Annotated in this window: 53 protein-coding genes (1 of these 53 only partly in view); 41 read left to right on the top strand and 12 right to left on the bottom strand. The window is 72.1% G+C overall.

Translation table 11 applies throughout. From position 1 onward, the window contains the following. The 5 genes from dop to prcA form a co-directional block, all read left to right on the top strand. Positions 1–1,219: the 3' portion of a depupylase/deamidase Dop gene (dop, locus tag ACFXAE_RS25755; RefSeq protein WP_384718911.1), read on the top strand. 293 nt of this gene lie to the left of the window's left edge; the window shows 1,219 of its 1,512 coding nt (coding positions 294–1,512); its start codon lies off the left edge, out of view; the stop codon is at positions 1,217–1,219. Positions 1,220–1,397: 178 nt separating this feature from the next. Then, positions 1,398–1,616 (top strand): ubiquitin-like protein Pup, encoded by a 219-nt coding sequence (locus tag ACFXAE_RS25750; protein WP_037932349.1) that lies wholly within the window; start codon positions 1,398–1,400, stop codon positions 1,614–1,616. A gap of 49 nt (positions 1,617–1,665) precedes the next feature. Next, positions 1,666–2,271: an endonuclease VII domain-containing protein gene (locus ACFXAE_RS25745; protein WP_384718908.1), complete on the top strand. Its 606-nt coding sequence runs from the start codon at positions 1,666–1,668 to the stop codon at positions 2,269–2,271. Beyond that, positions 2,223–3,068 carry a proteasome subunit beta gene (gene prcB / locus ACFXAE_RS25740; protein WP_384718906.1) on the top strand — a complete coding sequence of 282 codons (846 nt, stop codon included), beginning with the start codon at positions 2,223–2,225 and terminating at the stop codon, positions 3,066–3,068. Before ACFXAE_RS25745 ends, prcB begins: the two co-directional genes overlap by 49 nt. A gap of 68 nt (positions 3,069–3,136) precedes the next feature. Then, on the top strand, positions 3,137–3,895 hold the full coding sequence (gene prcA, locus ACFXAE_RS25735) for a proteasome subunit alpha (protein WP_384718904.1): 759 nt from the start codon (positions 3,137–3,139) through the stop codon (positions 3,893–3,895). A 432-nt stretch (positions 3,896–4,327) separates the two neighbouring features. Here prcA and ACFXAE_RS25730 read toward each other — a convergent pair whose 3' ends face one another. Further along, complete coding sequence (locus ACFXAE_RS25730; protein ID WP_384718902.1) at positions 4,328–5,344, bottom strand: LacI family DNA-binding transcriptional regulator; 1,017 nt, start codon at positions 5,342–5,344, stop codon at positions 4,328–4,330. Positions 5,345–5,437: 93 nt separating this feature from the next. On the opposite strand from ACFXAE_RS25730, the gene ACFXAE_RS25725 reads away from it, so the two are divergent. The 17 genes from ACFXAE_RS25725 (at position 5,438) to ACFXAE_RS25645 (ending at position 22,801) form a co-directional block, all read left to right on the top strand. Beyond that, a complete protein-coding gene (locus tag ACFXAE_RS25725; protein ID WP_384718900.1) occupies positions 5,438–6,697 on the top strand; it encodes an MFS transporter in 1,260 nt (419 codons plus the stop codon). A 9-nt stretch (positions 6,698–6,706) separates the two neighbouring features. Next, positions 6,707–8,068 carry a Pup--protein ligase gene (gene pafA / locus ACFXAE_RS25720; protein ID WP_384718898.1) on the top strand — a complete coding sequence of 454 codons (1,362 nt, stop codon included), beginning with the start codon at positions 6,707–6,709 and terminating at the stop codon, positions 8,066–8,068. Positions 8,069–8,206: 138 nt separating this feature from the next. Continuing rightward, positions 8,207–9,208, top strand: a complete 1,002-nt coding sequence (locus ACFXAE_RS25715) for an FKBP-type peptidyl-prolyl cis-trans isomerase (RefSeq protein WP_384718896.1) — start codon at positions 8,207–8,209, stop codon at positions 9,206–9,208. A gap of 61 nt (positions 9,209–9,269) precedes the next feature. Further along, positions 9,270–9,641: an FKBP-type peptidyl-prolyl cis-trans isomerase gene (locus tag ACFXAE_RS25710; protein WP_030835713.1), complete on the top strand. Its 372-nt coding sequence runs from the start codon at positions 9,270–9,272 to the stop codon at positions 9,639–9,641. A gap of 123 nt (positions 9,642–9,764) precedes the next feature. Further along, positions 9,765–10,718, top strand: coding sequence for a helix-turn-helix transcriptional regulator (locus ACFXAE_RS25705; RefSeq protein WP_384718894.1), 954 nt, complete (start codon positions 9,765–9,767; stop codon positions 10,716–10,718). A gap of 18 nt (positions 10,719–10,736) precedes the next feature. Next, a complete protein-coding gene (locus ACFXAE_RS25700; protein WP_384718892.1) occupies positions 10,737–11,732 on the top strand; it encodes a helix-turn-helix transcriptional regulator in 996 nt (331 codons plus the stop codon). A gap of 71 nt (positions 11,733–11,803) precedes the next feature. Then, the gene (locus ACFXAE_RS25695; RefSeq protein ID WP_030835703.1) at positions 11,804–12,097 is read left to right on the top strand and encodes a hypothetical protein; all 294 of its coding nucleotides are present in this window, start codon (positions 11,804–11,806) and stop codon (positions 12,095–12,097) included. Between the two features lie 10 nt (positions 12,098–12,107). Then, positions 12,108–12,302 carry a hypothetical protein gene (locus ACFXAE_RS25690; protein WP_361748125.1) on the top strand — a complete coding sequence of 65 codons (195 nt, stop codon included), beginning with the start codon at positions 12,108–12,110 and terminating at the stop codon, positions 12,300–12,302. 442 nt (positions 12,303–12,744) lie between these two features. Then, complete coding sequence (gene tatA / locus ACFXAE_RS25685; RefSeq protein ID WP_384718889.1) at positions 12,745–13,026, top strand: Sec-independent protein translocase subunit TatA; 282 nt, start codon at positions 12,745–12,747, stop codon at positions 13,024–13,026. Between the two features lie 47 nt (positions 13,027–13,073). Next, positions 13,074–14,012: a twin-arginine translocase subunit TatC gene (gene tatC / locus ACFXAE_RS25680; RefSeq protein WP_384718887.1), complete on the top strand. Its 939-nt coding sequence runs from the start codon at positions 13,074–13,076 to the stop codon at positions 14,010–14,012. Between the two features lie 31 nt (positions 14,013–14,043). Next, positions 14,044–14,934 (top strand): diacylglycerol kinase, encoded by an 891-nt coding sequence (locus tag ACFXAE_RS25675; protein ID WP_384718885.1) that lies wholly within the window; start codon positions 14,044–14,046, stop codon positions 14,932–14,934. A gap of 39 nt (positions 14,935–14,973) precedes the next feature. Continuing rightward, positions 14,974–17,832 carry a DEAD/DEAH box helicase gene (locus ACFXAE_RS25670; RefSeq protein WP_384718883.1) on the top strand — a complete coding sequence of 953 codons (2,859 nt, stop codon included), beginning with the start codon at positions 14,974–14,976 and terminating at the stop codon, positions 17,830–17,832. Between the two features lie 439 nt (positions 17,833–18,271). Then, positions 18,272–19,825: a sensor histidine kinase gene (locus ACFXAE_RS25665; protein ID WP_384718881.1), complete on the top strand. Its 1,554-nt coding sequence runs from the start codon at positions 18,272–18,274 to the stop codon at positions 19,823–19,825. Beyond that, positions 19,822–20,229 (top strand): roadblock/LC7 domain-containing protein, encoded by a 408-nt coding sequence (locus ACFXAE_RS25660; protein WP_384718879.1) that lies wholly within the window; start codon positions 19,822–19,824, stop codon positions 20,227–20,229. Before ACFXAE_RS25665 ends, ACFXAE_RS25660 begins: the two co-directional genes overlap by 4 nt. Continuing rightward, positions 20,226–20,636: a DUF742 domain-containing protein gene (locus ACFXAE_RS25655; RefSeq protein ID WP_384718877.1), complete on the top strand. Its 411-nt coding sequence runs from the start codon at positions 20,226–20,228 to the stop codon at positions 20,634–20,636. The genes ACFXAE_RS25660 and ACFXAE_RS25655 overlap by 4 nt, the downstream gene beginning before the upstream one ends. Next, positions 20,617–21,237, top strand: a complete 621-nt coding sequence (locus ACFXAE_RS25650; RefSeq protein WP_384718875.1) for an ATP/GTP-binding protein — start codon at positions 20,617–20,619, stop codon at positions 21,235–21,237. Before ACFXAE_RS25655 ends, ACFXAE_RS25650 begins: the two co-directional genes overlap by 20 nt. Before the next feature lie 49 nt (positions 21,238–21,286). Then, positions 21,287–22,801 carry a cytochrome P450 gene (locus ACFXAE_RS25645; RefSeq protein WP_384718873.1) on the top strand — a complete coding sequence of 505 codons (1,515 nt, stop codon included), beginning with the start codon at positions 21,287–21,289 and terminating at the stop codon, positions 22,799–22,801. On the opposite strand, the gene ACFXAE_RS25640 is transcribed toward ACFXAE_RS25645, so the two are convergent. From ACFXAE_RS25640 to ACFXAE_RS25625, 4 genes are all read right to left on the bottom strand, one after another. Then, positions 22,795–23,745 (bottom strand): RluA family pseudouridine synthase, encoded by a 951-nt coding sequence (locus tag ACFXAE_RS25640; RefSeq protein ID WP_384718871.1) that lies wholly within the window; start codon positions 23,743–23,745, stop codon positions 22,795–22,797. The genes ACFXAE_RS25645 and ACFXAE_RS25640 overlap by 7 nt on opposite strands. A gap of 23 nt (positions 23,746–23,768) precedes the next feature. Then, complete coding sequence (locus tag ACFXAE_RS25635; RefSeq protein ID WP_384718869.1) at positions 23,769–24,056, bottom strand: hypothetical protein; 288 nt, start codon at positions 24,054–24,056, stop codon at positions 23,769–23,771. Positions 24,057–24,527: 471 nt separating this feature from the next. Next, entirely contained in the window at positions 24,528–25,373 is an 846-nt protein-coding gene (locus ACFXAE_RS25630) for a siderophore-interacting protein (RefSeq protein WP_384718867.1), read from the bottom strand. A 105-nt stretch (positions 25,374–25,478) separates the two neighbouring features. Beyond that, entirely contained in the window at positions 25,479–26,408 is a 930-nt protein-coding gene (locus ACFXAE_RS25625) for a 5'-3' exonuclease H3TH domain-containing protein (protein WP_384718923.1), read from the bottom strand. A gap of 247 nt (positions 26,409–26,655) precedes the next feature. Here ACFXAE_RS25625 and ACFXAE_RS25620 point away from each other — a divergent pair, with 247 nt between their 5' ends. The 4 genes from ACFXAE_RS25620 to ACFXAE_RS25605 all read left to right on the top strand — a co-directional run bounded on the left by ACFXAE_RS25620 (position 26,656) and on the right by ACFXAE_RS25605 (position 32,068). Next, a complete protein-coding gene (locus tag ACFXAE_RS25620; RefSeq protein ID WP_384718865.1) occupies positions 26,656–27,747 on the top strand; it encodes a glycine betaine/L-proline ABC transporter ATP-binding protein in 1,092 nt (363 codons plus the stop codon). Then, positions 27,740–30,358 (top strand): ABC transporter permease/substrate binding protein, encoded by a 2,619-nt coding sequence (locus ACFXAE_RS25615; RefSeq protein WP_384718863.1) that lies wholly within the window; start codon positions 27,740–27,742, stop codon positions 30,356–30,358. The genes ACFXAE_RS25620 and ACFXAE_RS25615 overlap by 8 nt, the downstream gene beginning before the upstream one ends. A 415-nt stretch (positions 30,359–30,773) precedes the next feature. After that, positions 30,774–31,343 carry a helix-turn-helix domain-containing protein gene (locus ACFXAE_RS25610; RefSeq protein ID WP_384718861.1) on the top strand — a complete coding sequence of 190 codons (570 nt, stop codon included), beginning with the start codon at positions 30,774–30,776 and terminating at the stop codon, positions 31,341–31,343. Beyond that, on the top strand, positions 31,340–32,068 hold the full coding sequence (locus ACFXAE_RS25605; protein ID WP_384718859.1) for a helical backbone metal receptor: 729 nt from the start codon (positions 31,340–31,342) through the stop codon (positions 32,066–32,068). Before ACFXAE_RS25610 ends, ACFXAE_RS25605 begins: the two co-directional genes overlap by 4 nt. Here the strand turns inward: ACFXAE_RS25605 and ACFXAE_RS25600 are convergent. Next, the gene (locus ACFXAE_RS25600; RefSeq protein ID WP_384718857.1) at positions 31,995–33,161 is read right to left on the bottom strand and encodes a TDT family transporter; all 1,167 of its coding nucleotides are present in this window, start codon (positions 33,159–33,161) and stop codon (positions 31,995–31,997) included. The genes ACFXAE_RS25605 and ACFXAE_RS25600 overlap by 74 nt on opposite strands. A 71-nt stretch (positions 33,162–33,232) precedes the next feature. On the opposite strand from ACFXAE_RS25600, the gene ACFXAE_RS25595 reads away from it, so the two are divergent. Further along, on the top strand, positions 33,233–34,174 hold the full coding sequence (locus ACFXAE_RS25595; protein ID WP_384718855.1) for a LysR family transcriptional regulator: 942 nt from the start codon (positions 33,233–33,235) through the stop codon (positions 34,172–34,174). A gap of 152 nt (positions 34,175–34,326) precedes the next feature. Here the strand turns inward: ACFXAE_RS25595 and ACFXAE_RS25590 are convergent, their stop codons facing one another. The 3 genes from ACFXAE_RS25590 to ACFXAE_RS25580 form a co-directional block, all read right to left on the bottom strand. After that, positions 34,327–35,064 carry a gamma-glutamyl-gamma-aminobutyrate hydrolase family protein gene (locus ACFXAE_RS25590; protein WP_384718853.1) on the bottom strand — a complete coding sequence of 246 codons (738 nt, stop codon included), beginning with the start codon at positions 35,062–35,064 and terminating at the stop codon, positions 34,327–34,329. A 21-nt stretch (positions 35,065–35,085) separates the two neighbouring features. After that, the gene (eat, locus tag ACFXAE_RS25585) at positions 35,086–36,531 is read right to left on the bottom strand and encodes an ethanolamine permease (protein ID WP_384718851.1); all 1,446 of its coding nucleotides are present in this window, start codon (positions 36,529–36,531) and stop codon (positions 35,086–35,088) included. A 141-nt stretch (positions 36,532–36,672) separates the two neighbouring features. After that, positions 36,673–37,407 carry a FadR/GntR family transcriptional regulator gene (locus ACFXAE_RS25580; RefSeq protein ID WP_384718849.1) on the bottom strand — a complete coding sequence of 245 codons (735 nt, stop codon included), beginning with the start codon at positions 37,405–37,407 and terminating at the stop codon, positions 36,673–36,675. An 86-nt stretch (positions 37,408–37,493) separates the two neighbouring features. Here ACFXAE_RS25580 and ACFXAE_RS25575 point away from each other — a divergent pair, with 86 nt between their 5' ends. The 4 genes from ACFXAE_RS25575 to ACFXAE_RS25560 are packed head-to-tail and all read left to right on the top strand — an operon-like array spanning position 37,494 to position 41,950. Next, positions 37,494–38,864, top strand: a complete 1,371-nt coding sequence (locus ACFXAE_RS25575) for a glutamine synthetase family protein (protein WP_384718847.1) — start codon at positions 37,494–37,496, stop codon at positions 38,862–38,864. A gap of 8 nt (positions 38,865–38,872) precedes the next feature. Further along, positions 38,873–40,246 carry an aldehyde dehydrogenase family protein gene (locus ACFXAE_RS25570; RefSeq protein ID WP_384718845.1) on the top strand — a complete coding sequence of 458 codons (1,374 nt, stop codon included), beginning with the start codon at positions 38,873–38,875 and terminating at the stop codon, positions 40,244–40,246. Between the two features lie 6 nt (positions 40,247–40,252). Next, positions 40,253–41,035 carry a 3-oxoacyl-ACP reductase gene (locus tag ACFXAE_RS25565; protein WP_384718843.1) on the top strand — a complete coding sequence of 261 codons (783 nt, stop codon included), beginning with the start codon at positions 40,253–40,255 and terminating at the stop codon, positions 41,033–41,035. A 27-nt stretch (positions 41,036–41,062) separates the two neighbouring features. Beyond that, complete coding sequence (locus ACFXAE_RS25560; protein ID WP_384718921.1) at positions 41,063–41,950, top strand: DUF2510 domain-containing protein; 888 nt, start codon at positions 41,063–41,065, stop codon at positions 41,948–41,950. Positions 41,951–41,954: 4 nt separating this feature from the next. On the opposite strand, the gene ACFXAE_RS25555 is transcribed toward ACFXAE_RS25560, so the two are convergent. Further along, positions 41,955–43,157, bottom strand: coding sequence for an amino acid deaminase/aldolase (locus tag ACFXAE_RS25555; RefSeq protein ID WP_384718841.1), 1,203 nt, complete (start codon positions 43,155–43,157; stop codon positions 41,955–41,957). Positions 43,158–43,384: 227 nt separating this feature from the next. On the opposite strand from ACFXAE_RS25555, the gene ACFXAE_RS25550 reads away from it, so the two are divergent. Then, positions 43,385–45,268 carry a hypothetical protein gene (locus tag ACFXAE_RS25550; RefSeq protein WP_384718839.1) on the top strand — a complete coding sequence of 628 codons (1,884 nt, stop codon included), beginning with the start codon at positions 43,385–43,387 and terminating at the stop codon, positions 45,266–45,268. Further along, on the top strand, positions 45,265–46,449 hold the full coding sequence (gene mycP, locus ACFXAE_RS25545) for a type VII secretion-associated serine protease mycosin (RefSeq protein ID WP_384718837.1): 1,185 nt from the start codon (positions 45,265–45,267) through the stop codon (positions 46,447–46,449). Before ACFXAE_RS25550 ends, mycP begins: the two co-directional genes overlap by 4 nt. On the opposite strand, the gene ACFXAE_RS25540 is transcribed toward mycP, so the two are convergent. Next, positions 46,434–47,414: a serine hydrolase gene (locus tag ACFXAE_RS25540; RefSeq protein ID WP_384718835.1), complete on the bottom strand. Its 981-nt coding sequence runs from the start codon at positions 47,412–47,414 to the stop codon at positions 46,434–46,436. The two genes, mycP and ACFXAE_RS25540, sit on opposite strands and share 16 nt — an antisense overlap. A 117-nt stretch (positions 47,415–47,531) precedes the next feature. On the opposite strand from ACFXAE_RS25540, the gene ACFXAE_RS25535 reads away from it, so the two are divergent. Next, positions 47,532–48,263, top strand: coding sequence for an SseB family protein (locus ACFXAE_RS25535; RefSeq protein ID WP_384718834.1), 732 nt, complete (start codon positions 47,532–47,534; stop codon positions 48,261–48,263). Between the two features lie 4 nt (positions 48,264–48,267). Here the strand turns inward: ACFXAE_RS25535 and ACFXAE_RS25530 are convergent, their stop codons facing one another. Beyond that, positions 48,268–48,645, bottom strand: a complete 378-nt coding sequence (locus tag ACFXAE_RS25530) for a DUF1844 domain-containing protein (RefSeq protein WP_384718832.1) — start codon at positions 48,643–48,645, stop codon at positions 48,268–48,270. 395 nt (positions 48,646–49,040) lie between these two features. Here ACFXAE_RS25530 and infC point away from each other — a divergent pair, with 395 nt between their 5' ends. The 7 genes from infC to pheT all read left to right on the top strand — a co-directional run bounded on the left by infC (position 49,041) and on the right by pheT (position 56,580). Continuing rightward, on the top strand, positions 49,041–49,706 hold the full coding sequence (infC, locus tag ACFXAE_RS25525; protein ID WP_384718919.1) for a translation initiation factor IF-3: 666 nt from the start codon (positions 49,041–49,043) through the stop codon (positions 49,704–49,706). Between the two features lie 111 nt (positions 49,707–49,817). Further along, positions 49,818–50,012, top strand: a complete 195-nt coding sequence (rpmI, locus tag ACFXAE_RS25520) for a 50S ribosomal protein L35 (protein WP_004933563.1) — start codon at positions 49,818–49,820, stop codon at positions 50,010–50,012. A 95-nt stretch (positions 50,013–50,107) separates the two neighbouring features. After that, positions 50,108–50,491 (top strand): 50S ribosomal protein L20, encoded by a 384-nt coding sequence (gene rplT / locus ACFXAE_RS25515; protein ID WP_004933571.1) that lies wholly within the window; start codon positions 50,108–50,110, stop codon positions 50,489–50,491. A 182-nt stretch (positions 50,492–50,673) separates the two neighbouring features. Next, entirely contained in the window at positions 50,674–51,534 is an 861-nt protein-coding gene (locus ACFXAE_RS25510) for a TrmH family RNA methyltransferase (protein ID WP_384718829.1), read from the top strand. Positions 51,535–51,625: 91 nt separating this feature from the next. Beyond that, positions 51,626–52,771, top strand: coding sequence for an ATP-binding protein (locus ACFXAE_RS25505; protein ID WP_384718827.1), 1,146 nt, complete (start codon positions 51,626–51,628; stop codon positions 52,769–52,771). Positions 52,772–52,945: 174 nt separating this feature from the next. Then, positions 52,946–54,067, top strand: a complete 1,122-nt coding sequence (gene pheS, locus ACFXAE_RS25500) for a phenylalanine--tRNA ligase subunit alpha (RefSeq protein ID WP_384718825.1) — start codon at positions 52,946–52,948, stop codon at positions 54,065–54,067. Beyond that, positions 54,067–56,580 carry a phenylalanine--tRNA ligase subunit beta gene (gene pheT / locus ACFXAE_RS25495; protein ID WP_384718823.1) on the top strand — a complete coding sequence of 838 codons (2,514 nt, stop codon included), beginning with the start codon at positions 54,067–54,069 and terminating at the stop codon, positions 56,578–56,580. The genes pheS and pheT overlap by 1 nt, the downstream gene beginning before the upstream one ends. Positions 56,581–56,736: the final 156 nt, after the last annotated feature.

Genomic DNA, 56,736 nt, shown 5'->3' with positions numbered 1-56,736 from the left:
TCCGGAGTACAGCGCCCCCGAGGTCACCAACCCGCGCGACGCCGTGCTCTGGGACAAGGCCGGCGAGCGGATCATGGCCGAGGCGGCGGAACGGGCCGGCCAGCTTCCCGGCGCCCAGCCGATCCACCTGTACAAGAACAACACCGACAACAAGGGCGCGTCCTACGGCACGCACGAGAACTACCTGATGAAGCGGGAGACCCCCTTCTCGGACATCGTGCGCCACCTGACGCCGTTCTTCGTCTCCCGCCAGGTCTTCACCGGCGCCGGCCGTGTCGGCATCGGCCAGGACGGCCACGAGCACGGCTTCCAGCTCAGCCAGCGCGCGGACTACTTCGAGGTCGAGGTGGGCCTGGAGACGACCCTGAAGCGCCCGATCATCAACACCCGGGACGAGCCGCACGCCGACGCGGAGAAGTACCGGCGACTGCATGTGATCATCGGCGACGCGAACCTGTCCGAGATCTCGACGTACCTGAAACTGGGGACGACGGCGCTGGTCCTGTCCATGATCGAGGACGGGTTCATCGCGGTGGACCTGGCGGTCGACCAGCCGGTGCGGACGCTGCACCAGGTCTCGCACGATCCGACGCTCAAGCGGCTCGTCACGCTGCGCAGCGGTCGCACACTGACCGCGGTGCAGCTCCAGATGGAGTACTTCGAGCTGGCTCGTAAGTACGTGGAGGAACGCTTCGGGGCCGATGCCGACGAGCAGACCAAGGACGTCCTCGCGCGCTGGGAGGACACGCTCACGCGGCTGGAGAACGACCCGATGAGCCTGGCCGGCGAGCTCGACTGGGTCGCCAAACGGGAGCTCATGGAGGGCTACCGGCGCAGGGACGGCCTGGACTGGGACGCGGCCCGGCTGCACCTGGTGGACCTGCAGTACGCCGACGTACGCCCCGAGAAGGGCCTGTACAACCGTCTGGTGGCCCGGGGGCGGATGAAGCGGCTGCTGGACGAGGGAGAGGTCGAGCGGGCCCGCGTGAAGCCTCCGGAGGACACCCGTGCGTACTTCCGCGGGCGCTGTCTGGAGCAGTACGCGGACGACGTCGCGGCGGCCTCCTGGGACTCGGTGATCTTCGATCTTCCGGGCCGGGACTCGCTGCAGCGGGTCCCAACCCTGGAACCGCTTCGCGGAACGCGTAATCACGTCAAGGAGCTCCTGGACCGCTGCCGTACGGCAGAAGACCTGGTCAGGGTGTTGTCAGGGAACTGAGCGGGTACCGGGGACACCCGGGAGGAGCCGGCCGGACAGGGTGGAAAACGCCGGGTCCGGGAATCATCGAGGTGGTCCCCGTAGGTTGGAGCAACTACGGGGGCATTGTCGGACCCGGCTTGTAGGGTCTGATCTTGACCGAGCAAGTGTGTCGGGCGAACCGAGCGGGGTGAGGGTGATGGCGACCAAGGACACCGGCGGCGGACAGCAGAAGGCCACCCGGTCCACCGAGGAGGTCGAGGAGCAGGCGGCGGAGACGCAGGCTTCGGAGGACCTCAAGGAGCGGCAGGAAAAGCTGAGCGAGGACGTGGACGACGTCCTGGACGAGATCGACGACGTACTCGAGGCTAACGCCGAGGATTTCGTGAGGTCTTTCGTGCAAAAGGGTGGACAGTGAAGGCTTGCAGGTCGCCTCACCTTTGAATTGAAAGGTGCCGGGGGTGGGAGTGGCTGACGAGTCGAACGCGAAGCAGTGCAGGAAGTGCAAGCGAGAGCTGCCCGTAGCTGCATTCGCGCGCGACAGGAATCGGCGTGATGGCCTTCAGGTGCATTGTCGGGAGTGCGTGGCGGAGTACAGTGCCGCGCACTCCCGGCGGCGCCGGGAAGCCATGGGAATGTCGGTGCGCGAGAAGGTGGATGTCCCCGCGGGACGCAAGCTTTGTCGGACGTGTGGCGAGGTGAAGCCGCATAGTGAGTGGCATCGCAATGCGACTGCGTCCGATGGTCTGTCGACACGCTGCAAGGCATGTCGAGCGGTGCGGGGACGGCAAGACCATCTCAAGCGCGAGTACGGCCTCACTGAGGCCGAGCGCGATGAGTCGACTGCTTCCCAAGCGGGCGTCTGTTGCGCATGTCTGTCAGCTCCCCCGCAGCATGTGGATCACTGCCATGAGACGGGTAGGGTCCGTGGCGTACTGTGCTTCAGCTGCAACGCGGCGCTGGGGCAGTTCAAGGATCGGCCCGATGCCATAAGGCGGGCTGCCGCATACGTGGAAGGAATCGCGTGGAAGCCAACACTCGTAGCACCGGGCGTCTGCCGGCTGCCTTCCTGACGCCGGGCTCTTCCTCCTTCATGGACTTCCTCTCCGAGCACCAGCCGGAACTGCTGCCGGGCAAGAGGTCGTTGCCGCCCGTGCAGGGCGTGATCGAGGCGCCGCACGGCACGACGATCGTGGCCGTGACGTTCCCGGGTGGCGTGGTTCTCGCCGGTGACCGGCGGGCCACCATGGGGAACGTCATCGCGCAGCGGGACATCGAGAAGGTGTTCCCGGCCGACGAGTACTCGGCGGTGGGGATCGCCGGTACGGCCGGTCTCGCCGTGGAGATGGTGAAGCTGTTCCAGCTGGAGCTGGAGCACTTCGAGAAGGTCGAGGGCGCGCAGCTGTCGCTGGAGGGCAAGGCGAACCGGCTGTCGACGATGATCCGGTCGAATCTGGGCATGGCGATGCAGGGGCTGGCCGTGGTTCCGCTGTTCGCCGGGTACGACGTGGACCGGGAGAAAGGGCGGATCTTCTCCTACGACGTCACGGGCGGGCGTTCGGAGGAGCAGGGGTACGCCGCGACGGGTTCCGGGTCGATCTTCGCGCGCGGTGCGATGAAGAAGCTGTTCCGGGGCGACCTGAGTGAGGCCGAGGCCACCACGCTGGTGGTGCAGGCGCTGTACGACGCGGCAGACGACGACTCGGCGACCGGTGGTCCCGATGTCGCCCGCCGGATCTACCCGATCGTCACCGTGATCACCGACGACGGCTTCCGCCGGCTCACCGAGGACGAGGCGTCCGACATCGCCCGTTCGGTGCTGGAGCGGCGGCTGGAGCAGCCGGACGGCCCGCGGGCCGCGCTGCTGTAGGCCGCGCGGCGGGTTGTTCGGTTGTTTCAGGTGGTCCAGTGACTTCGACAGAAAGGGACGGATAACCGGTGTCGACGCCGTTCTATGTCTCACCCCAGCAGGCGATGGCGGACCGGGCGGAGTACGCCCGCAAGGGCATCGCCCGTGGTCGCAGCCTTGTTGTGCTGCAGTATGCCGACGGGATCGTGTTCGTCGGTGAGAACCCGTCCCGTGCGCTGCACAAGTTCAGCGAGATCTACGACCGGATCGGGTTCGCCGCGGCCGGTAAGTACAACGAGTACGAGAATCTGCGGATCGGGGGCGTGCGGTACGCCGATCTGCGGGGTTACACCTACGACCGGGACGATGTGACGGCCCGGGGCCTGGCGAACGTGTACGCGCAGACGCTGGGGACGATCTTCTCGAGTGTGGGGGAGAAGCCGTACGAGGTGGAGCTGGTGGTGGCCGAGGTCGGGGAGACCCCGGAGTACGACCAGATCTACCGGTTGCCGCACGACGGTTCCATCGTGGACGAGCACGGCTCGGTGGCGGTGGGGGGCAACGCGGAGCAGATCAGCGGGTACCTGGACCAGCGGCACCGGGACGGGATGACGCTGGCGGAGGCGCTGGAGCTGGCGGTGCAGTCGCTGTCCCGCGACACCAACGGCAGTGAGCGGGAGATTCCCGCGGAGCGGCTGGAGGTGGCGGTGCTGGACCGTACGCGCCCGCAGAAGCGGAAGTTCAGGCGGATCGGGGGGCGTCAGTTGTCCCGTCTGCTGGAAGCGGGCGGTGCGGAGACGGCCTCCGAGGCGGAGGCCGAGACGGACTCCGGCGGAGACGTCGAGTAGTGGGGGCGCGCGTCTGACGCCTGCGGCGCAGCGTTCGCTCCGGTGGGGGTGCGCGTAGCGCCTGTGGCCGGTGGGTGGGTCGGGGCCGTGTCGGGGGTGTCCGTCCTCGGACCGGCGCGGATCACGTTCCTCGGAGGGGTGCGGGGTGCGGACGCGCCGGCCGCTGCGGGCGGCCACCCCCGCCCCGTCCCCTTCCCGCCGTGTGCGGCTGCCTGCCGCCGCACTCGTAGGCTGCCGCCCCTGCTCACCGCGGACCGCCCCCGCCCTCCGCGGGCAGTCGTGCCGCTGGGGCGGCACGGGTGGGCGCGACGGCACCCCGTGGGCGCCGGGCTGCGCAGACACCCCCCCGGCCCGCACCAACGCGGGGCGCCCCACACGGTGCCGGGCAGCGCACCCCCCGCTCGGCACCGACGCAGAGGGCCGCCGCAGCCGTCAGTGGGGCGCCGGGGCGGTGGACCCCCGTACCACCAGCTCGACCGGGATGTCGCCCGCGACGGGGACGCGGCCCTCCAGGACCGCCAGCAACGCCTCCATCCCCCGCTCGCCGAAAAGCTCCGCATCCAACCGCACCGTGGTCAGCTCCGGATCGATCGCGCTCGCGAGAGCCAGATCGTCCAGACCGGTGACGGACAGGTCCTCGGGAACACGCAATCCCAGACGCCGCGCGGCCTTGTACGTGCCGGCCGCCAGATGGTCGTCGTCGCAGACCACGGCGGTGGGGCGGTCCGGCGCCGATCCGCGGAGCGCGGCCTCCGCCGACACCTGCGCCCCCTTGATCGAGATCGGCGTCCGTGCCGTACGCAGCGACGCCCCCGGAACCTCCCGCAGCCGCGCCGCCAGTTCCCGCGCACGCACCTCGAAGGTCCAGGACGCCACGTCCGCCGCCAGGTGGAGGAAGCGGCGGTGGCCCAGTGCCAGGAGGTGGTCCGTGACCTGGCGGACACCGTCGGCGATGTCGAGGTTGACCGTGGCCGCGCCCACACTGCCCTCGGGGTCGCTGTCCAGCATCACCAGCGGCAGCTGGTCGCCGCGGATCGCGGTGAGGGCCTCCGCGGCCATGGAGGAGGCGATGACGCCGTCCAGGGCCGCCTGCGCGGAGGCGAAGGGGTCGCGGGCGGGGCCGATGCCCTCGGGGGAGGGGTACAGGACCACGCCGAAGCCGTGCCGGGAGGCCACCCGGGCGGCCCCGGTGTAGACGCCGGCGAAGAACTCCGTGGTGAGGGCGGGGACGACCAGGAGGACCGTACGGGTGCGGCCCAGCCGGAGGTTGCGGGCGGCCAGGTTGGGGCGGTAGCCCAAGGCGCGTGCGGTCTCGCGGACGCGCTCCGCCGTGGCCTCGGACACCCGGCCGCGCCACTTGTCGCCGAGGACCAGGGAGACCGCGGCCTGCGAGACGCCGGCGGCCCGGGCGACGTCCCGGCTCGTGGGGCGGGTGCCTGCTCGGGGCATCGTCGGCCGCTCCTTCGTCTGGACTGGTGAACAGCGGACATGGTACGTATGGAGCACTTAGTTATACGTAAAACTTCCAGTGAAGGGGCCCGTATGGCCACGGGATACCTGGAGATCCTCCGGGCACGGCACGCCACCCGGCTGCTCGTGGGCACGCTCGTGGGACGGCTGCCCAACGCGACCGCAGCCATCGCGATCGTGCTGTTCGTGCGCGCGGAGGGCGGTACGTACAGCCTGGCCGGTGCCCTGGCGGCGGTGTACGGCGTCGCCAACGCCGTGGGACAGCCGGTGCTGGGGCGGCTGGTGGATCTGCGCGGGCAGCCGCGGGTGCAGTTGCCGGCCGCCGTGCTGTCGGCGCTGGCGATGGCGTTGTTCGCCTTCGTGGGGACCGGGTCGCTCGCGGTGGCCTACGGAGCGGTGGCCGCCGCGGGACTCTTCACGCCGCCCCTGGAGGGCGGGCTGCGCGCCCTGTGGTCGTCCGTGCTGCCCAGGGAGGATCACGTCCACCGGGCGTACGCCATGGACGCCGTGGCCCAGGAGGTCATGTTCACCGTCGGACCGTTGCTGGTGACGGTGTGCGCCTCGCTCTGGTCGGCGCAGGCCGCGTTGCTCGTACTGAACGTCATCGGTGTGCTGGGCGCCCTCTCCGTGGTCGTCTCGCCGCCCTCGCGGGCCTGGCGGTCGGCGCCGCGCGAGGCGCACTGGCTGGGCGCGCTGCGCTCGCCGGGGCTGCTCGCGCTGCTGGGTGCCTTCCTGGCCGTGGGGATGGCGCTGGGGTCCATCACCGTGGCGGCCCTGACGTACGCGGACGAGCACGGTGGTGACCATGTGTACGGCTGGCTGATGGCGGGGATCGGACTGGGTGCCCTGATCGGCGGCATGGCGTACGGGGCGCGGCAGTGGGCCGGTGAGCCCGCGCGGCGACTGCGGGTGCTGGTGGCCCTTCTGGCGGTGTGTTACCTGCCGCTGATGCTGCTGCCGGGCGTGGTGGCCATGACGTTGCTCACCGTGGTCGCCGGTCTCTTCCTCGCCCCGGCCATCGCCTGCGCCTTCGTGCTGGTCGACCGGCACGCGCCGCGCGGCACGGTCACGGAGGCGTTCTCCTGGCTGGTGACCACCTTCACCGTCGGCGCGTCGGTCGGAACGGGCCTCACCGGCCCGGTCGTCGAGGCGGGCGGGGCGCTGTGGGGGTTCGCCGTGCCGGGGGTCGCGGGTGGTGTGTCCTTGCTGGTTTTGGTCGCCACAGGGCGGGTACTGGCAGTTCCCGCCGGGAGAGCGGTGGTTGCGGCCCGTTCGGAAAATGATCCAAATCGTGCCGTCGAACCTCGTTTCAGCTCGGGGGATCGGGCGTAATGTTCCCTCATGGACCGCCGCATTTTCGGGCTGGAGAACGAGTACGGCGTCACGTGCACGTTCAGGGGACAGCGCCGCCTGTCGCCTGACGAGGTGGCGCGGTACCTCTTCCGCCGTGTCGTGTCATGGGGCCGAAGCAGCAATGTCTTTCTGCGGAACGGCGCCCGCCTCTACCTCGACGTGGGATCACATCCGGAATACGCAACGCCGGAATGTGACAACGTGACCGAACTGGTCACCCACGACAAGGCCGGCGAGCGCATTCTCGAAGGACTCCTGGTGGACGCCGAACGACGCCTGCACGAGGAGGGAATCGCGGGCGACGTCTACCTCTTCAAGAACAACACCGACTCCGCCGGCAACTCCTACGGCTGCCACGAGAATTATCTGGTGGCCCGGCACGGGGAGTTCTCGCGGCTCGCGGACATCCTCATTCCGTTCCTGGTGACAAGGCAGCTGCTCTGCGGCGCCGGCAAGGTGCTGCAGACGCCGCGCGGTGCCGTGTACTGCGTCAGCCAGCGGGCCGAGCACATCTGGGAGGGCGTCTCCTCGGCGACGACCCGCTCGCGGCCCATCATCAACACGCGTGACGAGCCGCACGCGGACGCCGAGCGCTACCGCCGGCTGCACGTCATCGTGGGTGACTCGAACATGTCCGAGACGACCATGCTGCTCAAGGTCGGCGCCACCGACCTGGTGCTGCGCATGATCGAGGCGGGCACCGTGATGCGCGACCTCACCCTGGAGAACCCGATCCGGGCGATCCGCGAGGTCAGCCACGACATCACCGGACGCAGGAAGGTGCGCCTGGCCAGCGGCCGGGAGGCCTCCGCGCTGGAGGTGCAGCGCGAGTACTACGAGAAGGCGGTGGACTTCTGCGAGCGCCGCGGCATCCGCACCGGCACCGTCGAGCAGGTGTTGGAGCTATGGGGCCGTACGCTGGATTCGATCGAGGCCGAGGACCTCGACCGGATCGGCACCGAGATCGACTGGGTCATGAAGTACAAGCTCCTCGAGCGGTACCGGGCCAAGCACAACATGACGATGTCGCACCCGAGGGTCGCGCAGATAGACCTCGCCTACCACGACATCCACCGCCGGCGGGGCCTGTACTACCTGCTGGAGAAAAAGGGACAAGCGGCCCGGATCTGCAACGATTTGAAGATCTTCGAGGGCAAGTCCGTTCCGCCGCAGACCACTCGGGCCCGGCTGCGGGGCGACTTCATCCGGCGGGCCCAGGAACAGCGCCGCGACTTCACCGTCGACTGGGTGCACCTCAAGCTCAACGACCAGGCCCAACGCACGGTGTTGTGCAAGGACCCGTTCCGCTCGGTGGACGAACGGGTGGAGAAGCTGATCGCCGGAATGTGAGAGACGCGTTCCGCCAGGGGGTCTCAAAATTCCCGGAACGTCACACGGGCGCCGTACGTTACACCGTGCGGCGCCCTTCTCACGCCGTAGAGTTGCGCGGACGCCATCCACAAGATCGACGATTACGAGGCCCCCACCGTGCGCCGACGCTCACTTCTCATTGCCGTTCCCGCCGGACTGGCCACCCTCGCCGCGTGCGGGGACGACAAGTCCGACTCGGGCAAGGCCAGCGACAGCGCCTCGCCCTCGGCGCCCCAGACGTCCGCGGCACCGGCGCCGAAGATCGTCGACGGACCGCTGCCGGCGATCACGGCGGGCACGAAGTTCGGGGAGAAGCCGACGGTCGCCAAGGGAAGCGGCGACCCCTCCAAGGACCTCGCGGTCAAGACGGTCATCGCGGGCGGCGGCAAGACGGTCGCGGAGAACGACTTCGTCGTGGCCCACTACCTGGGCCAGGTGTGGAGCACCGCGAAGGTGTTCGACAACTCCTACGACCGCAAGAGCCCGCTGGCCATCCAGCTCGCCCAGGGCAGCATCATCGACGGCTGGCGGTACGCGCTGACCGGCAAGAAGACCGGCAGCCGCGTCCAGATGGCCGTCCCGCCCACCTGGGGGTACGGCAAGCAGGGCAACGAGCAGGCCGGCATCAAGGGCACCGACACGCTGGTGTTCGTGGTCGATGTGCAGGACACGTTCAACGCCAAGAGCTCCGCCAAGGGCGCCGAGGTGGCCCAGGACAACACCGACCTGCCCAAGGTCGGCACCAACAGCGACGGCAAGGCCCCCTCCATCGAGGTGCCCGGCGCGGACGCCCCGAAGAAGCTCGTGTCGAGCTACGTCATCGAGGGCGACGGCGAGGAGGTCGGCGCCGAGAACAGCGTCCTCGTGCAGTACAAGGGCGTGCTGTGGGACGGCGGCAAGGAGTTCGACTCCACGTACGGCCGGGGTCAGCTGACGTCGTTCTCGCTGCAGCAGGTCGTCAAGGGCTGGGCGCAGGGGCTGACCGGCAAGAAGGTCGGCAGCCGGGTCCTCATCGTCATCCCGCCGGAGCTGGGCTACGGCGACAACCCGCCGCAGGGCAGCGAGATCAAGAAGGACTCCACGCTGGTCTTCTCGGTCGACATCCTCGCGAAGCTGTGACGCCGTGAGGATGTAAGACTGTGCGTGTTCGCCTTTCCGCAGACAAGCAGGAGCGTTAGACGTGAGCATCGACAAGCCCGAGATCGACTTCCCGGGCGGCGAGCCCCCGGCGGACCTCGAGATCAAGGACATCTGGGAGGGCGACGGCGAGGTGGCGCAGGCGGGCCAGACCGTCACCGTGCACTACGTCGGTGTCGCTTTCAGCACGGGCGAGGAGTTCGACGCCAGCTGGAACCGTGGCACCCCGTTCCGCTTCCCGCTGGGCGGCGGCCGGGTCATCAAGGGCTGGGACCAGGGCGTGCAGGGCATGAAGGTCGGCGGCCGCCGTCAGCTGACCATCCCCGCCCACCTCGCCTACGGCAACCAGAGCCCCACCCCGGCGATCAAGCCCGGTGAGACCCTGATCTTCGTGGTCGACCTGCTCGGCGTCTGATCCGACCGGAGTCGATCATCCGTGGCCCATGCCTGTCCGGGCGTGGGCCCTCGGCTTTTGCCGCGCCACCTCGGGGCGGTACGGTCATCGCTCGTAAGCACCATAGGGAGGCGAAGCGGGTCGATGGCCATTGCCAAGGCCGAGCGGCTGATGAATCTGGCGCTGTGTCTGCTCGGGACCCGGCGGCCGCTCAGCAAGCGTGAGCTGCGCGAGTCCATCGAGGCGTACCTCGAGGCGGGCTCGGACGACTCCTTCAACCGCATGTTCGAGCGCGACAAGGACGATCTGCGCGAGCTCGGGCTGGTCATCGAGACCGTGGAGAACCTCGACGGCGAGGTCGGTTATCTGGCCCGCCGCGACAGCAACCGGCTGCCGCCCATCACCCTCGACGCCGAGGAGGCCGCCGCCCTCGGGCTCGCCGCCAAGGTGTGGCAGCAGGCCCGGCTCGCCGGGGCGGCCAGCGGCGCCCTGCAGAAGCTGCGCGCGGCCGGCCTGCCCGAGGACGTCGACCCGTACGGCGCCCACGGCGCGCTGGAGCCCCGCATCCCCGTGCACGAGGCCGCGTTCGAGCCGTTGATGCTGGCCTGCCGCGACCGCCGTCCGGTCGTCTTCGACTACCGCAAGGCCAACGCCGCCCAGCCCGGTCAGCGGCACGTCGAACCGTGGGCGCTGGAGTGCTGGCGCGGCCACTGGTACCTGGCCGGCTGGGACCGCGACCGGGGCGCCGAGCGGGTCTTCCGGCTCTCCCGGATCACCGGGAAGGTGCGCTCGCGCAGCGGCCGGTTCACCGTCCCGGTGCCGGACGTCGTCACCGTGCGGGAGACCGTGGCGAGCTGGGCCGGGGAGAGCGCCGACCGCTCGGCGCGGATCCGGCTGCGCTCCGCCGCCGGTTACCCCCTTCGGGCGAAGGCCACCGTGGTGCGGGAACTCGGCGACGGATGGGACGAGTTGGAGATTCCGTACGGGCACGGCCTGGACGCCTGGCTGGTGGAGTTCGGACCGGACGTGGTGGTCCTGGCCCCCGCGGAGCTGCGGGCCGACGTGATGGACCGGCTGCGTGCCGTGGCCAAGGGCTGAGGGGGAGCGGACAAGAACGTGGCAGGCAAACCGGTCAGGCCCGTGAACGCCATCGACCAGACCCGGCGGATGCTCTCCCTGGTGACGTATCTGCGGGAGCGCCCCGGCGCCCGGATCGAGGACGTGGCGCGCGCCTTCGGCATCACCGAGGACGAGCTGGTCTCCGACCTCGACGTACTGCCCATGTGCGGCACCAGCTTCCGCGGCGGCGATCTGCTGGACATCGACACCGACGGCGAGCGCATCTGGTGGCACAACCCGGCCGCCCTCGGCGCGGAGGCCGCCGAGCCGCTGCGGCTCGCCGCCGACGAGGCCACCGCGCTGCTGGTCGCCGCCCGTGCCGTGGCCACGCTGCCCGGGCTGCGCGAGGGCGACCGGCAGGCGCTGCTGCGGGCCACCGCGAAGGTGGAGACCGCGGCCGGCGAGGCGGCCGGCGCCAGTTCCCGGCTCTCGGTGACCTTCGAGTCCGAGGGCGGTGTCTTCGCGGACGTCGACCGGGCCATCGCCGAGCGCCGCAGACTGTGGATCCGCTACTACTCGCCCGCGCGCGACGAGGTCACCGAGCGCGAGATCGACCCCATCCGCCTGGTCAGCGTCGGGCACACGTATGTCGAGGCGTGGTGCCGGCGCTCCGAGGCGCGCCGCACCTTCCGGCTCGACCGGGTCGCCGAGATCAAGATCCTCGACGAGCCGTCCGCGCCGCCCGAGGTCGAGCTGCGGGACCTGTCGCAGGCGCTGGTGCAGCCGGCGGCCGAGGACCCCGAGGTCGTGGTCGAGGTCGGACCGGGCGGCCGCTGGGTCGCCGAGTACTACCCGCACGACAGCGCGGACGAGCTTCCCGACGGCGGGCTGCGCATCACCCTGCGCACGCCCGACCCGGCCTCGCTCAGACGGCTGGCCCTGCGGCTCGGCCGCGACGGCCGCATCGTCGAGCCGCACGCGCTGGCCGACAGCGCCCGGCAGGCGGCCCGCGAGGCGCTCGCGGCGTACGACGGGGTCGAGGCGGCCGGATGAGCGGGGCCGCACCCGATGCGGGACGGGCAGCCGGGGCGGGACGGACAGGACGACAGGCAGGAGCGAGGGCTTTGAGCGAGTCGGCGACGTCCGGTGCGCGGACCATGACGGCGGCGTCCGCGTTCGCGGGGATGAGGAGCGTGGCCCCGGTGATGTTCCGGGCGGGCTGCCCGGACTGCCGGGAGCGCTTCGAGCTCGCCGCGAGCGCGCTGCGTCTGGCCATCGGCGCCAGCAGCCGCACCACCTTCTACTCCTTCACCTGCCCCGAGTGCGGGGCGGCTGTCCGCAAGCCGGCGGGGGAGCGGATCGTGGAGCTGCTGACCGGCGGCGGGGTCCGGACGCTGCGGCTGCACTCGACCGTCTAGGCTCACCCTCATGTTCTGGCCGATGTTCGCGGTTGCCGTGGGGTTCCTGGGTCTGCTGGTGCTCGGAGTGCTCGCCGTCCGGGTCTTCGTCGAGGCGGAACGGCTCGGCAGGCAGGTCACGGACTCGGCGCGGCGGATCAGCCGTGCCGCGGAGGACCTGGAGCGGGCGGCGGCGAGTACGGCGCGGTCTGCCGAGGCCCTCTGAAGGGTTTGGGTACCGCACCCTTCGACGGGCCGGCGCACGGTCGGGTGCGCCATGTGTGGGGAGGGCTTGCAGGCCCCGGCGCCTGCGAGGTGCACGGCGCCGGTGCGGGCCGGGGTGGTTCGCGCGGTCCGGCGCTCGTGGAGTGCCTCCCTCATCGCCCACCCGCGCCGCCGGGAGTGCCTCCCAGGCCCTTGAGGCGCTGGGGAGGTACGGATTGTCCGTGGGAGCGGCCTTCGCCCTGTCACCCTGCGGGGCACGGCAGGTACGCTGCTGATCGCGGCCCGGAGAACGAGGCCCGGACCGCGGACGGGAGTACGCACGGGGATTGCCTCACGTTCACCCCTGAGCGTTACGATCGCTGACAACACGATCGTTCGGACACATGTCCGACCGGTCGGACAGCACCCCACCCCCAGCAGCCTCGGTGAGAAGGTAAAGACTTATGTTCGGAAGGCTCGGAGCCCCCGAGATCATTCTCATCCTCGTCGTCATCATCCTGCTGTTCGGCGCGAAGAAGCTTCCGGACATGGCGCGGTCGCTCGGCAAGTCCGCCCGCATCCTCAAGAGCGAGGCGAAGGCGATGAAGGAGGACAAGTCCTCCGCACCCGCCGACCCGCCGGCCCCCGGCGAGCAGACCCCGGCGCAGCGCACCATCCAGGCCGCTCCCGGCGATGTGACCAGCTCCCGTCCGGTCACGGAGCCGACGGACACGACCAAGCGCTGACGCAGGGCCGGTGAACTCCGGCCCGCCGCACGAGATGGGAACGTGGGTTGCTCAAGTCTGCCCGCAAGCAGGAGAAGGATCCCGAGGGGCGGATGCCCCTCGCGGAGCACCTTCGTGAGCTCCGCAACCGGCTCGCGAAGGCGCTGCTGGCCATCGTCGCCGTGACGGTCGCCGCAGCCTTCTTCTACAACGACATCATCAACTTCTTCACCGAGCCGGTCTTCGAGTCGGTCGGGTGCGAGAAGTCCTTCGCGGAACTCGCCCGCTCGGACAGCACGGAGCCGTGCGCCCAGATCACGATCAACGGTCTGCTCACGCCGTTCACGCTGGCGCTGAAGGTCTCCCTGATGGCCGGCGTCGTACTGGCCTCGCCGGTCTGGCTGTACCAGCTGTGGGCCTTCGTCGCCCCGGGTCTGCACCGGCACGAGAGGAAGTACGCCTACGCGTTCGTCGCGACGGGCTTCCCGCTCTTCCTCTGCGGTGCCTACTTCGCGTACGCGGTGCTGCCCACCACCGCCGAGGTGCTCATCACCTTCACGCCGTTCGGCGTCGACAACCTGCTGCCGCTGGACGACCTGCTCGACCTCGTCACGCGCATGGTGGTCGTCTTCGGTCTCTCCTTCGAGCTGCCGCTGCTGCTGGTCATGCTCAACTTCTCCGGTGCCATCACGGGCAGGCGCATGCTCGGCTGGTGGCGCGGCATGATCATGGGCATCACGCTGTTCGCGGCCATCGCCACGCCGAGCACCGACCCGCTGACCATGATGGCGCTCGCCGGGCCGATCTGGATCCTGTACTTCGGCGCGGTCGCCGTGTCCCTGCTCAACGACCGCCGCAGGCGCCGCCTGGAGGCCATGGGCCCCGCCGACGACGAGGCCTCCGAGCTGGATCTCACCCCCGAGTCCATCGATCCGGTGGAGCCCGTGGCCGCCCTGCCCGAGCAGACCACCAAGGACCGGGTCAACGGTTATGACGACGTGACCTGAAGACCGGGCCGCAACTCGTAGGGTCACTCCCGTGACCAGCGAGATCACCCTCTTCGTCAACCCCACCGCGGGCCGCGGCCGGGGCGCCCGCGCGGCGCGGCCGGCCGCTTCCGCGTTGCGGGACGCCGGCTTCTCGGTGCGGACCGTGCTCGGCGACGACCCCCAAGGCGCCCTGGCCCGGGCGCGTGCCGCCGTCGAGGAGGGCACCGGAGCGCTGATCGCCGTCGGCGGCGACGGCATGGCGAACCTCGCCCTGCAGGCCGTCGTCGGCACCGGTACCCCGTTCGGCCTGGTCGCCGCCGGAACCGGCAACGACTTCGCCCGCGCGCTCGGCATGCCCCTGCGGGAACCGGCCGCGGCCGGCCGGATGATCGCCGACGCCCTCAAGTGCGGTCGGGTACGCGACATCGACCTCGGCCGGGTCGGCGACCGCTGGTTCGGCGCCGTGCTCGCCTCCGGCTTCGACTCCCGGGTCAACGACCGCGGCAACCGGATGCGGCTGCCCCTCGGACGCTTCAAGTACGACCTGGCGATGGTCGCCGAACTGGCCGCCTTCGAGCCACTGCCGTACCGGATCACCCTCGACGGCGGCGAGGTCCGCGAGGTCGAGGCGACGCTGGTGGCCGTCGGGAACGGGCCGTCGTACGGCGGCGGCATGCGCATATGCCCCGGAGCGGATCTCACCGACGGGCTGTTCGACATCACGGTGGTCGGCGAGTGCAGCCGGGCCACGCTGCTGCGGGTGTTCCCGAGGGTGTACCGGGGGACGCACGTCGGCCATCCCGCGATCACCGTGCTGCGGGCGGCGAGCGTGGAGCTGGTCGCCGAGCGGGTCACCGGCTACGCGGACGGGGAGCCGGTGGGTCCGCTGCCGCTGACCGCGAGGTGCGTGCCGGGCGCCCTGCGGGTCGTCGGCCCCTGAACCGGGCGGTCCCGCCGCCCACCGGGACGGTTCCGGATAATGATCGTCCTGTTGTCGGTGCGGCCCGGTACGCTCGAAAGCACGATGACAGAGGATCTCTCACCGGCCGAGCGGTACGCGGCAGCACGCAGGCGCGCTGCCGAGCAGGCCACCTCGCTCGCCTCCTTCCGCGAGATGTACGACTTCGGCCTCGACCCCTTCCAGATCGAGGCCTGCCAGGCGCTCGAGGCGGGGAAGGGCGTGCTGGTCGCCGCGCCCACCGGCTCCGGCAAGACGATCGTCGGCGAGTTCGCCGTCCACCTCGCCCTCCAGCAGGGCAAGAAGTGCTTCTACACGACACCCATCAAGGCGCTGTCGAACCAGAAGTACGCCGACCTGTGCCGTCGCTACGGCGCGGACAAGGTGGGCCTGCTCACCGGTGACAACAGCGTCAACTCCGACGCCCCGGTGGTCGTGATGACCACCGAGGTGCTGCGGAACATGCTGTACGCCGGGTCGCAGACCCTGCTCGGCCTCGGCTACGTGGTGATGGACGAGGTGCACTACCTTTCGGACCGCTTCCGCGGCGCCGTCTGGGAGGAAGTGATCATCCACCTCCCCGAGTCCGTGACCCTGGTCTCCCTGTCGGCGACGGTGTCGAACGCGGAGGAGTTCGGCGACTGGCTGGACACCGTCCGCGGTGACACCCAGGTGATCGTCTCCGAGCACCGGCCCGTGCCGCTGTTCCAGCACGTGCTCGCGGGCCGCCGGATATACGACCTGTTCGAGGAGGGGGAGGGCCGCAAGAAGGCCGTCAACCCGGACCTCACGCGCATGGCGCGCCTGGAGGCGAGCCGCCCGTCCTGGGGCGACCGCAAGCGCGGGCGGGGCAACCTGCGCGAGGCCGACCGGGAGCGGGAGCGCAGACAGCGCTCGCGGGTGTGGACGCCGAGCCGGCCGGAGGTCATCGAGCGGCTGGACGCCGAGGGCCTGCTGCCCGCGATCACCTTCATCTTCAGCCGCGCCGCCTGCGAGGCCGCCGTCCAGCAGTGCCTGTACGCGGGGCTCCGGCTCAACGACGAGGAGGCGCGGGCGAAGGTCCGCGCCCTGGTCGAGGAGCGCACCGCCTCCATCCCGGCCGAGGACCTGCACGTCCTGGGCTACTACGAGTGGCTGGAGGGCCTGGAGCGCGGCATCGCCGCCCACCACGCGGGCATGCTGCCGACGTTCAAGGAGGTCGTCGAGGAGCTGTTCGTGCGCGGGCTGGTGAAGGCCGTGTTCGCGACCGAGACCCTCGCGCTCGGCATCAACATGCCCGCCCGCTCGGTGGTCCTGGAGAAGCTCGTCAAGTGGAACGGCGAGCAGCACGCCGACATCACCCCCGGCGAGTACACCCAGCTGACCGGCCGGGCCGGCCGGCGCGGCATCGACGTCGAGGGTCACGCGGTCGTGCTGTGGCAGCGCGCCATGAACCCCGACCACCTGGCGGGACTGGCCGGCACACGCACGTATCCGCTGCGCTCCAGCTTCAAGCCGTCGTACAACATGGCGGTCAACCTGGTCGAGCAGTTCGGCCGGCACCGCTCGCGCGAGCTGCTCGAGACGTCGTTCGCGCAGTTCCAGGCGGACAAGTCGGTCGTGGGCATCTCGCGGCAGGTGCAGCGCAACGAGGAGGGCCTGGAGGGCTACAAGGACTCCATGACCTGCCACCTCGGCGACTTCGAGGAGTACGCGCGGCTGCGCCGCGAGCTGAAGGACCGGGAGAACGAGCTGGCCCGGCAGGGCGCGTCCCAGCGTCGCGCGGAGGCGGCCGTCGCGCTGGAGAAGCTGAAGCCCGGTGACGTCATCCACGTACCCACCGGCAAGTACGCGGGGCTGGCGCTGGTCCTCGACCCGGGGCTGCCCGCGGGGCGTTCCAACGGCCACCGCGGCTTCGAGTACCACGACGGTCCGCGCCCACTGGTGCTGACCGCCGAACGGCAGGTGAAGCGGCTGGCGTCGATCGACTTCCCGGTGCCGGTCGAGGCGCTGGAGCGGATGCGGATCCCGAAGTCCTTCAACCCGCGTTCCCCGCAGTCGCGTCGGGACCTCGCCTCCGCGCTGCGCACCAAGGCGGGGCACATCACCCCGGACCGGCACCGCAAGAAGCGGTCCGAGGCGGTCGACGACCGGGAGATCGCACGGCTGCGCAAGGCGCTGAAGGCGCACCCGTGCCACGGCTGCCAGGACCGTGAGGACCACGCCCGCTGGGCCGAGCGGTACCACCGGCTGCTGCGCGACACCTCGCAGCTGGAGCGACGCATCGAGGGCCGGACGAACACCATCGCCCGCACCTTCGACCGGATCGTCGGGCTGCTGACCGAGATGGACTATCTGCGCGGCGACGAGGTCACCGAACACGGCAAGCGGCTGGCCCGGCTGTACGGCGAACTCGACCTGCTGGCCAGCGAATGCCTGCGCGAGGGCGTCTGGGAAGGGCTCGCCCCCGCCGAACTCGCCGCGTGCGTGTCGGCGTTGGTGTACGAGGCCCGGGCCGCCGACGACGCGATGGCACCCAAGCTGCCCTCGGGCAAGGCCAAGGCGGCGCTCGGCGAGATGGTCCGCATCTGGGGCCGGCTGGACGCCCTGGAGGAGGACTTCCGGATCAGCCAGACCGAGGGCGTGGGCCAGCGCGAGCCCGACCTCGGCTTCGCCTGGGCCGCCTACATGTGGGCGTCGGGCAAGGGCCTGGACGAGGTGCTGCGCGAGGCGGAGATGCCGGCCGGCGACTTCGTGCGCTGGTGCAAGCAGGTCATCGACGTGCTGGGGCAGATCTCGGCGGCGGCGCCGTCCGTCGAGGGTTCGACGGTCGCCAGGAACGCCCGCAAGGCGGTCGACGGACTGCTGCGCGGCGTGGTCGCCTACTCGTCCGTGGGCTGAACCGCCCGGCTCCGAACCGCCCCGAAGCCCGGTGCGCCCCGTGCGCGCCGGGCTTCTGCCTTCCGTGCGCCCTCACCGGGGGCGTCACCGCCCGGTTTCGTGGGCAGCATCAGGGAGCCCCAGGGCCTTCCTCACCCGTGACGGTGAGTGGTTTTCGTACGCCTGACCGCAGTGACGCACTGTGTTCGAATAGTCGCACGGCGTGTAAACGACCTGAGCGTACTCCTGTCCCAGGGGTCATTTCCGGCGCTTGCTGAATATGACATGGCGATGATCCTGTCGGACTAGGCTCGCCCGCAGCGCACCGAGTTGAGATGAATTCGTGCGCTTGTTCCCCTATGTGTACGTTCCCCGGCCGTCAGTCGATTCGTTTCAGAGGGCTCACATGGCGAGTGTCCAACTTCCTTACACGCGCGTACTGTTGTTGCCGGCCATAGTGATGGCCGCGGCGACCGGAGCCGCCGTCGCCCTGGTGGCGGAGCCCGCCCGGATCGCCGTCGGCGTGTGTGGCGCCGTCGCGACCCTGCTGGTGACCGCCGCCGCGGCCGAGGCGGTGCGCCGCGGCCGTGCGCTGCGGGAGGCGCAGGCCGGGTACGACCGTCACCGCGCGTATCTGGAGTCCCGGATCGCCGCCCATGACACGGAGACGCAGTACTTCACCCGGCAGGTCACCCCCGCGGCCCTCGACTACCTGCACAGCGGCAACGACCCCGACGAGGTGATCCGCGGCCTGCCCCGGCTCAACCCGGCCTGGAGCGATCTGCCGAAGTACCAGATCGACCTGCTCAGGACGATGCTGAAGATCATCGACGACGAGGAGAACCTGCGCGACTCCTCCCAGCGCTCCTTCGTCAGCATCGCCCGCCGCGTCCAGGCGATCGTCCACCAGCAGGCCAAGGAACTCCGGGAGATGGAGGAGGACCACGGCCGCAACCCCGAGGTCTTCGACGACCTGCTGCGCATCGACCACGGCACCGCGCTGATCGGCCGCCTCGCCGACTCCATCTCCGTCCTCGGCGGCGGCCGTCCCGGACGCCAGTGGCCCAAGCCCGTCGCCCTCTACAGCGTGCTGCGCGGCGCCATGTCCCGCATCCTCGAGTACCGCCGCATCGACCTGAAGTCGATCGCCAAGATCAACATCAAGGGCATCTACGTCGAGCCGGTCATCCACGCCGCCGCCGAACTCCTCGACAACGCCACCCGCTACTCGCCGCCGACCAGCAAGGTCAGTGTCACCGCCACCGAGGTGCAGACCGGCGTCGCGATCGAGATCGAGGACGCCGGAGTCAGCCTCGACGAGCACGCCCGGGCCCGTATCGAGGGGATGCTCGAGCAGGCCCAGCGGGGTGTCGACCTCCAGGAGATCGGGGCCAACCCGCGCCTCGGTCTCGCCGTCGTCGGCCGGCTCTGCACCGCGTTCAACATGCAGGTCTCGCTGCGCGCCTCCGCCTACGGCGGGGTCCGCGCCGTCCTCGTCGTACCGAGCGAGATGATCACCGACCAGCCCGGCGTGGGCCTCGCCCACGGCATCGGGGCGACCGCCGTGCCCCGCCCGGTCGACGCCCTCCCGGGCCCCGAGCGCACGCCCAAGAAGCGCCGTCCCACCAGCCCCCGCATCCCCGACACGGTCTCCATGGAGGACGACGTCCCCGAGGTCACCGAGTGGACCGCGGGCGGCCTTCCGCAGCGCCGCAGCCGGATGAAGACCCCGCTGGCCCAGCGGTACGCCGAGCAGGCCGCCGCCGAACGGGCCGAGCGGGAGGCCAAGGAGCGGGGCGAGGAGTACCACGACGTCTGGGCCAGGCCCGAGCCCGAGAAGAAGCAGGACGACCGCGAGCCCGGGCTGTGGGTCGACGCCTTCTGGGAGGGCATGAGGAAGGGCCTCGACCCGGGCGTCCACACCACCGACTTCACCCGGAACCCGACCGCCTACCTGCATCTCATCAACGAACCGGCCCGCACCGAGGCCGATGACGAGGGGGACCTCAAGTGATCCAGCAACGAGCCAACTTCGACTGGATGCTCAAGGAGCTCGCCGACGGCGTACCCGGCGTCGAGATGATCGTGGTGCTCTCCGCCGACGGCCTGCGCATCGCCCGCTACGGCGGCGAGCCGGACGCCGCCGACCGGGTCGCCGCGGCCTGCGCGGGCGTACAGAGCCTCGCCGGGGCCGTCGCCCAGGAACTCCCGTACGGCAACGGTGAGATGAAGATGGTGCTCATCGAGATCAACGAGGGCTACTTCTACCTCATGGCGGCCGGCGCCAACGCCTATCTCGCGGTGCTCTCCGACATGACCTGCGAACCCGGCCGCATGGGCGGCATGATGCGCGACCTCGTCGTCCGCATCGGCGCCCATCTGACCAGTCCGCCCCGACGGAACGGGCAGCCCGTATGACTCCTCCGCAACGCCAGAGGCGCTCCCCCCGGGACGGCACCCCTCCGCGGCCGGCCGGACCGGCCAGGAAGGAGGGCGCGGGCGGCAACCCCGAGCGGCTGTACGTCGTCGCGGGTCCGGACGGCGAACGGGCCGACATCGACCTCGTGACGCTGATCGTGGCCCGCTCCCCGGACCCCCCGCCCTCCGCCACCCCCGAGCAGGCGGCGCTGCTCCGGCTCTGCGCCGCACCCCTGTCCGTGGCCGAACTGTCGGCCTATCTCAGCCTGCCGTTCAGCGTGGTGACCGTGCTGCTCACCGAGATGCTGACGGCGGAACTGGTCCAGGCGCGCTCGCCGATCGTCCGCAAGGCGCTCCCCGACCGTTCCCTTCTCGAAGCGGTGATGCATGGACTTCAAAGGCTCTGAGACCATCCCGGGACCCCGGGCGGAGGATCAGCTGCCGCACACGGCCGAGGCCGCGGTGAAAATCGTCATCGTCGGCGGATTCGGCGTCGGCAAGACGACCATGGTCGGCTCGGTCAGCGAGATCAAACCGCTGACCACCGAGGAGACCATGACGCAGGCCGGCATCGGGGTCGACGACAACTTCGGTTCCGCGTCCAAGACGGCCACCACCGTCGCCATGGACTTCGGCCGCATCAAGATCACGGACCAGCTGGTGCTGTACCTCTTCGGCACCCCCGGCCAGGAACGCTTCTGGTTCCTGTGGAACGGACTGTTCGAGGGGGCGCTCGGCGCGGTCGTACTCGTCGACACCCGTCGCCTCGAGGTCAGCTTCGACGTCATGGGACGGCTGGAGGAGCGCGGCGTGCCGTTCGTCGTCGCGGTCAACTCCTTCCCGGACGGCCCGCGTTACCCCGTCGAGGACCTGCGGTCCGCCCTCGATTTGTCCGAGCAGATCCCCATCCTGGAGTGCGATGTGCGGCGCCGCGCCTCCAGCCGCGACGTCCTGATGACCCTGATGCGGTTCCTGCACTCCCTCGCCATGACGGGCTCGCTCACCTGACCCCGGACCCGTCCCCGCCCACACCCCGCTTTCCCCTCGGAGCACCACTGTGACGCCTGAACCGAACTCCCTGACGGGAGACTCCCCGACCGGCACGGAAGCACCCCGGCCCGGCCCGCCCCCCGGCTGCCCCGCGCACGGCCCGGGCCCCGGCGGGCTGAGCCGGCTGCACGAGTCGGAGGACCTGAGGAAGCTGTACGAGGCACTGCGCGCCGAACACGGCCCGGTGGCACCGGTGCTCATCCACGACGACCTGCCGATGTGGGTGGTCCTCGGCCACGCCGAGAGCCAGCAACTGGTCCGCACTCCCGCGCAGTACTGCAAGGACAGCCGTATCTGGTCCCCGCTCACGGCCGGCCTGGTCAAGCCCGACCATCCGCTGATGCCGCACATCGCCTGGCAGCCGATGTGCGCGCACGCCGAGGGCGACGAGCACAAGCGGCTGCGCGGCGCCATCGACGCCGCCGTGGCGGCCACCGACTTCCGCGGGCTGCGCCGGCACGTCAACCGCAGCGTCCAGCGCGTCGTCAACCGGTTCTGCGAGGCGGGCGAGGCCGAACTGGTCGGCCAGTACGCCGAGCACCTGCCGATGGCCGTGATGTGCCACGTCCTCGGCATGCCCGACGAGTACAACGACCGGATGGTCGAGGCCGCCCGTGACATGATCCGGGGCACCGAGACCGCGATCGCCAGCAACGCCTACGTCATGGGGGCCCTGGAGCGTCTCACCGCCCGCCGCCGGGCCGAGCCGCTGAACGACTTCGCCGGCCACCTCATCGCCCACCCGGCCGGGCTGACCGACGACGAGGTCAGCCAGCACCTCAGAGTGGTGCTGATCGCCGCCTACGAGGCCACCGCCAACCTCCTGGCCAACGTGCTGCGCCAGGTGCTGATCGACCCGCGCTTCCGCTCCCAGCTCAACGGCGGCCAGATGACCGTGCCCCAGGCGGTGGAGCAACTGCTCTGGGACGAACCGCCGTTCAGCACCATCTTCGCCTACTTCGCCAAACAGGAGACGGAGCTCGGCGGCCAGCGCATCCGCAAGGGTGACGGCCTGCTGTTCGCGCCCGCGCCGGCCAACGTCGATCCACGCGTGCGCCCCGACCCGACCGCCGACATGCAGGGCAACCGCTCGCACCTCGCCTTCGGCGGCGGCCCGCACGAGTGCCCCGGCCAGGACATCGGCCGCACCATCGCCGAAGTCGGCGTCGACGCCCTGCTCATGCGGCTGCCCGACGTGGAGCTCAGCGTCGACGAGGAGGAGTTGTCCTTCACCGAGTCCATCGCCTCACGCCATCTGGTGGAACTGCCCGTCCACTTCACGCCCCGGCCGCAGCAGGACATCACGCAGCGGCCCAGCCACGAGAACGACGCGCCCCCGCAGCAGGACTGGCACATCGGCCACGCCCGGCCGGGGACCGGGCCGGGCGCCGCGGCCCCGGTGCCGCCCGAGCCGCACGTCGAGCCGCCCGTGCCGGTACCTCCGCCGCCCGTGCCGGTGACGGAACCCGCCCCGCCGCGGAACGCGTGGCAGCGCTTCCTGCGCTGGTGGCGCGGCTACTGACCGGCCGCCCAGTCCTCGTACGAGGACCAGGCCGCGAGCACCCGCCCACTGGTGAACCGGTGTTCCACCCCCGTCACCGGGTCGGTGAACTCCAGCGTCCGCGCGAGCAGTTGCAGCGGACGCCGGAAGTCACCGGCCGGGACGGGGCCGGTCACCTCGGGATACAGCGGATCGCCGAGGATCGGCACGCCCAGCGCGTTCATGTGCACCCGCAGCTGATGGGTCTGCCCGGTGCCGGGCACCAGCCGGTACCGGCCGAGGCCGTCCGGGCGGTGGGCGGCGAGCTCCACACGCGTCAGCGCGTTCGGCTCGCCCTCGACCTCCCGGGCGGCGAGCACCCCGCGCTCCTTCACGATCCGGCTGCGCACGGTCCTGGGCAGCTCCAGCCCGGGATCGTGGGGCGCGACGGCCTCGTACTCCTTGTGCACGCGCCGGTCGCGGAACAGCGTCTGGTACGCGCCGCGCTCCTCGGGCCGCACCGTGAACAGCAGCAGGCCCGCGGTGAGCCGGTCGAGGCGGTGCGCGGCGCCGAGTTCCGGGATGCCCAGCTCACGGCGGAGCCGGGCGAGCGCGGTCTGGGTGACATGGCTGCCGCGCGGGGTGGTGGCCAGGAAGTGGGGCTTGTCGACGACGACGACGTGCTCGTCCCGGTGGACGACCTCCAGCGGGAACGGCACCGGCACCTCGGCGGGCAGTTCCCGGTGGAACCACACGCACATGCCGGGTGCGTACGGTGCGTCCGCCGGTACGGCCCGCCCGTCCGTCCCGACGATCAGCCCCGCGGCGAACATCCCGTCCACGACTCCGGGGCCGGCCGACAGCCGCTGCACCAGATGCTCCCGCACCGTGGCCCACCGGGTGCCGGCGGGCAGCCGTACCCGCACCGGGTCCACACCGTCGCGCTGCGGCAGGGGAGAGGGCGGAATCGGCCGTCTGCGTCTCACATCGGGCAAGCGTACGGGGTCGCTCAGCCGCGGTTCCCGCCCTGTTCGTCGTGCCCGGCCGCCCGTTTCAGCTCCGTCTCGATCTCGTGGAGCGGTCTGCCCTCGGTCCGGGCGTACTCGGTCACCGCGAGGCGGACGTCACGGGCGAGGTCGCGCCAGGCCCGCCAGGCGGTCTCCCAGGTGCTGGTCTGGCGCCCGCTCCACTTGGTCCGGGTGGGCGGGCCGTAGGCGTCCCGCAACTGCCGGACCCTGGCGTGTGCCTCGTCCGCCGCGCGCTGCTTGGCCACGAGTTCGTCGAAGGTGTGTGCCACGCGCCCGGATCCTGCGGCAGCGCCCCGTCCCGAGGGGCTCGCCACGCCGCCGTGCCCGGGGTGACGGGCCACGGTTCCCCCGTCCGGCGGACGGGTGCGGGGTGTGCGCGGCCCGGCGCTTGTGGGTGCCGTCGTGCTGGTGCCGGCCGGTGCTTGGCGGATGCACCGCGTCCGTGTGGGCCGGGGGTGTGCGCGCGGCCCGGCGCCGGCGGGGTGCCTCCGCCACTCCCGGCTTCGCGCGAGCGGGAGGTACCTCCACCGCCCACCCGTGCCGCTGGGGCACCTCCCGGGCCCTTCAGGCACTGAAGGAGGCACGACTGCCCGCGGGAACGGCGGTACGTGGCACGACTGCCCGCGGAGACGGCGGCGCGTGGCCGGCGCGTCCGCGCCCCTCCGGCAGGTCCCGCCGCGCCGGTCCGGGGACGGACGGCCCCGACCCGCCCACCGGCCGCGGGTGCTCCGGCAAGCCCATCAGGCGGAGACGTCCACGGCCTCCTGCTCGGCCTCGACGCGGGCGTTCCACTCGCGCTTGGAGGCCTGCCAGCCGTCCTCGTCGTGGCCGAGCCGCCAGTAGCCGGAGATCGACAGGTCCTCGCGCGGGATGCCGCGATCCACCCGCAGCAGACGGCGCAGCTCCTTCACGAAGTGGGCCTCGCCGTGGACGAAGGCGTGCACCCGGCCCTCCGGGAAGTCGAGATTCCGGACGGCCTCCACCAGGGCCTCGCCGACGGGCCGGCCGCCACGGTGCAGCCAGCGGACCTCCACATCGGAGTCGATCTTCTGCTCCTCGTCGGGGCCGGAGATCTCCACGAAGGCGAACGCCCTGGCGCCGTGCGGCAGCGCCTCCAGCGAGCGGGCGATCGCGGGCAGCGCGCTCTCGTCGCCGACGAGCAGATGCCAGTCGGCGGCCGGGTCGGGCGCGTAGGCGCCGCCGGGGCCCATGAACCGGACGACCTCGCCCGGCCGGACGTTCGCCGCCCAGGGGCCCGCCAGGCCCTCGTCGCCGTGGACCACGAAGTCCAGGGTCAGCTCACGGTGCTCGGCGTCCCACTGCCGCACCGTGTACGTCCGGGTCACCGGCCACTGCTCGCGCGGGAACTCCTCGCGGATGCGCTGGAGGTCGAAGGGCTCCGGATACGTCGCCCCCGCGGCCGGGAACAGCAGCTTGACGTAGTGATCGGTGCAGGTGTCCGCCGAGAAATCGGAGAGTCCCTCACCACCGAGCACCACGCGCCGCATGTGCGGGGTCAGCTGTTCGGTACGGACGACCTCGGCGGTGTGCGGCGCGCGCGGGGCACGTACCGGTCGCTCTGCCATGAGGAGCCTCCCAGCGATCGCGGTTAGGGTTACCTAAGTTAGCACCTCGATCCCGGTCGACGCCTCGTCGGCGGACGCTCCGTCCGGTTCGGCGATGTGTGCGGCTCACGCCGAGAGGGTCGTCAGCAGGCGCTGCAGCGATCCGCCCAGACCCCATCGGGCGGCCAGGGACTCCACCCCGGCCGGATCGCGCGGCCCGCGCGGCAGCGCCGTGTCGAGGTCCGGGAGCGGGACGTCGTCCGCGACCCGGACGACCTTGGGGGCGACCGCGAGATACGGCCGCGCCTCGTCCAGACGCTTGCGCTGCGACGGCGTGAGCTTGGCCCGCGGGTCGTCCACGGCCGCCAGGATCCCGGCCAGGTCGCCGAACTCGGCCAGCAGCTTGGCCGCCGTCTTCTCCCCGATGCCCGGCACGCCCGGCAGGCCGTCGCTCGGATCACCGCGCAGCAGCGCCAGATCCGCGTACCCCCTGCCGTCCACCCCATACTTCTCGCGCAGCACGGCCTCGTCGGTGATCTGGAGCATGCCGACGCCCTTCAGCGGATACAGCACGCGCACCCCGCGCGCGTCGTCCACCAGCTGGTAGAGATCGCGGTCGCCGGTGACGATGTCGACCGGTCCGCCGGCGCGGGCGGTGAGCGTGCCGATCACGTCGTCCGCCTCGTAGCCGGCGACCCCCACCCGCGCGATGCCCACCGCGTCGAGCACGCTCTCGATGACCGGTACCTGCGGGGACAGCGTGTCCGGCACCTCCTCCTCGTCCGGACCCGCCGCACGCTCCTCGGCGACGCGGTGCGCCTTGTAGGAGGGGATCAGTTCCACCCGCCACTTCGGGCGCCAGTCGGCGTCCATGCAGGCCACCAGGTGGTCGGGGCGGTGGTCCTTGACCAGGCGGTCGATGAAGTCGAGCAGTCCGCGCACGGCGTTCACCGGAGTGCCGTCCGGGGCCCTGACGGACTCCGGGACGCCGAAGTAGGCACGGAAGTACAGGGAGGCGGTGTCGAGGAGCATCAGTCGTCCGGTCACGTCCCGCATCATGCCGCACACCACCGACAGCGCCCCGCAGAAGCGCGTGAGTACGTAAGTGTGTGAGTGCGTGATGCGCAACAAGTTGCGTCTTGCGCCGTCAATGTGATGCGTCACACGAACACGTTTGCCCTGTGCAAAACCGGGGAGGCGCGGGCCCGAAGCGATGCCGGTTACAGATTCAACTGTTTTGGGGCCGCGTGAGCTGTCCGCCGGGCATCGCTTCCGCCCTTTGCCGTCGAGACAAGAGGTACGCGTGTCATCCAGGCTTGAGGCCGAGCATCTGTTCAAGGTGTTCGGCAGACGACCGGACCAGGCGGTCGAACGACTGCGCCAGAAGAAGACCGACCGGGAGGAACTGCGCGCCGACGGCACCACCGCCGCCGTCGTCGACGCCTCGTTCACGGTGGAGCCGGGCGAGATCTTCGTCGTCATGGGCCTGTCGGGCTCCGGCAAGTCCACCCTGTTGCGGATGCTGAACGGCCTGCTGGAACCCACCGCCGGACAGGTGCGCTTCGACGGCCAGGACCTGACCGCGCTGCCCGACCGGGAGCTGCGCAAGGTCCGTTCCAAGAAGATCAGCATGGTCTTCCAGCACTTCGCGCTGTTCCCGCACCGCAGCGTCCGTGACAACGCCGCCTACGGTCTTGAAGTGCAGGGCGTGCCCCGCGCCGAGCGCGAACGCCGCGCCGACGAGGCGCTCGCCCTGTGCGGCCTGGCCGGCTGGGAGAAGTCGTGGCCCGACGAGCTGTCGGGCGGCATGCAGCAGCGCGTGGGGCTCGCCCGCGCGCTCGCCACCGACGCCGACCTGCTGCTGATGGACGAGTCCTTCAGCGCCCTCGACCCGCTGATCCGCCGCGACATGCAGGACCAGCTGCTCGAACTGCAGAAGACCCTGAAGAAGACGATCGTCTTCATCACCCACGACCTCAACGAGGCCATGCGCCTGGGCGACCGCATCGCGGTGATGCGCGACGGCCGCATCGTGCAGATCGGCACCGCGCAGGACATCCTGATCCGTCCCGCCGACGACTACGTCGCCTCCTTCACCCAGGACGTCGACCGCTCCCGCGTGCTCACCGCCGGCGCCGTGATGGAGCGCGAGGTCCGCGGTGACGAGGCCGACTGCGGCTGCGAGACCGCGACGCCCGACACGCCGTTCACCGATCTGTGCGCGATCAGCGCCCGGGTACCGCACCCCGTGGCCGTGCTCGACGAGGAGGACGCACTCGTCGGCGTCGTGCCCCGGCGGCGCCTCGTCGGGTTCCTCGGTGACGAGGAGGCCGGTCCCGGCGTCTGCGACACCCCGCGGGACAAGGGCGGCGAGAAGGTGATGGCCCGTGCCTAGGATTCCGCTCGGCGACTGGGTCAACAGCACCGTCGAATGGCTGCTCGCCAACGTCACCTGGCTGTTCGACTTCCTCAAGGCCGTCTTCACCGGCGCCTACGACGGCGTCAACGCCGTCCTCCAGGCCCCCGAACCGCTGATCCTCTGCGGCATCTTCGCGGTGATCGCCTTCTGGCTGCGTGGCACCTTCGCCGGTGTCCTCACCTTCGTCGGCTTCGCCTTCCTGGACTCCCTCGAACTGTGGGAGGACTCGATGGTGACGCTGGCGCTGGTCCTCGTCGCCACGGTGATCGCGCTGGTCATATCGGTGCCGGTGGGCATCTGGGCGGCCCGCTCCGACCGGGTCAGCGCCGTGGTCCGGCCGATCCTGGACTTCATGCAGACGCTGCCCGCGATGATCTACCTCATCCCGGCGATCCTGTTCTTCGGGACCGGCTCCGCCCCGGGCATCGTCGCCACCCTGATCTTCGCGCTCGCCCCGGGCGTGCGCATGACCGAGCTGGGCATCCGCCAGGTCGACAAGGAACTGGTCGAGGCGGCCGAGGCGTTCGGCACCACGCCCCGCAACACCCTGCTGCGCGTGCAGCTGCCGCTGGCGCTGCCCACGGTGATGGCGGGCGTCAACCAGGTCATCATGCTGGGCCTGTCCATGGCCGCGATCGCCGGCATGGTCGGCACCGGCGGACTCGGCGGCGCGGTCATCGAGGCCATCGGGCAGCTCAACATCGGTCTCGGCGCCGAGTCCGGCATCGCCATCGTCATCCTGGCGATCTACCTGGACCGCATGACCAGCGCCCTGGGCACCCAGGTCTCCCCGCTCGGCCGGCGCGCCGCCGCCAAGGCACGCGCCGCGCAGGGACTGAGGATCTGGTCCTACCGGCCCCGCCCGCAGGTCGCCGTGATCGGTGTCGTCGTCCTCGCCCTGGTCGCGGGCGGCATGGGGATCTTCGGCGGCAACGCCGGCGGCTCAGGCACCACCGCCGACGGCGAGAACGTCGGCGACGGCAAGAAGATCACCATCGGTTACATCCCCTGGGACGAGGGCGTCGCCTCCACCTTCCTGTGGAAGGAGGTCCTCGAGCAGCGCGGTTTCGAGGTCGAGGCCGAGCAGTTCGAGGCCGGCCCGCTCTACACCGCCCTCGCGCAGGGCACCGTCGACTTCCAGACGGACGCCTGGCTGCCCACCACCCACGAGGCGTACTGGAAGAAGTACGGCGGGCAGCTCGACGACCTCGGCTCCTGGTACGGCGAGACGTCGCTGGAGCTGACCGTCCCGGCGTACATGGAGGACGTCGACAGCCTGGAGGACCTCAAGGGCAAGGCGTCCGCCTTCGGCGGGGAGATCACCGGCATCGAGTCCAGCGCCGGCATGATGGGCCTGCTGAAGAGCAAGGTCCTCAAGGAGTACGGCCTGGACAAGGAGTACAAGGTCGTCGACAGCTCCACGCCGGCGATGCTGGCCGAGCTGAAGCGGGCCTACAGCAAGAAGGAGCCGGTCGTCGTCACGCTCTGGTCGCCGCACTGGGCGTACAGCGACTACGACCTGAAGAAGCTGAAGGACCCCAAGGGCAGCTGGGGCAAGGGCGACGGCGTGCACACGGTGTCGCGCGAGGGCTTCGCCGACGACAATCCGCTCGTCGGGAAGTGGCTGAAGGACTTCTCGATGACCGAGAAGCAGCTCACCGGCCTGGAAGCCGAGATCAACAAGGCGGGCAAGGGCAAGCAGCAGGACGCCGTCCGGACCTGGCTGAAGGACAACCCGGGCATCGTCGACGAGCTGGCCCCGGTCGGGTCCGGCTCGGGCGCCACGCCCGCCGAGGCGAAGCGCCCGCTGGACGTGGCCTGGTTCCCCTGGGAGGAGGACGTCGCCGTCACCTACCTGTGGAAGAACGTCCTCGAGCGGCGCGGCTACACGATGAACCTCAAGCAGATGGACGTAGGCCCGGTCTACACCGGCCTCGCCTCCGGTGACCTCGACCTCAACTTCGACGCCTGGCTGCCGTACGCGCAGAAGAACTACTGGGACAGGAGCAAGGACAAGCTCACCGACCTGGGCACCTGGTACGAGCCCACCTCGCTGGAGATCGCCGTCCCCTCGTACGTCGAGGACGTCGAGTCCCTGGAGGACCTGAAGGGCAAGGCCGGCCTGTTCGACGGACGGATCATCGGCATCGAGCCCGGCACCGGTGAGATGCAGCTGCTCAAGAACGAGGTCATGCCGGGCTACGGCCTGGAGGACGAGTACGAGGTCGTCGACGGCTCCACGCCGGCGATGCTGGCCGAGCTCAAGCGCGCCTACGCCAAGAAGGAGCCCATCGCGGTCACCCTGTGGTCGCCGCACTGGGCGTACAGCGACTACGAGCTGACCAAGCTGAAGGACCCCAAGAAGGCCTTCGGCGAGGGCAACACGATCCGCACCATCGCGAGCGAGAAGTTCCCGGAGCAGTATCCGCGGCTCACCGAGTGGATCAAGGACTTCCGGATGAGCGAGGACGAGCTCGGCACCCTGGAGGCCGAGATCAAGGACCGCGGCCAGGGCCATGAGGAGGAGGCCGTCGCCGCCTGGCTGGAGGAGCACCCGGACATGGTGGAGCGGATGACTCCGCAGTAACCGGTGCCCTCGCGGTAACCGCCGTACCGGCCGCCCCCGAGGGGCGGGCCAGGACCCGCGCCTGACGGCGCGGCCGGGCCCGCCCCTCGGGCACGTCCGGAGCCGGGCGGGAACACGGTAGGAATCCGGACAACCACGCAGCGCGACGTCCTCCCCGGACCTCCCCGTGACCTTCCGCCGGGTGAGGGGAACAATGGCGGGAACACCCCTTATCGCGTGCGGGAGGAACCGGGGGGCCCGCAGGGCGACTGGCGTGAACTGGCGGGTCGGCGCCGGTCGCGTGTGACGGCGACGCGGCAGGCGCCTGAAACGGTTTGCCGAACATGCGTAGGGTGCAGACAACTCACCAGAAGGAGCGCGCCGGATCGGCGGCGCACGGGGTGCGGGACGATCGGCGGAGGAGGGAGCCGGAGCGATGGGCGACCACAAGGAACAGCCCCTGCGGGTGGGCGCGGCCGTGCGGCGGCGACGCCGTGCGCTGGACCTCACCCTCGCCGTCGTGGCCGAGCGCAGCGGCCTGTCGGTCCCGTTCCTCAGCCAGATCGAGAACGAGCGGGCGCGTCCCAGCCAGAGCTCCCTGGAGAAGGTCGCCGACGCCCTGCGCACCACCGCCGTGGAGCTCCTCGCCGCCGCCGACCCGGCGTGCAGCGTGGACGTCGTCCGCGCCGGGGGCGCCGAGCCGTGGGCGGAACCGCAGGTGCGCTCCCTGGTGCGCGGTCACCACCAGATGCACGCCTCCGAGTTCACCGGCGACCATGACGCCGGCCGTGAACTCCAGTTCCGCAACGACCAGTTGATGTATGTGGCGGACGGTGCCGTGGAGATCGAGGCGGAGGGCCGCGCGTACCGTCTCGGCCGCGGCGACACCCTGTACCTCACCGGAGGCGTCCGGCACCGCTGGCGGGCCACGGTCCCGGAGACACGGCTGCTGGTCGTCGCCGTCGCCGAGCACATCGAGGCGCTGCGGGACAAGCCGCGCCGATGAGTCCCGTCCGGGTGGTCTCGCTCGTCCCCTCGCTGACGGAGGCCGTGGCGCTCTCCGCCCCCGGCGTCCTGGCCGGCGCCACCGACTGGTGCACGCATCCGGCCGGGCTGGACGTCGTACGCGTCGGCGGCACCAAGAACCCGAAGGTGGAGCGGATCGTCGCGCTCGCCCCCGGGCTGGTGATCGCCAACGAGGAGGAGAACCGCGGGAGCGACCTGGCGGCCCTGCGCGCGGCGGGCCTCCACGTGCTGGTGACGGAGGTGCGGACGCTGCCCCAGGCCTTCGGCGAGCTGGACCGGGTGCTCACCGCGTGCGGGGTGCCGGCCCGCCCCCGCTGGCTGGACGAGGCCGAGGCGGCCTGGGCCGCGGTGCCCACGCCCGCGGAGCGCCGGACGGCGGTCGTGCCCGTCTGGCGGCGCCCCTGGATGGTGCTGGGCCGGGACACCTTCGCGGGCGACCTGCTGTCCCGCCTCGGCGTCGACCACCTGTACGCGCACCACCCGGAGCGCTATCCGCGCGTCCCGCTCGACGCGCTGCGCGCGGCGGACCCGGACCTCGTCGTGCTCCCCGACGAGCCCTACCGCTTCACCGCCGACGACGGCCCGGAGGCCTTCCCCGGGCTGCCCTGCGCACTCGTCGACGGCCGGTACCTCACCTGGTACGGCCCGTCGCTGGCCGAGGCGCCGACCGTGCTGGGGCGGGCCCTGCGGGCAGCGCGCCGCTGAACAGGCCGCGGGCCGTGTGCCAGGCGGCGACGGCCCAGGCCCCGGCCAGCAGGGCGTACAGGGCGTACGCCAGCGCGTCGTAGGCGACCAGTCCGGTGCGCGAGGCGAGGGCCCCGGCGCCGGTGACACAGGTGCCGACCGGGAAGGTGAACGACCACCACGTCATCGCGAAGCGCATGCCCCGCCGCCGCGCCCGTACGACATGCGCGGTGGCGAGGCAGAGCCACAGCAGCGCGAAGCCCATGACGGGCACCCCGTACAGGACGGCGAGCACGCGGAACCCCTCGTCGTACGGCGCCGGCACGACCCCCGGGGCGGTGTCCGCGAAGGCGCCGACGGCGGTCGTGGACTGGCCGAGCGGTCCGAGCACCAGGAACAGCGTCGGGGTGAGGGCGAGGGGCAGCGGACCGCGGGCGAGCAGCCGGCCGAAGACCAGGGGCAGCGTGATCAGGGTGGCCAGCAGGCTGAGCCCGAACATCGCGAAGCAGGCGAGCAGCAGGGTCGCGCGGGGCCGGCCCTCCGGGAGGTACGGCACCAGGAGGGGCCCGAGCGCGGCGGACACCATGGGCGCGACCAGCGGCAGCAGCCAGACGGGCGTCGCCTCCTGTGCCGTCACCCGGTGGCGTACGGACATGAGGTACGGGACGGCCACGGCGGCGGCCAGCCCGACGGCCGTACCGGCGGTGAACAGCACGGCGTCGAGGACGACGGCCGCGCGCAGCCCGATCCAGTCCCGCCCGAGGACGGGCGCGCCGCCGCCGACGGCCAGCAGCGCCATGGAGAGACAGCCGTAGAAGGGGGCCACGGCGGGATCGCGGAGGTGGGCGCGGGCCCGGTCGCGGTGGTGGGCCCAGTGCAGGGCGCGGGCGGCGAGCAGGACCGCGAGGAGGACGAGGGACAGCGCCCAGACGGCGGTGAGCGCGGAGCGCAGGCCGGGCGCGTGCACGGGGAGCGCGGCGCCCGCTCCGGCGACGATGGCGGTGCCCATCACGCAGGCGTACCAGTTGGGTCCGAGGTGGCGGACGGCGGCGGCACGCGGGGGCCGTGCGGTGGCACGGGGGAGGGGCGGCAGGGGCCGGGTTGCGGTGACCATGGTCAATACGGTCGGGCCGACGGGGCGCCGCGACCAGGGAGCACCCCTCTATGGCGGCATAAGCTGGGCTTATGAGCACAACGGACGACCATGGCCATCCGGGGCACCGCTCCGCGAGTCCGGGGCCCCTGGCTCACCGGGTGCCGGACCTCGGGGCGCTGGAGCTGCTGCTGGCGGTGGCGCGGCTGGGGAGTCTGGGCGGGGCGGCGCGGGAGCTGGGCATCACCCAGCCCGCCGCCAGCAGCCGGATCCGGTCGATGGAACGGCAGCTCGGTGTGGCCCTGGTCGACCGGTCGCCGCGCGGGTCGCGGCTGACGGACGCGGGAGCGCTGGTCACCGACTGGGCGCGGCGGATCGTGGAGGCGGCGGAGGCCTTCGACGCGGGCGCGCAGGCACTGCGGGACCGCCGGGACTCGCGGCTGCGGGTGGCGGCGAGCATGACGATCGCCGAGTACCTGCTGCCGGGGTGGCTGCTGGCACTGCGCGCGGACCGGCCGGACACCGCGGTGTCGCTGCTGGCCGGGAACTCGGCGGCGGTGGCGGAGCGGCTGCTGTCGGGGGAGGCGGACGTGGGGTTCGTGGAGGGGCTCACGGTGTCGGCGGGGCTGGATTCCGCGGTGATCGCTCATGACCGGCTGATCGTGGTCACGGCGCCGTCGCACGCGTGGGCCCGGCGGGGGCGGCCGATCGCGGCGGAGGAGCTGGCGAGTACGCCGTTGATCCTGCGGGAGGAGGGGTCGGGGACGCGGCAGGTTCTGGATGCGGCGCTCGGGGGGTTGGCCCGGCCGCTGATCGAGTTGTCTTCGACCACGGCGGTGAAGGCGGCGGCGGTCGGCGGGGCGGGGCCGGCGGTGCTGAGTGAGCTGGCGGTGGGGGAGGAGTTGGCGATGCGGCGGCTGGTGCGGATTCCTGTCGACGGGATCGCCCTGGCCCGGGATCTGCGTGCGGTGTGGCCTACGGGGCACCGGCCGACCGGGCCGGCGCGGGATCTGTTGTCGCTGACGCGGGGATGACGGGCCCGGTGTTCGCCGGGCGCCCCTCGTCGTGACTGAACGGAGGTGGGTCGCGCTGCCCGGCGCTTACGGGGTGCCTCCCCCCTCTCGGCTTCGCTCGAGCGGGGGTACCCCACCGTCCACCCGTGCCGCTGGGGGCACCTCCCAGGCCTTCAGGGCACCGGGGGAGGCACGATGGCCCGCGGGTGCGGCGGCAGGGGCTGCCCGCGGTGAGCGGCCTTGACCAAGGCTTGCGTCACTCGCGTGTCCTCGCCCATTTCGGGGTGCCACTGGACGCCCAGGGCCCAGGCAGGTGCCGGCAGCTCGATCGCCTCCACCGTGCCGTCCTCCGCGTGGGCCGAGGGGATCAGGTCCTTGCCCAGGCGATCCACCGACTGGTGGTGGTAGGCCGGTACGGAGGTCTGTTCCGGGGCGATGCCGGCGTAGAGCGTGCCCGGGACCGGCTTGACCGGGTGGCGGCCGAAGACGCCCGGCACCTCCGCGTGGCCGTCGATGTGCTGGACCAGGGTGCCGCCCAGGGCGACGTTCAGGAGCTGCATGCCCCGGCAGATCCCCAGCAGCGGGATCCCGCGGTCCAGGGCCGCCTCGATCAGGGCGAGTTCCCAGGCGTCCCTGGACCGGGCGGGCGGCCCGGTGCGGGGGTCGGGCTCGGCACCGTAGCGGACGGGTTCCACGTCCGGGCCGCCCGCGATCACCAGGCCGTCGAGCCGGGCCACGGTCGCCGCCGCCCGCTCCGGCGCGTCCGGCGGGAGCATCGCGGCCAGTCCGCCCGCCCGCTGCACCAGCCGCGGATAGCCGGCCGGCAGCAGTGCGGCGTCCAGTCGCCACACTCCCCAGCGCACACCGGGCTCCACGTACGTGCTGATGCCGATGAGTGGTCCGGCCGACACGTCGAGCACCTTCCTTCGCTTTCAGTCCCGTGACAACTCCGCCTCGGCCGCCGCCAGCGCCGCGAATTCCTCCTCCGGCGCCTTCGCCACCAGATGCCTGCGGCTGTACAGCCCGAAGTACGCCACCGCCACGATGTACACGGCCAGCGCGATGAACGCCGCCGTCACGTCCACCAGGAACGTCGCCACCAGCGCCGCGCACGCCAGCACCAGCGCGACCGACGAGGTGAGCACACCGCCCGGCGTCCGGTACGGCCGCGGCAGTTCCGGCTCCCGGCGGCGCAGCACGATGTGGGAGAGCGACATCAGCGCGTACGAGATCGTCGCGCCGAAGACGGCGATGTTCAGCATGCGGGCGCCGTCGCCCGACCCGGCGGCCAGCGCGAAGCCGATCGCCCCCGGCACCAGCAGACCGAGGTACGGCGCCCGGCGGCCGCTGGTGAGGGAGAGGAATTTCGGCAGGTAGCCCGCCCGGGACAGCGCGAACAGCTGGCGCGAACCGGCGTAGATCAGCGAGAAGAACGAGGCGACCAGTCCCGCGAGGCCCGCGTAGTTCACGATCCGGCTCAGCGCCGTCGCCCCGCCGTCCGGCTGGAGCGCCTCCACCAGCGGGTTGCCCGCGTCCTGGACCGCGGCCGAGCCCCGCGCCCCGGCCGCCGCGAAGAAGGTCACCACGGCCAGCACCACCAGGATGCCCATGGACCAGCGGATCGCCCTCGGCAGCGTCCGGGCCGGTTCCCTGGTCTCCTCGGCGGCCAGTGGTACGCCTTCCACGCCCAGGAAGAACCACATGCCGAACGGGAACGCCGCCCAGATGCCCAGCAGCCCCATCGGAAGCCAGGAGTTCGCGCCGAACGCGGAGGAATCCACCGGGATGTCGTCCAGCGAGGACGCGTCGAACTCGGGCAGCGCCCCCAGTGCGAACACCACCAGCGCCGCCACCGCGATGCCCGTCACGACGAAGCTGAAGCGCAGCGCCTCGCCCACGCCCCACAGGTGGATGCCGATGAAGACGATGAAACAGGCCAGGTACACAGGCCAGCCGGACTCCAGGCCGAACAGGCCCAGCGACTCGACGTAGTCACCGATGAAGATGGAGATCGCGGCGGGCGCGAGCACGTACTCGATGAGGATCGCGGTCCCGGTGAGGAACCCGCCCCACGGTCCGAGCGCCCGGCGGGCGAAACCGTAGCCGCCGCCGGCCGTGGGCAGGACCGACGACAGCTCGGCCAGGGCGAAGACCATGCAGGTGTACATGGCGCCCATCAGCACCATGGCGATCGCCAGGCCGCCGAAGCCGCCCTCGGCCAGGCCGAAGTTCCAGCCCGAGTAGTCGCCGGACACGACGTAGGCCACACCGAGGCCGGTCAGCAGCAGCCAGCCGGCGCTGCCGCGGCGCAGCTTCCTGCGTTCGAGGTAGTCGTCCGGCTCACCGGCGGGTTCTTGGGACGCGGACGGAAGGCTCACAAGGCGACTCCCCAGGGGGCGGTGACGTCAGGGGGCAATGGAACGGATCCAGACCTTTGTGGGCCCATACCTTCGTGGGGCGGAGACCGTGAGCGCAAGCCCCATGCGTCAAACCGCGGTAAGGCCGGTCGCGTCACGCCCTCACGCCAGGAACCCGCGCAGCAGCGCCGCCGTCCCCGCGCAGTGCTCGCGCGTGATCTCCCGCGCCCCGTCCGCGTCCCCCTCCAGCACCGCCTCCACCAGCGCGGTGTGCTGCCGCTGGGAGTGCTCCAGGTTGCGCACCAGCAGCGGGATGCAGTCCAGCAGGTCGTTCACCGTGGCCCGTACCGCCGCGTACTGCGCGGTCAGCGTCGGTGAGCCGCACAGCTCCGCGAGGGTCAGGTGGAACAGCGTGTCAAGGCGCCGGTAGTCCGCCAGCGGCGCGTCCCGCGTGCCGGACAGCGCCTCGCGCAGCCGCGCCGCCTGCTCCGCCGCCAGCCCGTGCGCCGCGCACAGTCCCGCCGCGCCCACCTCCAGCACCTCACGGAAGCGCAGCACGTCCTCGATGTCGACCTCGGCGATCCGCCGCCGCAGCTCCTCCTCGCCGGTGTCCGTCGGGCGGGGCAGCACAAACGTTCCGCCGTACCGGCCGCGCCGCGACTCCACGAGCCCCTGGTCCTGGAGCACCTTCAGCACTTCGCGCAGCGTCACCCGGCTGATCCCCAGCCGCTCCGCCAGCTCCCGCTCGGCCGGCAGCCGCTCCCCGCCCGCCACCAGACCCAGCCGCACCACCTGGAGGATCTGCTCCAGCGCCTCCTCGAAGCCGTTGCCCGCGCGGACCTGCCGCAGCACCGGCGCCAGGCGGTCCCCGACCGCGCCGGCCGTTTCCCGTGGCATCCGGCCGTGCCCCCTTCCCAAGCAAAGGTTCTCGGCAATACCTTATGGCTCCCGGCGTGACCGAAGAAGCCCGAGGAGGCCCTCCCGTGGCAGACCGCACACCACCGCTCGGTGTCGAGGAACTGCACGCCCTCGTCGCCGGCGGTGAGATCGACACCGTCGTCCTGGCCTTCCCCGACATGCAGGGGCGGCTCCAGGGCAAGCGGTTCGCCGCGCGCTTCTTCCTCGACGAGGTGCTCCGGCACGGCACCGAGGGCTGCAACTACCTGCTCGCCGTCGACGCCGACATGAACACCGTCGACGGCTACGCCATGTCCTCCTGGGAGACCGGCTACGGCGACTTCGCCATGTACCCCGACCTCGACACCCTGCGCCGGGTGCCCTGGAACGAGGGCACCGCCCTGGTCGTCGCCGACCTCGCCTGGGCCGACGGCTCCCCGGTCGTCGCCGCCCCCCGGCAGATACTGCGCCGCCAGCTGGACCGCCTCGCCGCACTCGGCTACACCGCCCAGGTCGGCACCGAGCTGGAGTTCATCGTCTTCAAGGACACCTACGAGCAGGCCTGGGACGCCGGCTACCGCGGACTCACCCCCGCCAACCAGTACAACGTCGACTACTCGGTGCTCGGCACCGGCCGCGTCGAGCCCCTGCTGCGCCGCATCCGCAACGAGATGGCCGGCGCCGGGCTCACCGTCGAGTCCGCCAAGGGCGAGTGCAACCCCGGCCAGCACGAGATCGCCTTCCGCTACGACGAGGCCCTGGTCACCTGCGACCAGCACGCGGTCTACAAGACCGGCGCCAAGGAGATCGCATCCCAGGAGGGCGTGTCGATCACCTTCATGGCCAAGTACAACGAGCGCGAGGGCAACTCCTGCCACATCCACCTCTCCCTCGCCGATCCCGGCGGTGACAGCGCCATGCCGGACTCCGCCGAGGAGCCGGACGCCATGTCCGAGGTCATGCGCCACTTCCTGGCCGGACAGCTCGCCGCGCTCCGCGAGTTCTCCCTGCTCTACGCCCCGCACATCAACTCCTACAAGCGGTTCCAGCCGGGCTCCTTCGCCCCGACCGCCGTCGCTTGGGGGCACGACAACCGCACCTGCGCCCTGCGCGTGGTCGGCCACGGCCGCTCCCTGCGGTTCGAGAACCGGCTGCCCGGCGGCGACGTCAACCCGCACCTCGCCGTGGCCGGCATGGTCGCCGCGGGCCTGTACGGCATCGAGCAGAAGCTTCAGCTGCCCGAGCCCTGCCCCGGCAACGCCTACACCGCCGGCTTCGAGCACGTCCCCACCACCCTGCGCGAGGCCGCCGAGCTGTGGGAGAACAGCGCGATCGCCAAGGCGGCCTTCGGCGACGAGGTCGTCGCGCACTACCGCAACATGGCGCGCGTCGAGACCGACGCCTTCGACGCCGCGGTCACCGACTGGGAGCTGCGCCGCTCCTTCGAACGCATGTGAGGCACTCCTTGTCCGACCGGCACCCCGAACTCCAGGTACGCAACCCCGCGACCGAGGAGGTGATCGCCACCGTCCCCGCCGCGACCTCCGCCGACGTCGACGCCGCCGTCGTACGCGCCGCCCGCGCGCAGACCGCCTGGGCAGCCCTCGCGCCCGGCGACCGGGCCCGGCTGCTGCGCCGGTTCGCCGCCACGGTCGACGCGCACGTCGAGGAACTGGCCCGCCTGGAGGTCCGCGAGGCCGGCCACACCCTCGGCAACGCACGCTGGGAGGCGGGCAACGTCCGTGACCTGCTCGACTACGCGGCCGGGGGAGTGGAGCGCCTCACCGGCCGGCAGATCCCGGTCCCCGGCGGGGTGGACGTCACCTTCCTCGAACCGCTCGGCGTCGTCGGCGTCATCGCCCCCTGGAACTTCCCGATGCCGATCGCGGCCTGGGGCACCGCACCCGCCCTCGCCGCCGGCAACGCGGTGCTCCTCAAGCCCGCCGAGACCACCCCCCTCACCGCCCTGAGCCTCGCCGGACTCGCCCTGGAGGCGGGCCTGCCCGAGGGCCTGTTCCAGGTGCTCCCCGGACACGGCCCCGTCGCCGGGAACGCCCTCGTCGAACACCCCGGCGTCGCCAAGATCGTGTTCACCGGGTCGACCGCCGTGGGCAAGCAGGTGTGGGCCAGGGGCGCGGACCGCCTCAAGCGCGTCACCCTCGAACTCGGCGGCAAGAGCCCCAACATCGTCTTCGCCGACGCCGACCTGGAGGCCGCCGCCGCAGCCGCCCCCATGTCCTTCCTCGACAACGCCGGCCAGGACTGCTGCGCCCGTACCCGCATCCTCGTCCAGCGCTCCGCGCACGACCGGTTCCTGGACCTGCTCGCCCCCGCGATCGAGGCGGTCCGGGTGGGTAACCCGGCCGACGGGAACGTGGACATGGGCCCGCTGATCTCCGCCGCCCAGCTCGCCCGCGTCCGCTCCTACGCCACCGACGGCCTCGACGGCATCCGCGGCAAGGCCCCCGAGGGCCCCGGCTACTGGTTCCCGCCCACCGTCCTCACCGGCGTGGACCCGCGCGCACGCGTCGCGGTCGAGGAGGTCTTCGGCCCCGTCGCCGTCGTCCTCCCCTTCGACGACGAGGCCGACGCCGTACGCCTGGCCAACGCCACCGACTACGGCCTCGCCGGCTCGGTCTGGACCCGGGACGTCGGCCGCGCCCTGCGCGTCTCCCGGGCCGTCCGCGCCGGGAACCTGTCCGTCAACTCCCACTCCGGCGTCCGCTACTGGACCCCCTTCGGCGGGTTCAAGCAGTCCGGCGTCGGGCGCGAGCTCGGCCCGGACGCGCTGAGCGTCTTCACCGAAACCAAGAACGTCTTCATCAGCACGGAGGCCTGAGGGCACATGAGCGAAGAGAACATCTGCCGACGGCTGGTCGGCCGCACCGCCGTCGTCACCGGAGCCGGCAGCGGCATCGGTCTCGCCACCGCCCGCCGGCTCGCCTCCGAGGGCGCGCACGTCGTCTGCGGGGACGTCGACGAGGCACGCGGCAAGGCCGCCGCCGAGGAGACCGGCGGCGTCTTCGTCGACGTCGACGTCACCGACCCCGAGCAGGTCGAGGCGCTGTTCCAGGCCGCGTACGACACCTACGGCAGCGTCGACATCGCCTTCAACAACGCCGGGATCTCCCCGCCCGACGACGACTCCATCCTGGAGACCGGCCTCGACGCCTGGAAGCGCGTCCAGGAGGTCAACCTCACCTCCGTCTACCTGTGCTGCAAGGCAGCCATCCCCTACATGCGGCGTCAGGGCAAGGGTTCCATCATCAACACCGCGTCCTTCGTGGCCCGGATGGGGGCGGCCACCAGCCAGATCTCGTACACCGCCTCCAAGGGCGGCGTCCTCGCCATGTCCCGGGAACTCGGCGTGCAGTTCGCCCGCGAGGGCATCCGCGTCAACGCCCTGTGCCCCGGCCCGGTCAACACCCCGCTCCTCCGGGAGCTGTTCGCCAAGGACCCCGAGCGTGCCGCCCGGCGCCTGGTGCACATCCCGCTCGGCCGGTTCGCCGAGGCCGACGAGATCGCCGCCGCCGTCGCCTTCCTGGCCAGCGACGACTCCTCCTTCGTCAACGCCACCGACTTCCTGGTGGACGGCGGGATCTCGGGGGCGTACGTCACACCGCTGTAGCGCTCGCCCTACAGTGCCCGGATGAGCATGACGCCCCCACCCGGCTGGTACCCCGACCCGTACGCCCCGCACCTGGAGCGCTGGTGGGACGGCACGGCCTGGACCGGGCACCGGCGCACGCCCGGGGAGCCCGCCGTGCCGCCGGCCCCGTCCACCGGCGGCAGCGGCCGCGCGAGGGCGATCGCCCTCACCACCGCCGGTGCCGTGCTGGTCGCGGCGGTCGTCACCGGCGCGGTGCTCCTCGGCGGGGGCGACGGCGCCCCGGAGACGCGCACCGGTCCGACGGCCACCACGTCCGCCCCGGAGTCCCCGTCACCGTCCGCGTCCGAGCCGCCCGCCGGGGACCCGGACGTCGTCGAGGACCAGCTCAACGGGATCACCTTCCCGCTCCTCGACGGCTGGGTCCGCCCCGAGAACGTGACCCAGGACGACGTCGTCATGACCACCGACGGCACCTACGACTGCCCCGGCGACGGCACCGTCTGCCGGCACGGCCTCGTCATCTCCCGCACGGTCACCGAGAACGACGAGACCTCGCCCGAGGCGCTCGCCGAGGAGGACATCTCCGACGCGGCCGAAGCGGCCTTCGGCGAGGACCTCCTCGGCCAACGCCCTTACGGCGGGCTGGAGTCCCACGAACTCGTGAAGTCCGGCCCGGTCGCGGTGGCGGGCCGCGCCGGGTACTTCGTGCGCTGGCGCGTCACCACCGCCGAGGGGCCCGGCGGCTATGTGCAGTCACTGGTGTTCCCCTCCAGCGTCGGCACCGGGTCCCCGGTCCTCGTCCGCTACGTCTTCGACGCCGGGGAGGACGGCCCGCCCCCGGCCGACATGGACCGCATCACGGAAGGCATCCGCTCGGTCACCGACCCGGCCTCCGGCGGCGGCGTCGGCAGCAGCGTCGGCCCGGCGGACTGAGCGGCTAGAGGAACGTGTGGCCTTCGCCGCGGTACGTCGGCACGGTCGCCGTCACCGCGTCGCCCTCCACCAGGTGCAGCGCGTCGAACCGCTCGCACAGCTCGCCCGCCTTGGCGTGCCGGAACCACACCCTGTCGCCGATCAGCAGATCGTCGGCGGGCGGGCCCAGCAGCGGTGTCTGCACCTCGCCGGCCCCCTCCTGCGGGTCGTACTCCAGCCCCTCCGGCAGGTACGGCACCGGCAGCCGGTCCGCGCCGGGCGCGCCCGACGCCGGGTAGCCCCCGCCCAGCACCGTCACCACGCCGACACCGGGCCGCCGTACGACGGGCAGGGCGAACAGGGCCGCCGGACGCCCGCTGAACGACGTGTAGTTGTCGAACAGCCGCGGCACGTACAGCCCCGAACCGGCCGCGATCTCGGTGACCGCGTCCTCCGCGGCGGTGTGCTGCACACTGCCCGTGCCGCCGCCGTTGACGTACTCCAGATCCGGTACGACCGCCCGCACCGCCCGCACCACCGCGGCCCGCCGCTCGGCGAGTTCGCGGCGCGCGGCGGCCTGCATCAGCCGTACCGCACGCGACCGCAGCGGCCGTCCGGCCACCGCGTCGCCGACACCGGCCACATGACCCTCGTACGCCATGATCCCGACGACCTCGAACCCGGGCCGCCGGGCCACCGCGCGCGCGAACTCGGCGACCTGGGCGGGGGAGTGCAGCGGGGAACGCCGGGCGCCGATTCGCACCCGCCCGCCCAGCAGCTTCAGGGACGTGTCCAACTCCAGGCACACGCGCACCACTTCACCGCCGCCCGCGCGCGAGGCGTCGATCAGGTCCAGCTGGGCCGGATCGTCGACCATGACCGTGACGGCGGCGGCGAGCCCGGGATCGGCGGCGAGCTCGGCGTAGCGGGCGCGGTCGGCGGAGGGGTAGGCCAGCAGGACGTCGTCGAAACCGGAGCGGGCCAGCCACAGGGACTCGGCGAGCGTGAACGACATGACGCCCGCGAAGCCGTCCCGGGCGAGGACCCGTTCGAGCAGCGCACGGCAGCGTACGGACTTGCTCGCGACCCGGACCGGCTTCCCGCCGGCCCTGCGGACCAGGTCGTCCGCGTTGGCGTCGAAGGCCCCCAGGTCCACGGTCGCGAAGGGGGCGTCGAGGTGGGCGGTGGCCCTGTCGTAACGGGCCCGGTCGGCGGCGCGCGCAGTCATGGGCGCAGCCTGCCAGACGGGATTACCCCACGGTAGGGGATGTTCCGGGCAGATGCCGCGGCCCTGCGGACTGGTTCCCGTCCGACGCGGACCACGCCGTAGAGTGACGCGCACGCACGGCGGAACGGGGCCGGCCGGAGAGCCGGGCCGGGATGACGCGCCGTCCGTGCGGGTATCTGTGCCCGGGACGAGTCCGTGCCGGGCGGGCACGACGAAACGGGGGGTGCATGAGCACGGAAGCGCGCCGCGCCTCCCACCCCCCGCGCCCCACCGTCCCTCCGCGTCCCGCGCATCCGCCGAGGCCGGCGGAGACCGGCACGGAGACGGAGCGCTCCGCGGCCACGGAGACGGACCGCTCCGCGGCCACGGAGACCGGCGTCCCGCGAGGACGCACCTCGGGCGGCTCCGGCCTCTTCGACCCCCGCGAACCGTCCCGCCCCCCGGCCGGCACGCCCGGCGAACACGCCTCCGGCGCCCCGGTCCCGCCCGCGCCGGCCCACCCGCCGGCCGGCGGCCGCGGCGGCGCGCCCGGCCCCGGCGGGCAGCTCCGCGACGGCTCGGTCACGCCCGAGCCCCGTGGGCGGACCTCCGGCGGATCGGGCACGTTCGAGCCCGACGGAGCGCGTCCAGGGGCCGAAGGCCGTGCGGATGCCGGTCTCGGCGGCCCGAGCGGTCCGAGCGTGCCCCGTGGGCGGACCCCCGGCGGATCCGGTGCGTTCGAGGGCCGTGAGACCACGCGCCCGCCGGCCCGGGACGCCGGCCAGGACGGTACGGGCGCGGCCGGCGCCGGCCGCCCGGCGCCCCGGCCGCGCTTTCCGCGCTTCGGTGACGGCGCGCCCGCCGGTACAGGCCCGGTGGCGCCCCCGCCGCCGCGTGCCTCCGCCCGCTTCCCCGACGCGCCGCCGGCCGCCGGGCGCGGCACGCGGTCCCCGGGCGGCTCGCCCTCCGTACCGCCGCAGCCCGCCCACCGGCCCGCCGCACGCGGTACGGGCACCCCTCCCGAAACCGCGTCGGAGACGACCACCCGCCTGCGCGCCGTGCCGCCCGCACGGCCGGGCACGGACGAAGCACGCCGTGCGGGCACGACCCCGGCGTCCGGCACGCGCCCGGGCACCGCCGGTGCGGGCCGTTCCGAGACGGACCCGGCGTACGCGCCCGCCCGTACCACCCGCCCCGCCCGGCGGCCCGGCCCCGGCGAGGAGACGGCCGGGACGGGCTCGACGGGCGGGCCCGATCCCGCTCTCTCCTGGAGCGCCCCCATGGCGCCGGGCGGAACACCCGGAGCGGGGCGGCCCGTCGTGTCGTTCGGGGAGCCGGAGGGGTACGACGAGGGCGCGCGGCCGCGGCCCCTCGGGCGGCGGGGACGGTCGCAGGCCGTCGCGGCCGCCGCCTGCCTCGTCCTCGGGACGGGACTCATCGGCGGTGCCGTCACCGGAAGCTGGCTCGCCGGGGACTCCGACGGGCCGGGCGCCCGGCACGGCTTCACCGCCGCCCAGGACATGTGGCACAACGTCCCGGTCGACCAGCTGTTCCCGCCCACCCTGCAGGGCAAGGGCGCGGGCCCCGGCGGCGCCGACCGGTCCTGGACCCGTATCGCCGTGGCCCCCGACAGCGGCTGCGAGGACGCCTTCGACGCCCTGCTGCGCAAGGTCCTCGCCCCCGTCGGCTGCGAGCGCCTGCTGCGCGCCACCTACACCGACGCCACCCAGAGCCACGTCACCACCGTCGGCCTGCTGTTCACCAAGGCCGACGCCGCCGCCATGACCTCCCTCGCCCGCCGTTTCGACGCCGAACGCCTGGACCGCCGTACCGACCTGATGCCCCTGCCGTACGCGGCGAAGGGCACCGCCGCCGCCGGGTTCGCCGCCGGACAGCGCGCCACCTGGGCGATCTCCGTCCTCACGGACGCCCCCGTCGTCGTCTACGCCGTCTCCGGGTGGGCCGACGGACGCGGCGTCGACACCCCGCAACCCGCCGAGGACGCCATGGAGTCCGGAGCCACCACCGCCCCCGCCCAGGCAGGCCTCGGCCACGAGGCCCGGGGCCTCGCCGACCGTGTCGAACGCGGCCTGCGCAAGAAGGCCGGCACCCCCACGGAGCAGCCGTCATGAGGCCCGTCACCGGCCGGCGCCCCGCCGCGGCGGCACTCGGCGGCCTCCTCGCCACCGCCCTCGTGCTCGTCCCCGCCACCGCCGCGCACGCCGACGGCATCCGCGCCCGGCAGTGGTCCCTGGAGGCCATGCACACCGAGGAGGCGTGGCGGACGACGAAGGGCGCGGGCGTCACCGTCGCCGTCCTGGACACCGGCGTCGAGGCCGACCACCCCGACCTCGACGGCAACGTCCTCACCGGCAAGGACCTCGTCGGCTTCGGCGCGAGCGAGGGCGACCGCGCCTGGGCCCGTCACGGCACCGCCATGGCCGGGATCATCGCCGGCCACGGACACGGCCCCGGCAACGCCGACGGCGTCATGGGCATCGCGCCCGAGGCGAAGATCCTCCCCGTCCGCGTGATCCTGGAGGACGGCGACCCCTCCCGCGCCGAGGCCCGCAAGACCCGCGGCAACGCCCTCGCCGAGGGCATCCGCTGGGCCGCCGACCACGGCGCCGACGTCATCAACCTCTCCCTCGGCGACGACTCCGCCTCCGCGCACCCCGAACCCGGCGAGGACCAGGCCATCCAGTACGCCCTGCGCAAGGGCGTGACCGTCGTCGCCTCCGCCGGGAACGGCGGCGAGAAGGGCGACCACGTCTCCTACCCGGCCGCCTACCCGGGCGTCATCACCGCCACCGCCGTCGACCGCTACGGCACCCGCGCCCCGTTCTCCACCCGCCGCTGGTACGCCACGGTCAGCGCCCCCGGGGTCGACGTGATCATCGCCGACCCCGACCACAAGTACTACGAGGGCTGGGGCACCAGCGCCGCCGCCGCGTTCGTCTCCGGCGCCGTCGCCCTGGTCAAGGCCGCCCACCCGGACCTCGCCCCGGCCCAGATCAAGCGGCTCCTGGAGGACACCGCCCGCAGCGCCCCCGCCGACGGCCGCGACGACTCCCGCGGCTTCGGCTTCGTCGACCCGGCCGCCGCGATCGAGGCCGCGTCCCGGCTGGAGCCGGAGGGCCTGAAGTCGGCGGCGTACGGCGAGAAGTACTTCGGTCCCGGCCCGGACACCGCCGGCTCCGACGACGGCACCGCCGACTGGGCGGCCCCCCTGGCGGGCGGCGCGGGCGGTGTGCTGCTGGTCGTCGCGGTGGTCCTGTGGCGCGGCCGGCGCACCCGCTACGACGCGGACTGAGCCCCGGCCGCGTCACCCGCGGTGCCCCCGGTGAACACGGACACCGCCGCCCGCGCCACGGCCTCGGCCAGCGCGATCCCCTCCTCCCGGGTCGCGTTGCCCCGCGACAGCACGGCCACCAGGTGGTCGTGGCCGCCGGCCGTCACCCGCCCGATGCTGTTGATCACCCACAGCCCGGTGGTGCTCCGCCGCAGCCAGCCGTTCTTCAACGCCCACGCCGCACCGTCGGCCGCCGCCGACACCCCCCACCGCTGCCCCACGGCGATCCGCTCCATCAGCTCCCGCACATACGCCCGCGAGGCCTCGTCCAGTTCCGAACCCGTCGCGCCGAACACCTGCCGCAGCAGCGTGAGCTGGTCGGTGGCCGTGGTCTGCGTCAGCCCCCACAGCGGGCCGTCCCCGCCCGCCGTCCCCGTCAGTCCGAACCGCTCGTTCGCGGCGTCGAGCCCGTCCGCCGTCCCGATCGCCCGCCACAGCGCGGACGTGGAGTCGTTGTCACTGTTCTCGATCATGGCGGCGGCGTACGCCTTCTCCTCGGCGGTCGGCGTCCGCCCCGCGTCCTGAGCCCGCAGCAGCAGCGCCGCCAGGATGTCGACCTTGACGATGCTCGCCGTGTCGAAGACGCCCCCTCCGTACGAGGCGGTCTCCCCGGAGTCCGCCTCGAGCACCGCCACCGACACCTCGGTACCGTCCGCCACGCCCACCGACTCCATGGCCGCCGCCAGCAGCGCGTCCCGGTCCACCGCCGCCTCCGTCGCGCTCTCCACCGCTTCCTCCCCGTCGGCCGCCTGCGAGGCCGACGAGGATACGGTTTCCGCCCGTGGGCGCGCCCACGGGGTCATGTACATCGTGCCCGCCGCCGTACCGCACCCGACGGTGATCAGTGCGAGGGCGAGGGCGACCAGGGCGCGCCGCCGGGGCCGACGGGCACGACGGCGCCGCCGCGGTCTGCTGGGGGAGTCCATGGCCGCGATGGTCGGGGCGGTGGCTGCGCGGACCGTTGGACGGAGCTGAGATCCGGCTCAGATCCCGGTGAGAGGCCGGTGAGGAATGCCGGCCACCCCCCGATAGGCTCGGTGACCGTGGCGAACAAGAACATCCCCGACTCCCCGTTCCGCGACGACGACGGCTCCGCCGACCCCCGGCTGAGCGCCGCGCTCGCCGCCTGGGCCGAGGACGGCAACGCCGTAGGCCCCGTCCTGCAGGCACTCAAGGGCGCCCGGCTGCTCGTCCCCGTCGTGGCCCTCCTCGGTGAGGTCGAGGAGGACGAGAACGGGCTGCGCCGCGAGAAGACCAGCGACATGGCCGTGCCGACCCTGAAGGCCGGCGGGCGCACCGCCCTGCCCGCCTTCACCTCCACCGAGTCGCTCGCCCGCTGGGACCCGGCGGCCCGCCCCGTCGCCGTACCGCTGCACCAGGCCCTGCAGGCCGCCGCGCACGAGAAGGCGGACACGGTCGTCCTGGACATGTCCGGCCCCGTGCCCTTCGAACTGACCGGTCCCACGCTGCTCGCGCTCGCCGAGGGCCGCACCAGCACGGACCCGCTCGCCGACCCGGCCGTCGTCCGGGCCGTACGGGCCGCCGTCGCCGCGGAGCCCGCCGTGCTGCGCGCCCACCTCGGGCCGGGCCAGGCCGACGGCACCCTCGCCCTCGTCCTCGACCCGGCGGTGCCCGCCGCCGAGGCCGCCCGCGCCGTGGCGCGGCGGCTCGCCGCCGACGAAACACTGAGGGCCCGCCTGGTGCGCGGCCTCGACCTGGCAGTCCTGCCGGCCGGGACCACGCCTCCGGGCGAGCCCTTGTACGTACGTCCCTGACGGCCTAGCCGTAGAGCGGCCCGGTGTACTTCTCGCCCGGGCCCCGGCCGGGCTCGTCCGGGACCAGGGATGCCTCGCGGAACGCCAGCTGGAGCGACTTCAGGCCGTCGCGCAGCGGCGCCGCGTGGAACGAGCTGATCTCCGTCGCGGAGGCGTCCAGCAGACCGGCCAGCGCGTGCACCAGCTTGCGGGCCTCGTCCAGGTCCTTGTGCGCCTCGCCCTCCTCGGTCAGACCGAGCTTCACGGCGGCGGCGCTCATCAGGTTGACGGCGACCGTCACGATCACCTCGACGGCCGGGACCTCGGCGATGTCGCGGGCCATGGCGTCGAAGTCGGGGTTGCCGGGGGTCTCGGAGGGGTCCGAGGGGGAGGTCTCACTCATGCCCCACACGATAGGCGCAGACGCGTGTCCCCTTGACAGCAGGAGGCACGAGACACGTGGTTAGCGCACGCCTTCCGGAGCTGCTAACCTTGTGTAACGACCGGTCGGACCCGTATGCCTCACGGCTCGCGAGCCCGGCCCACAAGTGGAGGCTTCGAACTCCCACCCGACCGCCCCCAGGGCGGCGGGTCACCGGTCAGGCGGTCCCGTCCTCTGGGCGGTGATCCGTCCGATGACGCGCCCCGCGGTCCCCGTGGCGGTGCTCCGGTAGTTCGAGGAGCCCCGCCTGTGACCGTCCGGGGCATTTTCTTTGCTCCGACGCGGTCAGGTCCAACGAACACAGACGTTACGCGGCTGTCCGCCAGACCGTCGCGTGGTGCTACCGAGGAGGATCCATCAGCGCCGAGCCCCGCATCAACGACCGGATTCGCGTTCCCGAGGTGCGACTTGTCGGTCCCAGCGGCGAGCAGGTCGGGATTGTCCCGCTTGCCAAGGCCCTGGAGCTTGCGCAGGAGTACGACCTCGACCTCGTCGAGGTCGCGGCGAACGCCCGTCCGCCCGTGTGCAAGCTCATGGACTACGGGAAGTTCAAGTACGAGTCGGCCATGAAGGCCCGTGAGGCGCGCAAGAACCAGGCGCACACGGTCATCAAGGAGATGAAGCTCCGGCCGAAGATCGACCCGCACGACTATGACACCAAGAAGGGTCACGTCGTCCGGTTCCTCAAGCAGGGCGACAAGGTCAAGATCACGATCATGTTCCGTGGTCGCGAGCAGTCCCGGCCGGAACTCGGCTACCGGCTGCTGCAGCGTCTCGCGGAGGACGTGGCCGACCTCGGGTTCGTGGAGTCGAACCCGAAGCAGGACGGCCGCAACATGATCATGGTTCTCGGTCCGCACAAGAAGAAGACCGAGGCGATGGCCGAGGCTCGCCAGGCGCAGGAGGCCCGCAAGGCGGAGGCGAAGGCCAACCCCGGCCGTTCGATGAACTCCGCGGACCCCGACGCCGCGAACGCCGACGCCCCGGCCGAGACTCCGGCTGAGGCCTCAGCCGAGGCGTGACCCCGGGGGACACACGTTCCCAGGACGTAACCGACACAAGTACGACGCTCCACCGTGCCCGGTTCTCATGACCGGGCACCGGAGCGCCACCGACGAGGAGAGAACGGCGCTATGCCGAAGAACAAGTCGCACAGCGGTGCCAGCAAGCGCTTCAAGGTCACCGGCTCCGGCAAGGTGCTCCGTGAGCGCGCCGGCAAGCGCCACCTGCTCGAGCACAAGTCGTCCCGCGTGACGCGTCGCCTCACCGGCAACGCCGAGATGGCCCCGGGCGACGCCGCGAAGATCAAGAAGCTTCTCGGCAAGTGAGACCGGGCGCCCAGCGCCTGATCCACCCACACCGGGACCCAATCGTTTCCGGGCCGTGTGAGGACACCCACGGCCCCGCTACAAGGAGTTAACAAGTGGCACGCGTCAAGCGGGCAGTCAACGCCCACAAGAAGCGCCGGGCGATCCTCGAGCAGGCCTCCGGCTACCGCGGTCAGCGCTCGCGTCTGTACCGCAAGGCCAAGGAGCAGGTCACCCACTCGCTGGTCTACAACTACAACGACCGCAAGAAGCGCAAGGGTGACTTCCGCCAGCTGTGGATCCAGCGCATCAACGCCGCTGCCCGCGCCAACGGCATCACGTACAACCGCTTCATCCAGGGTCTGAAGGCCGCGAACGTCGAGGTCGACCGCAAGATCCTGGCGGAGCTGGCCGTCAACGACGCGACGGCGTTCGCCGCGCTCGTCGAGGTCGCGCAGAAGGCGCTGCCGGCGGACGTGAACGCGCCCAAGGCGGCGTGAGCACTGCGTTGGCTTGAGGCCGACGTGAGATAAGGACCCGCAGGCTTAAAAGCTTGCGGGTCCTGTTGTTCGGTTCGTCGGCCGTCGTTCGGCTGCGGGTCCGTTGTGGTCGGTCGCGCAGTTCCCCGCGCCTCTGGGGAGTCGCGCGTGCCGCGTGTCGAGAGCTCCCGAAGGTGAAGAAGATGGTCCCCGTCAGCCCCGAGCTGATTTCTCCCCGTTCCGCCCGTGTGAGTGCCGCCCGGCGGCTCGGCAAGCGGAACTTCCGGGGGAAGGAGCGGCTGTTCCTCGCCGAGGGGCCGCAGGCCGTGCGGGAGGCCGCCGCGCACCGGGGCGGTGACACCGCCACGCTCGTCGAGCTGTTCGCCACCGTCGAGGCCGCCGAGCGGTACGCCGACATCGTCGGCGGGGCCCGCGACGCCGGCGCACGGATCCACCTCGCCTCCGAGGACGTCATCGCCGACATCTCCACCACCGTCACCCCGCAGGGGCTGGTCGGTGTCTGCCGGTTCCTGGACACGCCGTTCGAGGAGATCCTCGCCGCCCGGCCCCGCCTCGTCGCCGTCCTCGCCCACGTGCGCGACCCCGGGAACGCCGGCACCGTGCTGCGGTGCGCCGACGCCGCCGGGGCCGAGGCCGTCGTCCTCACCGACGCCTCCGTGGACCTGTACAACCCCAAGGCCGTACGCGCCTCCGTCGGCTCCCTGTTCCACCTGCCCGTCGCCGTCGGCGTCCCCGTCGAACAGGCCGTGACCGGACTGCGGGACGCGGGCGTGCGGCTGCTCGCCGCGGACGGCGCCGGGGACCGCGACCTCGACGACGAGCTCGACAAGGGCACCATGGGCGGGCCCACCGCCTGGGTCTTCGGCAACGAGGCATGGGGCCTGCCCGAGGAGACCCGCGCCCTCACCGACGCCGTCGTCCGCGTACCGATCCACGGAAAGGCGGAGAGCCTGAACCTCGCCACCGCCGCCGCCGTATGTCTCTACGCGTCGGCGCGTGCACAGCGCGCCGCCGGAGGGTGCCGCTCCGTCACCGGGAACTAGTAGGGTGACCAGCCCGGGGGCCCTCCCCCAAGCTCTCGGCAGGGTTCGGGCTCGGGGCGCCCCGGGAAGTTCCGAGAGGTGGGGTACGGGGATGAGCGTCGGCACGAGCAGCGCACCGGGCGCACAGCGGGCGGCGCACCCGCCCGCGCCCCGGCCCGGTGATCTCGCCGACCTCGGCATCGACCCCGACCAGTTGCCCGACGGCCTCGTCGTCGCCGACGAGCACGGACGGGTGATCTGCTTCAACGCGGCGGCCGCCCGCATCACGGCCGTCCCCGCCGAGCAGGCCCTCGGCCGGCCGCTGGAGACCGCCCTGCCGTTGGAGGACCTGGAGGGCCGCCGCTGGTGGCAGCTCACCGACCCCTACGGAGGCCTCGCCATCCGCGTCCGCCAGCCCGAACGCAACCTGCTGCTCCCCGGAGGGCGGGAAGTCCTCGTCTCCGCCCGCTACGTCCGCGCCGAACCCACCGGCCCCGTCCGCCGCGTCGTCGTCACCCTGCGCGACACCGAGGCCCGGCGCCGTACCGAGCGCAGCCACGCCGAGCTGATCGCCACCGTCGCCCACGAACTGCGCTCCCCGCTCACCTCCGTCAAGGGCTTCACCGCCACCCTGCTCGCCAAGTGGGAGCGGTTCACCGACGACCAGAAACGGCTGATGCTGGAGACCGTCGACGCCGACGCCGACCGGGTCACCCGGCTCATCGCCGAGCTGCTCGACATATCCCGCATCGACTCCGGGCGTCTGGAGGTGCGCCGCCAGCCCGTCGACATCGGGGCCGCCGTCGGACGGCACATCCAGGCCTACGTCGCCGCCGGACAACAGGCCGACCGCTTCCTGCTGCGGGTGCAGCACCCGCTGCCCGACCTGTGGGCCGACCCCGACAAGGTCGACCAGGTGCTCAGCAACCTGCTGGAAAATGCGGTGCGGCACGGCGAGGGAACCGTCACCATCGACATCACGCCCTCGGCGTCCCCCCGAGAACGGGAGAACGCTGAAAACGCAGCCACGTCGGTCACGGTGAGCGACGAGGGGCCCGGCATTCCGGAGGAGTCCATGAACCGCGTCTTCACCCGCTTCTGGCGGGGCAGCAAGCGCGGCGGGACGGGCCTTGGGCTGTACATCGTCAAGGGCATCGTCGAGGCCCACGGCGGCACCATCACGGTCGGACGCGCCCCCGGCGGCGGCGCGCAGTTCCGATTTACGTTGCCCGTGGCGGCACCCGCGTATCTCACCTGAGATCCGGGCCGAGCGCCACGGGCGCATTCGCTCACCCCCGCACCGTTAGACTCGGCCTTTGGCACCTTTGTGTCCCCAGAACCTGGACGCACTGTCCACGAGCCGGTACGGGGACCATCAGCCTGGGGGCACCTCCCAGCGGTAGCTGGGGGACAATCGGAAGCACGGGAAGAGATGTCGGCACCGAATAAGTCGTACGACCCTGTCGAGGTCGAGACGTTGAAACCGGAAGAGATCGAGCGCATGCGGGACGAGGCGCTCGCCGCCTTCGCCGCCGCGGACTCCCTCGACGCGCTCCAGGAGGCCAAGGTCGCCCACACCGGCGGCACCTCCCCGCTGGCGCTGGCCAACCGCGAGATCGGCGCCCTGCCGCCGCACGCCAAGGCCGACGCCGGAAAGCGCGTCGGCCAGGCGCGCGGTGCCGTGAACAAGGGTCTCGCCGCCCGTCAGGCCGAACTCGAGGCCGAGCGCGACGCGCGCGTCCTGGTCGAGGAGGCCGTGGACGTCACGCTGCCCTACGACCGGGTCCCGGCCGGCGCCCGCCACCCGCTCACCACGCTGTCGGAGCGCATCGAGGACATCTTCGTGGCCATGGGCTACGAGGTCGCCGAGGGCCCCCAGGTCGAGGCCGAGTGGTTCAACTTCGACGCCCTCAACATCGGCCCGGACCACCCGGCCCGCGGCGAGGCCGACACCTTCTTCGTGCAGGGTCCCCAGGGCGGCACCGAGTCCGGAGTCGTGCTGCGCACCCACACCTCGCCCGTGCAGGTCCGCTCCCTGCTCGACCGTGAGCTGCCGGTCTACGTGATCTGCCCCGGCCGGGTGTACCGCACCGACGAGCTGGACGCCACGCACACCCCCGTCTTCCACCAGGTCGAGCTGCTCGCCGTGGACGAGGGCCTGACCATGGCGGACCTCAAGGGCACCCTGGACCACATGGTCCAGTCGCTGTTCGGCGCGGAGATGAAGACCCGGCTGCGGCCGAACTTCTTCCCCTTCACCGAGCCGTCTGCCGAGATGGACATGCTCTGCTACGTCTGCAGGGGCGCGTCCGTCGGCAACACCGACCGGCCCTGCCGCACCTGCTCGTCCGAGGGCTGGATCGAGCTCGGCGGCTGCGGCATGGTCAACCCGCGGGTGCTCACCGCCTGCGGCGTCGACCCGGAGAAGTACAGCGGCTTCGCCTTCGGGTTCGGCATCGAGCGGATGCTGATGTTCCGCCACAACGTCGAGGACATGCGAGACATGGTCGAGGGTGACGTCCGGTTCACCCGGCCGTTCGGGATGGAGATCTGATGCGGATCCCGCTTTCTTGGCTGCGGGAGTACGTCGACCTGCCGGCGACGGAGACCGGCCGTGACGTACAGGCCAAACTCATTTCGGCCGGTCTCGAGGTCGAGACCGTCGAGCACCTCGGCGCCGACCTCAAGGGCCCCCTCGTCGTCGGCCGGGTGCTGACCATCGAGGAGCTGGAGGGCTTCAAGAAGCCGATCCGCTTCTGCACCGTCGACGTGGGTCGGGCCAACGGCACCGGCGAGCCCCAGGAGATCGTCTGCGGCGCCCGCAACTTCGCCGTCGGCGACAAGGTCGTCGTCGTCCTCCCCGGCGCCACCCTGCCGGGCGGCTTCTCGATCTCCGCGCGCAAGACGTACGGCAAGACCTCCCATGGCATGATCTGCTCCAGCGACGAGCTGGGCATGGGCGAGGACGGCACGCACGGCATCATCGTGCTGCCGCCGGAGACCGAGGTCGGCAAGGACGCCATCGAGCTGCTGGAACTGGTCGACGAGGTCCTGGACATCGCCGTCACCGCCAACCGCGGCGACTGCCTGTCCCTCCGCGGTGTCGCCCGCGAGGCCGCCATCGCCTACGGCCTGCCGCTGCGCGACCCGGCGCTGCTCGACGTGCCCGGTCCGAACGCCTTCGGCTACCCGGTGAAGGTCTCCGACCCGGCCGGCTGCGACCGCTTCACCGCCCGCACGGTGACCGGCCTCAGCCCCGAGGCGCGCTCCCCGATCTGGCTGAAGCGCCGGCTGCAGAAGGTCGGCATGCGCCCGATCTCGCTCGCCGTGGACGTCACCAACTACGTGATGATGGAGCTCGGCCAGCCGCTGCACGCGTACGACCGCTCCCTGGTCCAGGGCACCATCGGGGTGCGCCGGGCCGAGGAGGGCGAGAAGATCGTCACCCTCGACGGCGTCGAGCGGAAGCTGCACGCCGAGGACCTCGTCATCACCGACGACCGCGGCCCCATCGGGCTGGCCGGTGTCATGGGCGGCGCGGACACGGAGATCGCCGACCACGACGACCTCGAGAAGTCGACCGGCGACGTGGTGATCGAGGCGGCGCACTTCGACCAGGTGTCCGTCGCGCGCACCGCCCGCCGCCACAAGCTGTCCTCCGAGGCGTCCCGCCGCTTCGAGCGCGGCGTCGACCCGCAGGCCGCCGCCGCTGCCGCGCAGCGCACCGTCGACCTGCTGGTGCTGCTCGCCGGCGGCACCGCCGAGGCCGGCGTCACCGAGGTCATCGCCCCGACCGCGCCGCGCACCATCACCGTCGCCGCCGACCATCCGGACAAGGTCGCGGGTGTCGCCTACGGCCGCGAGACCGTTGTACGCCGACTCCAGGAGGTCGGCTGCGATGTGTACGGGAAGGACGAGCTGATCGTCACCGTCCCGTCCTGGCGGCCCGACCTCACCGACGCCAACGACCTGGCCGAAGAGGTCATCCGGCTGGAGGGCTACGAGAACCTGCCCTCCACGCTGCCCAAGCCGCCGGCCGGCCGCGGCCTGACCGCCCGCCAGCGCCTGCACCGCCGCGTCGGCCGGGCGCTCGCCGGGGCCGGTTACGTCGAGTCGCCGAACTACCCGTTCGTCAGCGAGCAGGTCTTCGACCAGCTCGGCCTGGAGACGGACGACCCGGCCCGCCGCGTCGTCAAGCTGGTCAACCCGCTCAGCGACGAGGAGCCCGCGCTGCGCACCTCGCTGCTGCCGGGCCTGCTCGGCGCGCTGCGCCGCAACGACGGCCGGGGCTCGCACGACCTGGCCCTGTTCGAGACGGGCCTGGTCTTCCACCCGCGTGCCGGACAGCGGGTCGCGGCCGGCCTGCCCGTCGACCGGCGGCCCAGCGAGGCGGACATCGCCGAACTGGACGCCGCACTGCCCGACCAGCCGCGGCACGTCGCCGTCGTGCTGACCGGCGCCCGCGAGCAGGCCGGCTGGTGGGGCAAGGGCCGCACCGCCGACTGGGCCGACGCGGTCGAGGCCGCCCGGACCGTCGCCCGTGAGGCAGGCGCCGAACTGGGCGTCCGCAAGGGCCAGTACGGTCCGTGGCACCCGGGCCGCTGCGCCGAGCTGACCGTCACCGTCGACGGCGCCGAGCGCGTCATCGGCCACGCCGGTGAGCTGCACCCGCGCGTCCTGAAGACCCTGGGCCTGCCCGCGCGGGCCTGTGCGATGGAGCTGGACCTGGACGCCCTGGAGCAGGTCGGCGACGACACCCCGCAGGCGCCGGGCATCTCCACCTTCCCGGTCGCCACGCAGGACGTCGCGCTGGTCGTGGACGCGTTCGTCCCGGCGTCGGACGTCGAGGCGGCGCTGCGCGAGGGCGCCGGTGAACTGCTGGAGTCCATCCGCCTGTTCGACGTGTACGAGAACGCCGAGCAGCTCGGCGAGGGCCGCAAGTCCCTGGCGTACGCGCTGCGGTTCCGCGCGACCGACCGCACGCTGACCGTCGACGAGGCGTCGGCGGCCCGCGAATCGGCGGTCACCCTGGCGGGCGACCGCACCGGAGCGGTCCTGAGGAGCTAGCGCCCGCTTCCGGCCCGCCCGGCCCAATCAGCCCGTCCGGCGTTTGAGGACAAAGGGGGGTCTGGGGGCGCAGCCCCCGGGGACGGGGCGGGAAGGGGCGGCGGGGGCGAAAACACGAAAGCCCCACAGCCGCCCGCGAGGGCAACCGCACAGATG

This window comes from Streptomyces sp. NPDC059454 (assembly GCF_042749965.1).
GTDB lineage: Bacteria > Actinomycetota > Actinomycetes > Streptomycetales > Streptomycetaceae > Streptomyces.
The sequence above is the reverse complement of the archived record's forward strand: the minus strand, read 5'-3'. Positions and strand labels throughout refer to the sequence as shown.

Coding starts and splice junctions, on each gene's coding strand:
- ACFXAE_RS25705 (WP_384718894.1), top strand. CDS start 9,765: ATGGCCATTGCCAAGGCCGAGCGGCTGATGAATCTGGCGCTGTGTCTG.
- ACFXAE_RS25505 (WP_384718827.1), top strand. CDS start 51,626: ATGAGCGTCGGCACGAGCAGCGCACCGGGCGCACAGCGGGCGGCGCAC.
- ACFXAE_RS25665 (WP_384718881.1), top strand. CDS start 18,272: ATGGCCGCGGCGACCGGAGCCGCCGTCGCCCTGGTGGCGGAGCCCGCC.
- ACFXAE_RS25560 (WP_384718921.1), top strand. CDS start 41,063: ATGACGCCCCCACCCGGCTGGTACCCCGACCCGTACGCCCCGCACCTG.
- ACFXAE_RS25650 (WP_384718875.1), top strand. CDS start 20,617: ATGGACTTCAAAGGCTCTGAGACCATCCCGGGACCCCGGGCGGAGGAT.
- ACFXAE_RS25630 (WP_384718867.1), bottom strand. CDS start 25,373: ATGGCAGAGCGACCGGTACGTGCCCCGCGCGCGCCGCACACCGCCGAG.
- ACFXAE_RS25555 (WP_384718841.1), bottom strand. CDS start 43,157: ATGACTGCGCGCGCCGCCGACCGGGCCCGTTACGACAGGGCCACCGCC.
- ACFXAE_RS25600 (WP_384718857.1), bottom strand. CDS start 33,161: ATGGTCACCGCAACCCGGCCCCTGCCGCCCCTCCCCCGTGCCACCGCA.
- mycP (WP_384718837.1), top strand. CDS start 45,265: ATGAGGCCCGTCACCGGCCGGCGCCCCGCCGCGGCGGCACTCGGCGGC.
- ACFXAE_RS25540 (WP_384718835.1), bottom strand. CDS start 47,414: ATGGACTCCCCCAGCAGACCGCGGCGGCGCCGTCGTGCCCGTCGGCCC.
- ACFXAE_RS25725 (WP_384718900.1), top strand. CDS start 5,438: ATGGCCACGGGATACCTGGAGATCCTCCGGGCACGGCACGCCACCCGG.
- ACFXAE_RS25730 (WP_384718902.1), bottom strand. CDS start 5,344: ATGCCCCGAGCAGGCACCCGCCCCACGAGCCGGGACGTCGCCCGGGCC.
- pheS (WP_384718825.1), top strand. CDS start 52,946: ATGTCGGCACCGAATAAGTCGTACGACCCTGTCGAGGTCGAGACGTTG.
- ACFXAE_RS25530 (WP_384718832.1), bottom strand. CDS start 48,645: ATGAGTGAGACCTCCCCCTCGGACCCCTCCGAGACCCCCGGCAACCCC.
- ACFXAE_RS25655 (WP_384718877.1), top strand. CDS start 20,226: ATGACTCCTCCGCAACGCCAGAGGCGCTCCCCCCGGGACGGCACCCCT.
- pheT (WP_384718823.1), top strand. CDS start 54,067: ATGCGGATCCCGCTTTCTTGGCTGCGGGAGTACGTCGACCTGCCGGCG.
- ACFXAE_RS25605 (WP_384718859.1), top strand. CDS start 31,340: ATGAGTCCCGTCCGGGTGGTCTCGCTCGTCCCCTCGCTGACGGAGGCC.
- ACFXAE_RS25610 (WP_384718861.1), top strand. CDS start 30,774: ATGGGCGACCACAAGGAACAGCCCCTGCGGGTGGGCGCGGCCGTGCGG.
- ACFXAE_RS25690 (WP_361748125.1), top strand. CDS start 12,108: ATGTTCTGGCCGATGTTCGCGGTTGCCGTGGGGTTCCTGGGTCTGCTG.
- ACFXAE_RS25670 (WP_384718883.1), top strand. CDS start 14,974: ATGATCGTCCTGTTGTCGGTGCGGCCCGGTACGCTCGAAAGCACGATG.
- ACFXAE_RS25510 (WP_384718829.1), top strand. CDS start 50,674: ATGGTCCCCGTCAGCCCCGAGCTGATTTCTCCCCGTTCCGCCCGTGTG.
- ACFXAE_RS25550 (WP_384718839.1), top strand. CDS start 43,385: ATGAGCACGGAAGCGCGCCGCGCCTCCCACCCCCCGCGCCCCACCGTC.
- tatA (WP_384718889.1), top strand. CDS start 12,745: ATGTTCGGAAGGCTCGGAGCCCCCGAGATCATTCTCATCCTCGTCGTC.
- rpmI (WP_004933563.1), top strand. CDS start 49,818: ATGCCGAAGAACAAGTCGCACAGCGGTGCCAGCAAGCGCTTCAAGGTC.
- ACFXAE_RS25625 (WP_384718923.1), bottom strand. CDS start 26,408: ATGCGGGACGTGACCGGACGACTGATGCTCCTCGACACCGCCTCCCTG.
- ACFXAE_RS25595 (WP_384718855.1), top strand. CDS start 33,233: ATGAGCACAACGGACGACCATGGCCATCCGGGGCACCGCTCCGCGAGT.
- pafA (WP_384718898.1), top strand. CDS start 6,707: ATGGACCGCCGCATTTTCGGGCTGGAGAACGAGTACGGCGTCACGTGC.
- ACFXAE_RS25565 (WP_384718843.1), top strand. CDS start 40,253: ATGAGCGAAGAGAACATCTGCCGACGGCTGGTCGGCCGCACCGCCGTC.
- ACFXAE_RS25750 (WP_037932349.1), top strand. CDS start 1,398: ATGGCGACCAAGGACACCGGCGGCGGACAGCAGAAGGCCACCCGGTCC.
- ACFXAE_RS25580 (WP_384718849.1), bottom strand. CDS start 37,407: ATGCCACGGGAAACGGCCGGCGCGGTCGGGGACCGCCTGGCGCCGGTG.